The organism is Pseudomonas sp. NBRC 111130, assembly GCF_001320485.1.
GTDB classification, from domain to species: Bacteria; Pseudomonadota; Gammaproteobacteria; order Pseudomonadales; family Pseudomonadaceae; genus Aquipseudomonas; species Aquipseudomonas vlassakiae.
On record NZ_BCBG01000102.1, the window covers coordinates 55,482 to 113,152 of the forward strand.

The 57,671-nt window shown below is 65.0% G+C and carries 40 protein-coding genes and 3 pseudogenes (2 of these 43 cut by a window edge); 20 read left to right on the top strand and 23 right to left on the bottom strand.

The features are described from left to right. The 5 genes from APH33_RS23795 to APH33_RS23815 form a co-directional block, all read left to right on the top strand. A protein-coding gene (locus tag APH33_RS23795; protein ID WP_054887494.1) for a LuxR C-terminal-related transcriptional regulator crosses the window boundary here: on the top strand, positions 1–1,290 show its 3' portion. It extends 1,428 nt beyond the left edge of the window; only the last 1,290 of its 2,718 coding nucleotides appear in the window; its start codon lies beyond the left edge, outside the window; it ends in the stop codon at positions 1,288–1,290. A gap of 164 nt (positions 1,291–1,454) precedes the next feature. Next, positions 1,455–3,062 (top strand): tetratricopeptide repeat-containing response regulator, encoded by a 1,608-nt coding sequence (locus APH33_RS23800; protein ID WP_054887495.1) that lies wholly within the window; start codon positions 1,455–1,457, stop codon positions 3,060–3,062. After that, on the top strand, positions 3,059–3,751 hold the full coding sequence (locus tag APH33_RS23805; protein ID WP_054887496.1) for a sensor histidine kinase KdpD: 693 nt from the start codon (positions 3,059–3,061) through the stop codon (positions 3,749–3,751). The genes APH33_RS23800 and APH33_RS23805 overlap by 4 nt, the downstream gene beginning before the upstream one ends. 94 nt (positions 3,752–3,845) lie before the next feature. After that, positions 3,846–4,490, top strand: a complete 645-nt coding sequence (locus tag APH33_RS23810; protein WP_054887497.1) for an MBL fold metallo-hydrolase — start codon at positions 3,846–3,848, stop codon at positions 4,488–4,490. Positions 4,491–4,599: 109 nt separating this feature from the next. Beyond that, positions 4,600–5,325 (top strand): OmpA family protein, encoded by a 726-nt coding sequence (locus APH33_RS23815; RefSeq protein WP_027918343.1) that lies wholly within the window; start codon positions 4,600–4,602, stop codon positions 5,323–5,325. Between the two features lie 60 nt (positions 5,326–5,385). Here APH33_RS23815 and pta read toward each other — a convergent pair whose 3' ends face one another. Continuing rightward, on the bottom strand, positions 5,386–7,473 hold the full coding sequence (gene pta, locus APH33_RS23820; RefSeq protein WP_054887498.1) for a phosphate acetyltransferase: 2,088 nt from the start codon (positions 7,471–7,473) through the stop codon (positions 5,386–5,388). 31 nt (positions 7,474–7,504) lie between these two features. Beyond that, positions 7,505–7,807 (bottom strand): DUF3565 domain-containing protein, encoded by a 303-nt coding sequence (locus APH33_RS23825; protein ID WP_054887499.1) that lies wholly within the window; start codon positions 7,805–7,807, stop codon positions 7,505–7,507. Here APH33_RS23825 and APH33_RS23830 point away from each other — a divergent pair. The 3 genes from APH33_RS23830 to APH33_RS23840 all read left to right on the top strand — a co-directional run bounded on the left by APH33_RS23830 (position 7,806) and on the right by APH33_RS23840 (position 10,146). Continuing rightward, on the top strand, positions 7,806–8,291 hold the full coding sequence (locus APH33_RS23830; RefSeq protein WP_054887500.1) for a peptidylprolyl isomerase: 486 nt from the start codon (positions 7,806–7,808) through the stop codon (positions 8,289–8,291). The genes APH33_RS23825 and APH33_RS23830 overlap by 2 nt on opposite strands. Before the next feature lie 144 nt (positions 8,292–8,435). Continuing rightward, a complete protein-coding gene (locus tag APH33_RS23835) occupies positions 8,436–8,918 on the top strand; it encodes a glutathione peroxidase (protein ID WP_054887501.1) in 483 nt (160 codons plus the stop codon). A 124-nt stretch (positions 8,919–9,042) separates the two neighbouring features. Then, entirely contained in the window at positions 9,043–10,146 is a 1,104-nt protein-coding gene (locus APH33_RS23840; RefSeq protein ID WP_054887502.1) for an NADH:flavin oxidoreductase, read from the top strand. Here APH33_RS23840 and APH33_RS23845 read toward each other — a convergent pair. Then, a complete protein-coding gene (locus APH33_RS23845) occupies positions 10,115–11,329 on the bottom strand; it encodes a glycosyltransferase family 1 protein (protein ID WP_054887503.1) in 1,215 nt (404 codons plus the stop codon). The two genes, APH33_RS23840 and APH33_RS23845, sit on opposite strands and share 32 nt — an antisense overlap. 269 nt (positions 11,330–11,598) lie before the next feature. On the opposite strand from APH33_RS23845, the pseudogene APH33_RS28075 reads away from it, so the two are divergent. Then, positions 11,599–12,231 (top strand): annotated as a pseudogene (locus tag APH33_RS28075) (PAS domain-containing protein); the annotation flags it as partial. A gap of 165 nt (positions 12,232–12,396) precedes the next feature. Then, positions 12,397–12,825 (top strand): annotated as a pseudogene (locus APH33_RS28080) (methyl-accepting chemotaxis protein); the annotation flags it as partial. A 53-nt stretch (positions 12,826–12,878) separates the two neighbouring features. On the opposite strand, the gene APH33_RS23855 reads toward APH33_RS28080, so the two are convergent. Further along, positions 12,879–13,268 (bottom strand): hypothetical protein, encoded by a 390-nt coding sequence (locus APH33_RS23855; protein ID WP_054887505.1) that lies wholly within the window; start codon positions 13,266–13,268, stop codon positions 12,879–12,881. A 361-nt stretch (positions 13,269–13,629) separates the two neighbouring features. Continuing rightward, on the bottom strand, positions 13,630–14,358 hold the full coding sequence (gene cysZ / locus APH33_RS23860; RefSeq protein WP_054887506.1) for a sulfate transporter CysZ: 729 nt from the start codon (positions 14,356–14,358) through the stop codon (positions 13,630–13,632). 311 nt (positions 14,359–14,669) lie between these two features. Between cysZ and trxB the strand changes: the two genes are divergently transcribed. Further along, positions 14,670–15,632, top strand: coding sequence for a thioredoxin-disulfide reductase (gene trxB / locus APH33_RS23865; protein ID WP_054887507.1), 963 nt, complete (start codon positions 14,670–14,672; stop codon positions 15,630–15,632). A 77-nt stretch (positions 15,633–15,709) separates the two neighbouring features. Here trxB and nadC read toward each other — a convergent pair whose 3' ends face one another. Next, a complete protein-coding gene (nadC, locus tag APH33_RS23870; protein WP_054887508.1) occupies positions 15,710–16,558 on the bottom strand; it encodes a carboxylating nicotinate-nucleotide diphosphorylase in 849 nt (282 codons plus the stop codon). Positions 16,559–16,802: 244 nt separating this feature from the next. On the opposite strand from nadC, the gene APH33_RS23875 reads away from it, so the two are divergent. The 5 genes and pseudogenes from APH33_RS23875 to APH33_RS28090 all read left to right on the top strand — a co-directional run bounded on the left by APH33_RS23875 (position 16,803) and on the right by APH33_RS28090 (position 22,689). Then, entirely contained in the window at positions 16,803–18,947 is a 2,145-nt protein-coding gene (locus tag APH33_RS23875; RefSeq protein WP_054887509.1) for a DUF1631 domain-containing protein, read from the top strand. Positions 18,948–19,036: 89 nt separating this feature from the next. Continuing rightward, positions 19,037–19,609 carry a 1,6-anhydro-N-acetylmuramyl-L-alanine amidase AmpD gene (gene ampD, locus APH33_RS23880; protein WP_054887510.1) on the top strand — a complete coding sequence of 191 codons (573 nt, stop codon included), beginning with the start codon at positions 19,037–19,039 and terminating at the stop codon, positions 19,607–19,609. Then, complete coding sequence (ampE, locus tag APH33_RS23885) at positions 19,606–20,448, top strand: regulatory signaling modulator protein AmpE (RefSeq protein WP_054887511.1); 843 nt, start codon at positions 19,606–19,608, stop codon at positions 20,446–20,448. Before ampD ends, ampE begins: the two co-directional genes overlap by 4 nt. A 1,179-nt stretch (positions 20,449–21,627) precedes the next feature. Beyond that, positions 21,628–21,831: pseudogene (locus tag APH33_RS28085) on the top strand (HAMP domain-containing protein); the annotation flags it as partial. Between the two features lie 153 nt (positions 21,832–21,984). Next, a complete protein-coding gene (locus tag APH33_RS28090; protein WP_371263271.1) occupies positions 21,985–22,689 on the top strand; it encodes a methyl-accepting chemotaxis protein in 705 nt (234 codons plus the stop codon). Positions 22,690–22,790: 101 nt separating this feature from the next. Here the strand turns inward: APH33_RS28090 and APH33_RS23895 are convergent, their stop codons facing one another. Together APH33_RS23895 and cra are read right to left on the bottom strand one after the other, a co-directional pair. After that, positions 22,791–23,588: a TatD family hydrolase gene (locus tag APH33_RS23895; RefSeq protein ID WP_054887513.1), complete on the bottom strand. Its 798-nt coding sequence runs from the start codon at positions 23,586–23,588 to the stop codon at positions 22,791–22,793. A gap of 2 nt (positions 23,589–23,590) precedes the next feature. After that, positions 23,591–24,586 carry a catabolite repressor/activator gene (cra, locus tag APH33_RS23900; RefSeq protein WP_054887514.1) on the bottom strand — a complete coding sequence of 332 codons (996 nt, stop codon included), beginning with the start codon at positions 24,584–24,586 and terminating at the stop codon, positions 23,591–23,593. Positions 24,587–24,883: 297 nt separating this feature from the next. Between cra and ptsP the strand changes: the two genes are divergently transcribed. The 3 genes from ptsP to APH33_RS23915 are packed head-to-tail and all read left to right on the top strand — an operon-like array spanning position 24,884 to position 30,407. Further along, positions 24,884–27,736 carry a phosphoenolpyruvate--protein phosphotransferase gene (gene ptsP / locus APH33_RS23905; RefSeq protein WP_054887515.1) on the top strand — a complete coding sequence of 951 codons (2,853 nt, stop codon included), beginning with the start codon at positions 24,884–24,886 and terminating at the stop codon, positions 27,734–27,736. Next, positions 27,736–28,683: a 1-phosphofructokinase gene (gene pfkB / locus APH33_RS23910; protein WP_054887516.1), complete on the top strand. Its 948-nt coding sequence runs from the start codon at positions 27,736–27,738 to the stop codon at positions 28,681–28,683. The genes ptsP and pfkB overlap by 1 nt, the downstream gene beginning before the upstream one ends. Beyond that, positions 28,680–30,407 (top strand): PTS fructose-like transporter subunit IIB, encoded by a 1,728-nt coding sequence (locus APH33_RS23915; protein ID WP_054887517.1) that lies wholly within the window; start codon positions 28,680–28,682, stop codon positions 30,405–30,407. Before pfkB ends, APH33_RS23915 begins: the two co-directional genes overlap by 4 nt. Positions 30,408–30,528: 121 nt before the next feature. Here the strand turns inward: APH33_RS23915 and APH33_RS23920 are convergent, their stop codons facing one another. After that, entirely contained in the window at positions 30,529–30,750 is a 222-nt protein-coding gene (locus APH33_RS23920; protein WP_054887591.1) for a DUF3820 family protein, read from the bottom strand. Positions 30,751–30,951: 201 nt separating this feature from the next. Between APH33_RS23920 and APH33_RS23925 the strand changes: the two genes are divergently transcribed. Next, positions 30,952–31,428 (top strand): PA2169 family four-helix-bundle protein, encoded by a 477-nt coding sequence (locus APH33_RS23925; RefSeq protein ID WP_054887518.1) that lies wholly within the window; start codon positions 30,952–30,954, stop codon positions 31,426–31,428. Here the strand turns inward: APH33_RS23925 and APH33_RS23930 are convergent. From APH33_RS23930 to APH33_RS23995, 14 genes are all read right to left on the bottom strand, one after another. Further along, positions 31,425–32,921, bottom strand: coding sequence for a diguanylate cyclase (locus APH33_RS23930; RefSeq protein ID WP_054887519.1), 1,497 nt, complete (start codon positions 32,919–32,921; stop codon positions 31,425–31,427). The genes APH33_RS23925 and APH33_RS23930 overlap by 4 nt on opposite strands. Before the next feature lie 185 nt (positions 32,922–33,106). Next, positions 33,107–34,441 (bottom strand): OprD family porin, encoded by a 1,335-nt coding sequence (locus tag APH33_RS23935; RefSeq protein ID WP_054887520.1) that lies wholly within the window; start codon positions 34,439–34,441, stop codon positions 33,107–33,109. A 204-nt stretch (positions 34,442–34,645) separates the two neighbouring features. Continuing rightward, positions 34,646–34,867: a hypothetical protein gene (locus APH33_RS23940; RefSeq protein ID WP_054887521.1), complete on the bottom strand. Its 222-nt coding sequence runs from the start codon at positions 34,865–34,867 to the stop codon at positions 34,646–34,648. A gap of 288 nt (positions 34,868–35,155) precedes the next feature. After that, positions 35,156–36,559, bottom strand: coding sequence for a heavy metal sensor histidine kinase (locus APH33_RS23945; protein ID WP_054887522.1), 1,404 nt, complete (start codon positions 36,557–36,559; stop codon positions 35,156–35,158). Beyond that, on the bottom strand, positions 36,534–37,208 hold the full coding sequence (locus tag APH33_RS23950; RefSeq protein WP_054887523.1) for a heavy metal response regulator transcription factor: 675 nt from the start codon (positions 37,206–37,208) through the stop codon (positions 36,534–36,536). Before APH33_RS23950 ends, APH33_RS23945 begins: the two co-directional genes overlap by 26 nt. Before the next feature lie 9 nt (positions 37,209–37,217). Next, the gene (locus tag APH33_RS23955; protein ID WP_054887524.1) at positions 37,218–40,310 is read right to left on the bottom strand and encodes a multidrug efflux RND transporter permease subunit; all 3,093 of its coding nucleotides are present in this window, start codon (positions 40,308–40,310) and stop codon (positions 37,218–37,220) included. Continuing rightward, on the bottom strand, positions 40,307–41,470 hold the full coding sequence (locus tag APH33_RS23960; RefSeq protein WP_054887525.1) for an efflux RND transporter periplasmic adaptor subunit: 1,164 nt from the start codon (positions 41,468–41,470) through the stop codon (positions 40,307–40,309). The genes APH33_RS23955 and APH33_RS23960 overlap by 4 nt, the downstream gene beginning before the upstream one ends. A gap of 1,083 nt (positions 41,471–42,553) precedes the next feature. Next, positions 42,554–43,288 (bottom strand): YkgJ family cysteine cluster protein, encoded by a 735-nt coding sequence (locus APH33_RS23965; protein WP_054887526.1) that lies wholly within the window; start codon positions 43,286–43,288, stop codon positions 42,554–42,556. Next, positions 43,285–43,596 carry a hypothetical protein gene (locus tag APH33_RS23970; protein ID WP_054887527.1) on the bottom strand — a complete coding sequence of 104 codons (312 nt, stop codon included), beginning with the start codon at positions 43,594–43,596 and terminating at the stop codon, positions 43,285–43,287. The genes APH33_RS23965 and APH33_RS23970 overlap by 4 nt, the downstream gene beginning before the upstream one ends. 98 nt (positions 43,597–43,694) lie before the next feature. Further along, a complete protein-coding gene (locus APH33_RS23975; protein ID WP_054887528.1) occupies positions 43,695–44,594 on the bottom strand; it encodes a chemotaxis protein in 900 nt (299 codons plus the stop codon). Positions 44,595–44,788: 194 nt separating this feature from the next. Next, the gene (locus APH33_RS23980; protein ID WP_054887529.1) at positions 44,789–45,973 is read right to left on the bottom strand and encodes an HlyD family type I secretion periplasmic adaptor subunit; all 1,185 of its coding nucleotides are present in this window, start codon (positions 45,971–45,973) and stop codon (positions 44,789–44,791) included. Then, positions 45,970–48,138, bottom strand: a complete 2,169-nt coding sequence (locus tag APH33_RS23985; RefSeq protein ID WP_054887530.1) for a type I secretion system permease/ATPase — start codon at positions 48,136–48,138, stop codon at positions 45,970–45,972. Before APH33_RS23985 ends, APH33_RS23980 begins: the two co-directional genes overlap by 4 nt. Beyond that, positions 48,135–49,568 carry a TolC family outer membrane protein gene (locus APH33_RS23990; RefSeq protein ID WP_054887531.1) on the bottom strand — a complete coding sequence of 478 codons (1,434 nt, stop codon included), beginning with the start codon at positions 49,566–49,568 and terminating at the stop codon, positions 48,135–48,137. The genes APH33_RS23985 and APH33_RS23990 overlap by 4 nt, the downstream gene beginning before the upstream one ends. 63 nt (positions 49,569–49,631) lie before the next feature. Then, positions 49,632–57,671, bottom strand: the 3' portion of a protein-coding gene (locus tag APH33_RS23995; protein WP_054887532.1) for a BapA/Bap/LapF family large adhesin. It continues 3,453 nt past the right edge of the window; only the last 8,040 of its 11,493 coding nucleotides appear in the window; the start codon falls outside the window, past its right edge; it ends in the stop codon at positions 49,632–49,634.

Below are 57,671 nucleotides of genomic sequence, written 5' to 3' on the forward strand. Positions count from 1 at the left end.
AGCGGCGTCATCGCCCGCGGTCGGGGTGACCGCGATCGGACCTTGGCCTATTGCGGCGAGGCGCTGCAGAGCCTGCCGTGCAAGCGCTACGGGCAACGCCTGGTATGCCTGTCGACGCTGTCCAACCTGGCCATTGCCGACGGCGACTTCTGGCGTGCGCGCGGCTGGAACCGCGAAGCGCTGGAGCTGGCGCAGCGCGTGGGCAACCCGTTGTTCGAGGCGCTGGCGCATTACGATCGAGCCCGGGTGCTGCATGCCCGCGGCGAGGTGTTGCGCGCGCTCGATGAGGTGCGCCAGGGTTTGCAGCGCCTGCAGGGGCTGTCGGCCCAGCGGTTGTACGCAGTGCGGGCGAGGCTGACCTTGTACGAGGGCTACCTGCTGGTAGCGCGCCTGCATCCCACGCAAGGGCGCGCACGCTTGCGTGCAGGGCTTGGCGAGGCGCGCGCCTGCCGTGACATCAGCGTGCTGATCGGCCATTGCGTGATCGCCTCGCTGGATGGCCGTGAGGGCCAGTATGCCGAGGCCTTCGCCGAACTGGCCGAGGCGGAGCGCTTGATGCACATCTGGGATGTACCGCCGATTTTCTACCTGGCGATGATCACCCTGGTGAAGTGCGAACTGTGGCTCGCGCAGGGGCGTATCGATTTGGCCGAGTCGTGGTTGCTGCGCCTGGGGCAGACCTATGGCGGCGAGCACCCTGCGGCAGCGCCCGAGTTCCACCCCTTGCTGCCGCTGCATATCGAACTGCAGCAGGCTTTGCTCGAGCGGGTGCAGCAGCGCAGCGACGATGCCGTGGCGCGGCTGTGCGCCCTGGCCGAACGCGGTCAGGCCAGTGGCGGGATGATGCTCACCCTGCATGCCCTTTGCCAATGGATCGACCTGTTGTTGAGCGAGGGGCGTGAAGCACAGGCAGCGCGGCTGCTGCCCAGGGCGTTGAGCGCCGCTCGGGGTGGGGTGGTACAGCCCTTCCAGCGGCTGCTCGAATTGCATCCTGGCTGGCTGCGCGAACAACTTCTTGCACAGCCAGCCTGCCAGGCCCAGGCTGAATTGCTGGGGCGCCTGCCCGAACCTGCGGTGCCCACAAGCAACGCCGCAGAGGCCTTGAGTGGTCGCGAGCTGGCGGTACTCGAACTGATCGCCCAAGGTTGTTCCAACCAGCAGATCAGTGAGCGGCTGTTCATTTCCCTGCATACCGTCAAGACCCACGCCAGTCATATCAACAGCAAGCTGGGTGTGGAGCGTCGTACCCAAGCCGTGGCCCGGGCCAAGGCGTTGGGCTTGCTGGCCTGAAGCTGGTCGTAAAGGTAAAATAATGGCGCTAGGCCATTATCCCGTGATGGCGTGCGTACGCTGCGTTCTCCACCCTCATCTTTCCTGGCTGGCTGCCGATACAGGTTTCGGCGGTATGCATCGCTTCGCGCCATCCACCCATCTTCCCAATACAGGTCGTGTTGATGCTGCAGTACGGGCAAAAGAGCTTTCTGATCGTCGACGACTTCACTGACTTTCGCACGTCGACCCGTTCCATGCTGCGCGAACTGGGCGTGCGCGATGTGGATACCGCTGACAGCGGCGAGCAGGCCCTGCGCATGTGCGGGCAGAAGCGCTACGACTATATCCTTCAGGACTTCCACCTCGGTGACGGCAAGAAGAACGGCCAGCAGGTCCTCGAGGACCTGATCCTCGACAAGCTGATCAGCCATGAATGCGTGTTCATCATGGTCACGGCCGAAAGCAGCCAGGCCATCGTGCTCAGTGCCCTGGAACACGAGCCTGATGCCTACCTGACCAAGCCGTTCAACCGCGTGGGCCTGGCCCAGCGCCTGGACAAGCTGACCCAGCGCAAGACGCTGCTCAAGCCAATCCTGCAAGCCCTCGACCGTGGTCGCCCGGCCGAAGTGCTGGCGGCGTGTGCCGAGCTGTGCAAGAAGGACCCGCGTTTTGCCCCGTTGTGCCTGCGCTATCGTGCCGACGCGCTGCGTGACCTCAACCGCTTCGATGAGCTGGAGAAGTTTCTCAAGAGCATCCTCGCCAGCCGCCCGCAACCATGGGTGTATGCGGCACTCGGCAGCCTGATGCACAAGCGCGGGCAGAATGCCCAGGCCCAGGGCGTCTACGAACAGGCGCTCAAGGCATTCCCGATCATGCCCGGGCTGTACGATGGCATGGCCGAAGTGCTGGTTGCCCAAGGCGAAACCAAGCGCGCCCAGAGCATGCTCGAAGAAGCGGTCCGCCTATCGCCCCTGGCGGTGCGACGGCAGGCTGCGCTGGGCAAGTTGGCGTTGGATAACGAAGATTTCGAAAGCGCCTCCAAAGCGTTCCGTCATGCGGTGAATCAGGGCCAGAGTTCGCGCTACAAGGATGCCGAAAGCAACCTTGGCCTGGTCCAGGCGTTGATGAGCAAGAACGCCGGCTTTGGCCTGGATGCGCGTGCCCGGGTCGAGATCAACACGGTGCTCAGTGAAGTGGCCAAGGACAACCTCGAAGACCAGGGCTTGCAAGTGCGTGCCCGGCTGATGAAGGCCGCCAGCCTGCAGCAGGCGGGCGACCCTGAGACAGCGGCCAAGCTCACCGAACAAGCCATGCAGCGGCTGGAGAAGATGGACCAGTTCTTCTCGGTCGAGGCGGCCTTGACCGTGGCCCGGCAACTGCAGGCACTCGGCCAGGAAGCAGCCGGCGGCAGCATCCTCAAAGGCTGCGTGGAAACCTACGGCGACGATCCCAAGGTCATGCAAAGCGTGGCCAAGCTGACCGACGACCCGGCCGTGCTGGGTGCGGTCACCGAAGCGGTCGACCTCAACCGCCAGGGCGTGCGCAGCTACCAGGCCGGGCAACTCAACGAAGCCTTGCAGATGTTCCGCAAAGCGCTTTCGCTGCAGCCGAAGAACATCAGTATTGCGCTCAACACTGCGCAGGCCCTGCTGCGCATCGGTGGCGAGGTGACACCGCCGGCGATCCAGCAGGAATGCCGCGATTGCCTGACCCGGGTGGCCGGCATCCCCACCAGTGACAGTCGCTACGACCGCTACCGCAAACTGCACATCAAGGTCTTCGGTGCATGAGCCAGGATAACCAGGGGCTGGATTTCTCCACGGTGATCGCCTCCACCGTGCATGACCTGAAAAACTCACTGTCGGCGCTGATCCAGTCCCATGACCAGTGGATGGCGCGGTTGCCTGAAGAATGGCGCAGCGGTACCGAGCAGGGCGTGATCGAGCATGAGTTCCGTCACCTCAACGGCATGCTCGTGCAGTTGCTGGGGCTTTACAAACTGGGGGTGAACCAGCTGCCGGTATGCCCGGATTACCATGAGCTGGATGATTTCATCGAGGCCCAGCTGGCCGCCCACCAGGAAGTGCTCCAGCACAACGACATCCTCGCCACCTGGCGTGTCGAAACCGACAACCCGCTGGGCTTCTTCGACCGCGAGCTGGTGGCTTCGGTGATCGCCAACGTGATTACCAACGCCACCCGCTATGCCGGCCATACACTGTTGATCAGCATTGGCGAGGAAAGCGAGCAACTGGTCATCAGCGTCAACGACGACGGCCCGGGCTACCCGGCGCGAATGCTCGAGCGTCAGCAGGATTATGTGCAGGGTATCGACTCGCAGAGCGGCAGCACCGGGCTTGGGCTGTACTTCGCGGCGCGGATTGCGGCGTTGCATGAGCGTAACGGCGTGCGCGGGCGGATCGATATTGCCAATGGTGGGGTGCTTGGGGGAGGGTTGTTCAGGTTGTATTTGCCGTAGCGTCAGGGCCGCCATGTGTCTGGCACAACCTTCAGCTTCCAAGACAGGCACTTCAGACCACGCTACCATCCCGGACAGTAGTCAGGAGCCCCTCATGAACATTGCCCCCGCCACGCTGATCCGCGAAACCTTTCCTGTAGGCCCCCTGCAGTGCAACTGCACCCTGATCGGCGACCCTGTCAGCAAGAAGGCTATCGTCGTCGACCCGGGTGGTGACGCAGACAAGATCCTCGCCCGCCTGCAGGCCCATGGTCTGACCTTGGTGAGCATCATCCACACCCACGCGCACTTCGACCATTTCCTCGCTTCTGGCAAGCTCAAGGAGCTCACCGGCGCCACGCTGCACCTGCACAAGCAGGACCAGCCGCTGTGGGACAACCTGGAAATGCAATGCCAGATGTTTGGCGTGCCCTACACCCCGGTGCCGTCGCCAGACCGTTGGCTCGGCGATGACGAAGAACTCGCCTGCGGTTGCGGTGTAGCCCTGCACACGCCTGGCCACACCCCAGGTTCGATGAGTTTCTGGTTCGCCGACGCCAAGCTGCTGATCGCCGGTGACACTCTGTTCCGCCGTGGCATCGGCAGAACCGACCTGTGGGGCGGCGACCAGCGGGCCATCGTGCGTTCGATCCAGGATCGGCTGTATCGCCTGGACGAAGATGCCGTTGTGGTCACAGGCCACGGGCCGGATACCCGCCTGGGCGACGAGATGCGCGAGAACCCGTTCGTACGGGCTTGAGCCCGGATGAAAAGCCTTTCATGGAATTTTTCCGTATCCTGGCGATCGAAGCCTGGCACAGATCCCTCTGCGATCCGCCGCACACACGAATTTTTGTAGGAGCTTGTCCATGTTCACCATGCGTCGTCTGATTATCGTCGCAACCGCTGCAGCCCTGATGACCGGTTGCGCCGGGCAGAATCCTTATGACAGCCAAGGCCAGGCTCAGGGCGAGTCCACGGGGATGAGCAAGACCGCCAAGTATGGCGGCCTGGGCGCGCTGGCCGGCGCCATTGCCGGTGCCGCCATCGACCACAACAACCGTGGCAAGGGTGCGCTGATCGGCGCCGCCGCAGTCGGTGCCGCCGCTGCCGGTTACGGCTACTACGCGGACAAGCAGGAAGCCGAGCTGCGCGCGAAGATGGCCAACACGGGCGTCGAGGTTCAACGCCAGGGTGACCAGATCAAGCTGATCATGCCGGGCAACATCACCTTCGCTACCGATTCGGCCAACATTTCGCCGAGCTTCTACAACCCGCTGAACAACCTGGCCAACTCGTTCAAGTCGTTCAATCAGAACACCATCGAAGTGGTGGGCTTCACCGACAGCACCGGCAGCCGCCAGCACAACATGGACCTGTCGCAGCGCCGCGCCCAGGCAGTCAGCACCTACCTGACCTCGCAAGGCGTGGATGCGTCGCGCGTAACGGTGCGTGGCATGGGGCCGGACCAGCCGATTGCCAGCAACGCCGACGCCAATGGCCGTGCACAGAACCGCCGTGTGGAGGTCAACCTGAAGCCTATTCCGGGTCAGCAGTATGACCAGCAGCAGGGCCAGGTTCAGCAGTACCCATAAGCCGTTCGGTACGGCGCAATACAACAAGGGCAGGCCGGTGACGGTCTGCCCTTTTGCGTTTCAGCGGATGCTGCTGGCCTGAATCGCCGTCAGGGCGATGGTATGCACGATATCGTCCACCTGCGCCCCGCGTGGCAAGTCGTTCACCGGCTTGCGCAGCCCCTGCAGCATCGGCCCCAGGCTGACCCCGTCAGTGCTGCGCTGCACCGCCTTGTGGGTGGTATTGCCGGTGTTCAGGTCAGGGAACACGAACACCGTCGCCCGCCCAGCCACCTGGCTGTGAGGGGCCAGCTGCAGAGCGACTTGCGGATTGGCGGCGGCGTCGTACTGCAGCGGCCCGTCGATCAGCAGCCCCTGCTCCGCCGCCTGCGCCAGGCGCGTGGCTTCGCGCACTTTCTCCACTTCCTCGTCACTGGCCGAATCACTGGAGTAGCTGATCATCGCTACCCGCGGTGCGATACCGAAGGCCTGTGCCGATTCGGCGCTCTGCCGGGCGATCTCGGCCAGTTCGCTGGCGCTGGGGTGCGGGTTCATCACGCAGTCGCCGTACACCAGCACCTGCTCGGGGAACAGCATGAAGAACACCGACGACACCAGGCTGGCGCCGGGTGCGGTCTTGATCAGCTGCAGGGCAGGGCGAATGGTGTTGGCGGTGGAGTGCACCAGCCCCGAGACCAGGCCATCGACCTCGTCCAGGGCCAGCATCATGGTGCCGACCACCACCGGGTCTTCCAGCTGCTGTTCAGCCATGGGCGCATTGAGGTTCTTGCTCTTGCGCAGGTTGACCATTGGCTCGACATAGCGCCCGCGAATCAGCTCGGGGTCGAGTATCTCCAGGTCCGCCGGCAGGGTGATGCCCTGGGCACGGGCCACGGCTTCGACTGCCTCTGGCTTGGCCAGCAGTACGCAACGGGCGATGCCGCGCGCCTGGCAGATCGCCGCAGCCTGCACCAGCAGCGGCTCGGCACCCTCCGGCAGGACGATGCGCTTGTTGGCCTGTTGCGCCCGCTGGATCAGCTGGTAGCGGAACACCGCGGGCGACAGGCGCATTTCCCGTGGCGTACCGCAGCGCTGGTGCAGCCAGGCGGCGTCCAGGTGGCTGGCAACGAAGTCGGTGATGAATTCGGCGCGGTCACGGTCGTCCACCGGGATTTCGCGGTTCAGCGAGTTGAGCAGGTTGGCAGTGTCGTAGGAGCCGGTGCTGACCGACAGAATCGGCAAGCCGGCCTGCAGGGCGCCACGGCACAGGCCGAGGATGCGCGCATCGGGCTTGCTGTCACTGGTCAGCAGCAGGCCGGCCAGGGGTACGCCGTTGATCGCGGCCAGGCTCACCGCCAGGATGATGTCGTCGCGATCGCCCGGGGTCACCACCAGGGTGCCCGGTGTCAGCAGCGGTACGGTATTGGCCACGGTGCGGGCGCAGATGATGATCTTGTTCATCCGCCGCTGCTCATAGTCGCCGGCATTGAGTACCTGGGCACCAAGCAGCTCGGCCACGTCGCGGGTGCGCGGGGCGTTCAGCTCAGGCTGGTAGGGAATGCAGCCGAGCAGGCGGAAGTCGTTGCCACGCAGCAGCGGCGAGTGTTCGCGCAGGCGGGTGGCGAAGTCGGCCATGCTCTCGTCGGTGCGTACCTTGTTGAGGATCACCCCCAGTACTTTCGGGTCGCGTGGGCCACCGAACAGTTGGGCCTGCAGTTCGACCCGCCCGGACAATTCGCTGAGCACTTCGTTTTCCGGTGCCGAGACCAGGATCACTTCGGCATCGAGGCTCTTGGCCAGGTGCAGGTTGACCCGCGCCGCATAGCTGGCATGGCGCGTCGGCACCATGCCCTCGACCACCACCACGTCGTTGCCAATGCAGGCCTGCTGGTACAGGCGGATGATTTCTTCGAGCAACTCGTCCAGCTGGCCCTCGCCGAGCATGCGCTCGACATGGGCCAGGCTCAGTGGTACCGGAGGCTTGATGCCGTGGGTACGGGCGACCAGTTCGGTGGAGCGCTCGGGGCCCGTGTCGCCGGGGTGAGGCTGGGCGATCGGCTTGAAGAAGCCGACCTTGAGGCCGGCGCGCTCCAGGGTGCGGACCAGGCCCAGGCTGATGGAGGTCAGGCCGACACCAAAGTCGGTCGGCGCAATGAAAAATGTCTGCATGCGTGCTTCTCGAAATAAGCGGTGCAAGGAATCAACGGCCAAGGGTAGCGCTATCGACCCCCTGTGCGCACCAGCCGCAAGCGAATGGCTGGCCGATGCGCTCGGCACGCTGCGCGGCGTCGAGCACCCACGGGCGTGCCTGCCACGGTGGCTGGTGGCGCAGGTGCTGGGTATGGCCGCAAGACAGCTCGACCACCCAGTGGCCTTCCTCGTCCTGGTGGAAGCCGGTGATCCGACTGATGGGTCGCCCCTCGTCTGCGCTGCGGTCGCAATCGGGCGATGCCTTGGTTACACTTGTCCGCTCTACATACTTTTGCAAAAGGTCTTGCCCCATGCTGATCGCCGCCAACAAGGCTGTCTCCATCGACTATACCCTGACCAACGACGCCGGGGAGACCATCGACAGCTCCGCCGGCGGTGCGCCGCTGGTTTACCTGCACGGTGCCGCCAACATCATTCCAGGCCTGGAAAAAGCCCTGGAAGGCAAGCAAGCCGGTGACGAGCTGGACGTTGCCATCGAGCCGGAAGACGCCTACGGCGAATACCTGGCCGAGCTGGTGAGCACCCTGAACCGCAGCCTGTTCGAAGGTGTCGACCAACTGGAGGTCGGCATGCAGTTCCACGCTTCGGCGCCGGACGGCCAGATGCAGATCGTCACCATCCGCGACATCGACGGCGACGACATCACTGTCGACGGCAACCACCCACTGGCTGGCCAGCGCCTGAACTTCAAGGTCAAGGTTGTCGACGTGCGTGACGCCAGCGAAGAAGAAATCGCTCACCGTCACATCCACGGTGAAGGTGGCCATCACCACTGATTTTCTGCGCTAAGCTCAGAAAGTCGCCAGGCGCTCGGACAAGCCGGCATGCCTCCCCAACGGGAGGTGCGCGGCTTGCAAGAGCGCCTTTTTAGTGGGCGCTGTTCGCCTCCTGCGGCAACCGGCAACCTGAAGGGGATCATCATGAGTGCATTTCACGACCTGACGTTGAAGGCGCTGAACGGCGAGGACCTGCCCCTGGCGCCGTTCAAGGGCCAGGTAGTGCTGGTGGTCAATGTCGCTTCCAAGTGTGGCCTGACGCCGCAATACGCCTCGCTGGAAAAGCTGCAGCAGCAGTTCAAGGGCAGGGGCTTCAATGTCCTGGGCCTTCCTTGCAACCAGTTCGCCGGCCAGGAGCCGGGCAGCGAAAAGGAAATCCAGGAGTTCTGCAGGCTGAACTACGGCGTGAGTTTCCCGCTGGGTGCCAAGCTTGAGGTCAACGGCCATGACCGCCATCAGCTGTACCGTTTGCTGGCGGGCGAGGGGGCGGAATTCCCGGGTGACATCACCTGGAACTTCGAGAAATTCCTGGTGGGCAAGGATGGGCGGGTGCTGGCGCGTTTTGCGCCGCGTACCGCACCGGATGATCCAACGGTGGTGCAGGCCATCGAGAATGCACTGAAGTGACCTGTCTGCCGGGGGTAAAGCACCCCCGGCGATAGCCCAGAATCACCCAGATCAATAATGCTGGGCCAAGCTCCGCGCTGCCCCTAACCTCAGGCGCATCTCCTCCCGCAGACGGAAGCGCCCCATGTCCAGCAACCCCTTGTTCCAACCCTTCACCCTCGGCGCGCTCGAGTTGCCGAGCCGTGTCGTCATGGCGCCCATGACCCGTACCTTCTGCCCCGGCGGCGTGCCGCACGCTGGCGTGGTCGAGTACTACCGGCGTCGTGCCGCAGCAGGCGTGGGGCTGATCATCACCGAGGGCACCACGGTCGGGCACAGGGCAGCCAACGGTTACCCCAATGTGCCGCGCTTCCACGGTGAGGATGCCCTGGCAGGCTGGAAGCAGGTGGTCGACGCCGTTCATGCCGAAGGGGGCCGTATCGTGCCGCAGCTGTGGCATGTGGGCATGGTACGCCGCCTGGGCACCGAGCCGGACGCCAACGTGCCAGGGTACGGGCCGAGCGAGAAGGTCAAGGACGGCCAGGTGCTGGTGCATGGCATGACCCGTGACGATATTCGCGAGGTAATCGCCGCGTTCGCCCAGGCGGCCCGCGATGCCAAGGCCATCGGCATGGATGGCGTGGAGATCCATGGCGCCCACGGCTACCTCATCGACCAGTTCTTCTGGGACGCCAGCAACCGTCGCAGCGACGAATATGGCGGTGACCTGGCCGCCCGTTCGCGCTTCGCCATCGAGCTGATCCAGGCCGTGCGCGCTGCCGTGGGGCCGGACTTCCCGATCATCTTCCGTTTCTCGCAGTGGAAGCAGCAGGACTACAGCGCACGCTTGGTGGAAACCCCGCAAGCACTGGCGGCGTTCCTTGAACCGCTGTCGGCGGCCGGTGTGGATATTTTCCACTGCTCGACCCGACGCTTCTGGGAGCCAGAGTTCGAAGGCTCCGAGCTGAACCTGGCCGGCTGGACCCGCACGCTCACGGGCAAACCGACCATCACCGTCGGCAGCGTGGGGCTCGATGGTGAGTTCCTGCAGTTCATGGTCGCTACCGACAAGGTGGCCAAACCGGCCAGCCTGGAAGGCTTGCTGCGCCGTCTGGGCGATGAAGAGTTCGACCTTGTGGCGGTTGGCCGTGCCCTGCTGGTGGATGCCGAATGGGCGCAGAAGGTACGCGAAGGGCGTGAAGCGGATGTGCTGCCGTTCAGCCGCGAGGCGTTGACGACCTTGGCTTGATCGCCAGCGCGACGCCTGCCGGCTGGCTGCTGGCAGGTGCCGTGTGACAGGCATTGAACAGGTGCGACTCGAACTGCTCGACGATCGCCGGCCAGCCTTGGCGGCTGGCGTGCTGACGTGCGTTCAGGCGCACTCGGCGCAGGGTTTCGTTTTCTTCCAGCAGCCAGCAGGCGGCGTCGATGAATGCGCACTGGTCGCCAGGCATGGCCAGCGCGCCGCTGTGGCCATGGCGGATGTGCTGGGCTGCGGCGGCCTCATCGTAGGCGACCACGGCCAGGCCCGAGGCCATGGCTTCGAGCACCACATTGCCAAAGGTTTCGGTCAGGCTCGGGAACAGGAACAGGTCGCCGCTGGCGTAATGTTCGGCCAACGCTTCGCCGCGCTGGGCGCCGCAGAACACCGCATCGGGCATCTGCTGCTCGAGGGCCGCCCGCTGCGGGCCATCACCCACCACCACCAGGCGCAGGCGCCGCTGTGGGTGAGTGTTCTGCAAGGCTTGCAGGCAGGGCTGCAACAGTGTCAGGTTCTTTTCCGCTGCCAGGCGCCCGACGTGCAGCACAGCGATGTCGTCCGCGTCGAGCCCCCAGTTGTCCCGTAGCGCCTGGCTGCGCTTGGCCGGGTTGAACAGGCCGGCATCCACGCCCCGGGCCATCAGGGCCAGGCGCTCGAACCCACGGCGTTCCAGCTCCAGGCGCTGGCTCACGCTGGGCACCAGGGTGGCGGCGGTGCGCCGATGGAACCAGCGCAGGTAGTGGGTCAGCAGGCGCGCCAGCAGGCCTAGGCCGTATTGCCCGGAATACTGCGGGAAATTGGTGTGAAAGCCGCTGACCACGGCAACGCCCAGGCGCCGCGCGGCGCGCAGGGCGCTGAGGCCCAATGGCCCTTCGGTAGCGATGTACAGCACGTCCGGACGTTGCCGGCGCCAGCGGCGCAGCAGCTTGTGCATCGACACTTCGCCCCACTGCAGGCCGGGGTATCCGGGCAATGCCCAGCCTCGGCAGAGCAATAGCCCCTGGTCATCATCCGCCTGTACCTCGTTGGCTTGCCGTGGGCGCACGATCTCCACCTGGTGGCCACGCTGTCGCAAACCTTCGCTGAGGCGGCCAAGGGTATTGGCCACGCCGTTGATTTCGGGTGGGAAGGTTTCGCTGACAAGGCAAATGCGTAGGGCAGGTGTATTCATGAGAAAAAGTGTCCGCCTGCTGCATTGCGCTCACATGACAGCCTTGTGACGCGCAGATGACGGCCGATTTTCGGCTGTTTGTCGTGTGTGAATATTTCTTTGCAGCGCGCTCAAGCCGCTCGCGGCGCAGCCGATGAAGATGCATCCGAATCGGTCTGATGCGCTCCGGGAGTGCGGTGATGTTCAACAGCAAGCTCAAGAAAGAAATCCAGCAACTGCGCGAAGAGCTGATGGCCGTCGAGCAGGTCAAAAGCAGCCTCGACAGCGAGATGCTGGTGCTGCAGCTCGACCCCCAGGGGCGCATCGAGCAGGTCAACGGCAATTTCGAGAGCGAGATGCTCTACCGTGCCGAGCAATTGATTGGGCGCAACATTGAAGAGATCGTGCCGACCCACGTGAAGAAGCTCGACTTCTACCAGCGCATGAAAAACGCCATTACCCGTGGCGAGCACCTCAATGGCGCGTTCCGCCTGCTGCGCGGCAATGGTGAAGAAGCCTGGCTGCGCTCCATCCTGCAGCCGGTAAAGACTGTCGACGGGCGGATCAGGCATTTTTCCATGCACTCCAGCGACCTGACCCGCACCATCGAGACCTCGCGTGAGCACGAGAGCCTGATCAAGGCGCTGATGCGCTCCACCGCGGTGATCGAGTTCAACCTCGACGGCGAGGTGTTGACCGCCAACGACCGCTTCCTGCAGACGGTGGGCTACAGCCTCGAGCAGGTGCGTGGCAAGCATCACCGCATGTTCTGTGAGCCGGCTGAAGTCAATTCGACAGCTTACCAGGCGTTCTGGGACAGGCTACGCCGGGGCGAGTACGTGGCCGATCGCTTCAAGCGGATCGACGCCCATGGGCGCACCATCTGGCTGGAGGCTTCCTACAACCCGATCTTCGATGCCCATGACGTGCTGTACAAGGTGGTCAAGTTCGCCACCGTGATCACCGAACAGGTCAATCAGGAGCTGGCCGTAGCCCAGGCTGCCGACATTGCCTACAACACCTCCCTGGAAACCGACAACAGCGCCCGCAAAGCCACCGATGTGGTGACTCAGACCGTCGACGTGATGCGTGGGCTGGAAGGCTCCATGCAGGATGCAGCCGACGGCATCCAGGCTCTGGACCGGCAGTCCAAGGTGATTGGCGCCATCATCAAGACCATCAGCGACATCGCCGGGCAGACCAACCTGCTGGCGCTCAACGCCGCCATCGAAGCCGCCCGTGCCGGCGAGCAGGGCCGTGGCTTCGCTGTGGTCGCCGACGAAGTGCGTCAGCTGGCGTCGCGCACCAGCAGCGCCACCGAAGAGATCGCCAAGGTGGTGCAGCAGAACGAACAGCTCGCCCAGGCGGCGGTAGACATCATCGACACCAGCAAGCGCCAGGCCGAACAGGGGCTGGCGTTGGCCGCGGATACCGGTGGGGTGATCGTCGAGATCCAGGAGGGGGCGAAGAAGGTGGTGGATGCGGTGGGGCAGTTTTCCAGCCAGCTGAGCCACTGATAACGGCTCAAGAGGGCAAAGGGCCCAGGCTGGCCCTTTGCTCAGGGTGAAGGTCAATCGGCCTGTTCGGTTTGCTTGATGTGCTGGTAGACGTTCGAGACTGCGTTTTGGACAGCTGCCCGATCGAAGTCCTCACGAACATCCTTCCAAGCCCCAAGACGATTGGTGTAGATACATTCGCCAGGGCCGATAATGGGGGCTTTATTATCCACTACTGCATCGACCAGACGGTCCACCAGTGATAGGTCGTAGTGGGGCGTGTCGCAGTAGGTTTGCACGGTGACGCAGTGCAAGTTCTCGATTGGCTCATGAATGCCATTGGCTTGCAGAGCCTCACGCAGCCGCCACTTTACTCGCTGCTCGGCGATTTTTTTGACCTGATCTTGTTCTGGGATTGCTGCAAGTTCAATGAAGTCTTTCGATTTGACGTCTGTGAATTCCATCTTTGATCTCCAGTGGTTTGAAGGCCACGACGGTGCGGCCTTGGGCACATTGGAGTTCGAACAGAGCTGATGCAGGTGTTACATATCTGCTACGCACTACCGCCGACAGGATCAACGCCTAAATAAAGTGGCTGCTGATTGAAGTAACAAGCAGAGCCTTATGTCGAAAGTTTTTAGATCAGACGTTCGGATCCATTTTCAGCATGCGCTTGAATGTATCTTCATATTTATATACCGCCTGGCCTGTTTACACGGCTGCATTTCATGGGCCCTGGGCATGTGGAAGTCGTGATGCCCAGTTTTCGAACTTCTGATTTGAATAGAACGCTGTGTAAGGGGCTGTCGGCAGCCCCTCGCTCGATTAGTTGCGCTCGCGCACCCAGAACAACGTAGCCCCCGCCACTGCCGCCGGCATCATCAGCACGTTCACCCCCGGAATGAGCAACGCCAGGTAGGTAATCCCGCCAAACCCCATCGACTGCCAGCGTTTCTGCCGCAGCCAGGCGAGCATGTCCTGCCAGCTCATCTTGTTGTTGTCCGCCGGGTAGTCGATGTACTGGATGGCCATCATCCACACGCCGAACACCAGCCACAGCGGTGCGGCGATCACGTTGACCACCGGGATCAGCGACAGGATGAACAGACCAATGGCCCGTGGCAGGAAATAGCCGAGCTTGCGCATCTCGCGGCCGAAGGTGCGTGGCACCATGGCCACCAGCTCACCCCAGCTGAACGCCGGAAACGGGTCCTGGCCGCGCACCACCACTTCGACCTTTTCCGCGAGAAAGCCATTGAACGGCGCAGCGATCACGTTGGCCACCAGGGTGAAGGTGAAGAACACCATCAGCACCAGCAAGGCGACGAACAGTGGCCATAGAATGTAGGAAAGGAAGCTCAGCCAGCTTGGCAGGGTCGGCATCAGGGCGTCGAGCCACAGGCTGAACTCGTGGCCGGCGAAGTAGATCAGGCCGCCAAACAGCAGCAGGTTGATCGCCAGCGGCAGCAGCACGAACATCCGCAGGTTGGGGCTCAGCACCAGTTTCAGGCCTTCGCGCAGGTACTGGGGGCCGGAGAGGACATGGGCTTGCATCGGGACACTCCGCAGAGAAGGGAAAACGCGCTGACCTTACCGAGTTTGCCGCGCCGACGAAAGGAAGGCGCACATGAAGAAACCGGCTGTAACAAATGGGGCAGTGCCGTTGGCCGAGCTGAATTTGCCAGATAGAGGATGCCTATGAGGTGGATTGTCGAAGGATATTTCCTTACTCTCTGCCACCTCGCTACAGTGCGCTCAACTTTCCGCTTTCCGGGCCTGCGCGTTGTAGCCTTCCCCAAGTGCTGCGTGGGTCCTTTTTAATTTCCAGCTGGCGGCCCTTATGGTCCGCTCGACAGGAGTTCGACATGTCTGAAGTACGTCATTCGCGCGTCATCATCCTCGGTTCCGGCCCTGCCGGTTACAGCGCTGCGGTCTACGCCGCCCGCGCCAACCTCAAGCCACTGCTGATCACCGGCATGCAGGCGGGTGGCCAGCTGACCACCACCACCGAAGTCGACAACTGGCCGGGTGACCCCCATGGCCTGACCGGCCCGGCCCTGATGCAGCGCATGCAGGAACATGCCGAGCGTTTCGAGACCGAGATCGTCTTCGACCACATCAATGCCGTCGACCTGGCCAAAAAGCCGTTCACCCTGGTGGGTGACAGCGGCCAGTACACCTGCGATGCGCTGATCATCGCCACTGGCGCCAGCGCCCGTTACCTGGGCCTGCCGTCGGAAGAAGCGTTCATGGGCAAGGGCGTTTCGGCCTGCGCCACCTGCGACGGTTTCTTCTACCGCAACAAGCCGGTCGCCGTGGTCGGCGGCGGCAACACTGCGGTGGAAGAAGCCCTGTACCTGGCCAACATCGCCAGCAAGGTGACCTTGGTGCACCGCCGTGAAACCTTCCGCGCCGAGAAGATCCTGGTCGACAAGCTCAACGCCCGTGTCGCCGAAGGCAAGATCGAGCTCAAGCTCAACGCCACCCTGGACGAAGTGCTGGGTGACAACATGGGTGTGACCGGTGCGCGCCTGAAGAACAACGACGGCAGCAGCGACGAAATCAAGGTCGACGGCGTGTTCATCGCCATTGGCCACACCCCGAACACCTCGCTGTTCGAAGGCCAGCTGACCCTCAAGGACGGCTACCTGGTGGTCAACGGCGGCCGTGAAGGCAACGCCACCGCCACCAACGTCGAAGGTGTATTCGCTGCGGGCGACGTGGCCGACCACGTTTACCGTCAGGCCATCACCTCGGCTGGCGCTGGCTGCATGGCGGCACTGGACGTCGAGCGTTACCTGGACGGCCTGGCCAACGCCTCGTTCTAAGCTGATATCGCCAGGGGCGCAAAGCGCCCCCACAAAAAACCGGCCAATTGGCCGGTTTTTTCATGCCTGCGATTCGCTCACAGGCTCAGTCGCATCGACAAGTCCACGGCCTTCACATCCTTGGTCATGGCGCCAATCGAGATGTAGTCGACGCCGGTCTCGGCGATCACCCGCAGGGTGGTTTCGTTGACCCCGCCACTGGCTTCCAGCTTGGCCTTGCCCGCGGTGATACGCACAGCCTCGCGCATCTCGTCCAGAGTCAGCTCGTCGAGCATGATGATGTCCGCGCCCGCATTCAACGCCTGGCGCAGTTCGTCAAGGCTTTCCACTTCGATTTCCACCGGCTTGCCGGGGGCGATGCGGTGCGCTGCGGCCACGGCTTCGGCCACGCCACCGCTGGCGGCAATGTGGTTTTCCTTGATCAGGAAGGCGTCATACAGGCCGATGCGATGGTTGTGGCAACCGCCGCAGGTGACCGCGTACTTCTGAGCCAGGCGCAGGCCCGGCACGGTCTTGCGGGTGTCGAGCAACTGCACCTGGGTGCCTTCGACCAGGTCGGCGAGCAAGCGCGCGCGAGTGGCCACACCCGACAGCAGCTGCAGGAAGTTCAGCGCGCTGCGCTCGCCGCTGAGCAGCGAACGTGCGGGGCCCTCGAGGTGGAACAGCGGCTGATTGGCGGTGGCGCGCTCGCCATCGGCAACCTGCCAGTGCACCGCCACGCGCGGGTCGAGCTGACGGAACACGGCATCGACCCAGGCGGTGCCGGCGATCACGCAGTCTTCGCGGGTGATGATGGTGGCCTTGGCCAGGCGCTCGGCCGGGATCAGCTGCGCGGTAATGTCGCCACTGCCGATGTCTTCCAGCAGTGCGCGGCGCACATTGGCTTCGATCTCGGCGGTCAGGTCGGCAAGGCGTAGGTTCGGCATGGTCGGCTCCACAAGCTAGGTGCCGGCGATTATAGGGCAGGGGGGCGGCGCCGTGTACAACTGCCGTGCAGGCGACCTTTGGTCAGGCCGCGTGAGCATTTGCCTGAAACCGCGGTCATTAATCGGCCAGTGAAGAGTGCTGGCAGCTTTCGGCATTTTTATCGATAATGGCGCCCAACATTTGGCGTCATAGCTTTGACGATTTCTCGCCGTATCGATTACGTCACCCAGCAAGGAGTCCGGGATGCAAAAAGAAGGCAAGGTGGTGCCCCTCTCGGCCGCCATCGATCGGGGCGCTCGCACGCCTTTGCCTTGCCTCCCGGTGTTGCTCCTGCAGGTGCGTGACAAGGCCGCGCTGCAAATGCGTCAGGGCTTGCAGGCGATGTTCGACAATGCCGACGATACGCTGTTCGAAATGGCCGATCGGGCGGTGGACCGGTTCGACCAGAACCTCTACTTCGAGGCCATGCGCGACCTGCGCCTGAAGCGCAAGCACATCGAACGCGGCTTTCTCGACATCTTCTACGACACCTTCGCCCGGATCGGCCAGTTCGACCCGCTGGGCCAGATGGCGGCGAAAACCAAAGCGCAAAAGGAGCGTACCGCTGCTGTCGATGGCATGGTTGCCCGCGTGCTGTCGCGCGACGGCGTCGCCCTCGAGCAATTGGGCCAGCGTTTGCAATGCCTGCTCTTGCGCAGCTTCGACGAACAGCAGAACCCGTTCGGGCCTGCTGCACTGTGTGGTTACTTCCTCGATGCCGGGCGCAACTTGGGCGTCGGCCTGCGGGTCAAGCTGATTCTCCTGAAGCTGTTCGAGCGTTATGTGCTGCGTGACGTCGACGTGCTTTATGCAGAAGCCAACCAGTTGCTGGCCGCTGCGGGCGTGATGCCCGAGCTGCAGGCGGCTCCGCGGCGGCGGGCCGAGGACCGCCGCCTGGGTACACGACGCGTGTCGGCCAACCTCGAGGCCGATGCGATGGGCGCTGACAGTGCCGGGCAGGCTTTCATGCGGTCGCTGGAAGGGCTGCTGGCCCCCTGCAGAGGCCGTGTTGCTCCTCGCCTGCAAGCCGCCACCGCCGCCCAGCCGATCAGTACTGCCGACCTGCTGCGCCTGCTTTCGCACCTGCAGCACTACGTGCCGGCAACGACCGACGATGACGACTTCGACCTGGACCAGCAGCTTGAACAGCTGCTGCTGCGGGTCAGCGTGCGCAGTGGCACCCGCCGGCGCATCGCCTGCGCCGACGAGGACACGATCAACCTGGTCGGCCTGCTGTTCGCCTGCATCGCTGCCGACGACAACCTGCCGCAGAGCCTGCGCGCACTGATCGTTCGCTTGCATATTCCGCTGCTCAAGGTAGCGCTGCTGGACAAAAGCCTGTTCAGCCGTGCCAGCCACCCGGCGCGGCGCCTGCTCAACGAAATCGCCGCTGCTGCGATCGGCTGGGAAACCGGCAGCGAAGGCATGCGCGACAGCTTGCATCTGCGCGTGGAGCGCATCGTCCAGCGCTTGCTCAACGATTTCACCGAAGACACCATGCTGTTCGCCGAGCTGCTCGATGATTTCCTCGCCTTCAGCCAGGACGAGCGCCGGCGCAACGAGCTGCTCGAGCAGCGCACACGCGATGCTGAAGAAGGACGCGCCCGTGCCTTGCAGGCACGTCATCAAGTGCAGCAAGCGCTCAACCAGCGTCTGCGCGGGCGCACCCTGCCGCAGGGGGTGGTGCACATGCTGGTGCACGCCTGGAGCCAGGTACTGTTGATGGCCTGGCTCAAGCAGGGCCAAGCGTCCCCAGCCTGGCAGCAGGGGCTGGAGACAATGGATACCTTGCTTGCCAGCATCGCCCCGCATCAGCAGCCGCAGGTGTTGTTGCAGCAAGTGCCTGGCCTGCTCAAGGCCCTGCGTGACGGCCTGGCCAGCGTGGCGCTGGACTCGGCTGCCACCCGCGAGTTCTTCCTGCAACTGGAGCAACTGCACTTGCGTGCCTGCGCGGGGGCCGACCAGCCAGCCGGCAGTGGTGAACTGGCTGAAGTGCTGGTGGCCGAGGACATCGTGCTGGCCATCGCCGAGGAGTCCGTCTGCGCACCGCTGCTTCAACGCGATGAGCAAGCGCCAGAGCTGCGCCTGGTGCAGCGCCTGCGGATCGGTACCTGGGTGGAAATGCTCGATGACGACGAGCCGCTGCGCTGCAAGCTGGTGGCGCGCATCGACAGCAGCGACCGGCTGGTCTTCGCCAACCGCACCGGGATGAAGGTGCGCGAATGGAACACGGTCGGCCTGGCGCAAGCCCTGCGCCGAGGCGAGGCGCGGTTGCTGGATGATGGCCTGCTGTTCGAGCGGGCCCTGGAAACCGTACTCGAAGGCCTGCGTCAGCAACAGGTGAATTGAGCCGACGGCATTACAATCATTCACATGCACTGCGGCCCATGCGCAGGGCATACTGCGGCTCTGTACCGGCGCTTTTCAGGATCTGCCCCATGCAATTGGACCGTGCCACTGGCTGGTTCCACGGAATCGGAATCACTCACTGCCCTTCACCGAACTTCAATGCCCGCCCGGAGGGTGAAGCGATTTCCCTGCTGGTGATCCACAACATCAGCCTGCCGCCAGCCTGCTTCGGTAGCGGCAAGGTGCAGCAATTCTTCCAGAACCGCCTGGATCCTGATGAACACCCGTACTTTGCCAGCATCAGCCACCTGACGGTGTCGGCGCACCTGTTCGTCGAACGCGACGGTGCGGTGACTCAGTTCGTGTCGCTGCTCGACCGCGCCTGGCATGCCGGTGTATCCAGTTTCGACGGGCGTGAGGGCTGCAACGACTTTTCCATCGGTATCGAGCTGGAAGGTACCGACGACCTGCCCTATACAGATGCCCAATATGCGGTGCTGAAGCATCTGACCCGGCAGATCCAGGCCGCCTGGCCGGTGATCGACCTTGACCGTATCCAGGGCCACTGCGATATCGCTCCGGTGCGCAAGACCGACCCCGGCCCGGCGTTCGACTGGGCGCGTTACCGCAAGGCGGTGAAGGACAACGAGGACGACGCATGAGCTTTCTGGTGCTGTTACTGACGCTGTGGATAGAGAAGTTTTCTGCCCTGCGCCATCAGGTGCAACGGGACGGGTTCTTCCTGGGCGAGCTGGTGCGCCTGGAGCGCAGCGGCAAGGTGCATCCCGGGTGGACGCTGGCGATCCTGGTGCTGGCGCCGGTGGCGCTGCTGGTGCTGTTGCTGCACGTGCTGGACCCTGTGGCCTATGGCTTGCTGGCCCTGCCGGTGCACCTGCTGGTGCTGATCTATAGCCTGGGGCGTGGCGATGCCAAGGGTTCCCTGGGGCCGTTTCGCGATGCCTGGCGGCGTGGCGACGACCAGGCCGCGCTGCATGTGGCCGAACGTGACCTGGGCCTGGCGGCCGACGAGCCGCACAGCTTGCTGGTCCGTGTGCAGGGTTACCTGTTGTGGCAGGCCTACCAGAGCTTTTTCGCGGTGATCTTCTGGTACTTCGTGCTTGGCCCAGGCGCGGCCCTGGCCTACCGCCTGCTGGCGTTGACGGGCGAGCATAGCCGCCAGCCTGCGCTGAAGACCCGCGCCGAACAGTTGCGGCACATCATGGACTGGCTGCCGGTACGCGTGCTGACCCTGAGCTTCGCGCTGGTCGGCAACTTCGTTGCGGTGATGCGGGTGATGCTGCACGAGTTGCTCAACTGGCACATCAGCGCCGGGCACCTGGTGGCCAGGGTCGGGCGCATCGCCGATGACGTTGCCGATGACAACCCCAGGGAACAAGACCCACAACGCGGCCTGGGGCGGCTGGACAGCCTGTGGGACTTGCTGCTGCGCTGCGCGGTTTTGTGGTATGCAGGGTTTGCCCTGTGGACAGTGCTGGTGTAGGAGCGGCCTTGTGTCGCGAAAGGGCTGCAAAGCAGCCCCAGGTTTTCAGCGTCAACGCACAAATTGCAGGGGCCGCGTTGCGGCCCTTTCGCGACACAAGGCCGCTCCTGCTAAGAGGGCGCTGCTAGCTGTTGATTAACCTTAAGTTACAAACCTCCGATTCGATCTGCGTTATACAGGTGGCCGAGTGCTATCTCTGCAGAACAACAAGAATCCATGGAGGTGCCCGTGAAGCGTCTGCTCTACCCGGCCATCGCATTGATGAATCGGCTGAGCTTCGGCCAGAAGTTCAGCCTCATCAGCGTCCTGTTCTTCCTGCCCATGCTGGCCACCAGCTTTTATCTGGTGCGCGATGCCTACCATCAGTTCCATGCCACCCGCGTCGAGTTGCAGGGCATTGCCCCGCTGGCGGACAGCCTGTCCCTGCGCGCCGACCTGGAAGCGCTGGGCAACCTGTTGCAGATCAATGCCGTGCTCGGCCAGTCGGGCCAGGCCGGGGATGTAGAAACGCAAATCGCAGCGCTGCAGGACCAGCTCCAGGCACAGCTGCACAGGCTGCAAGGCGATGAGGCGGTGCCGCCAGACAAGCTCGAAGAGTTGACTGCGGCATTTGTCGCCGCCCGGTCAGAGTCTTCGTTGCAGAGCAAGGCGGCCCTGTTCGACAAGCTGCAGGCCCAGGGCCAGCTGCTGGGCAAGCAGGTGGCCAGCCAGGCTGGCTTGAGCCAGGACCGCCAGGCTTCGGTACGCCAGTTGAGCGAACTGCTCGGGGGCGCCACGGCGCAGGTTACCCAGACGCTCGGAGAGGGCAGGGCCCTCGGCGCCATTGCGCTGGGAAGGGGGTTCATCGATTCCTCGGGCAGCGCCCGTTTCGAAGATGTGCTGCAACGCCTGGAGCGTCTTGCGGCAGATTATGCCCTGCGCCTGAACGACGCCCTGGCCACGGACCCCGGCGCTACAGCGGCTTTAAAGGTCGCAGCGCAAGCCAGCCAGGCGACACTCAGACAGGCCGCGGCGTTGTTCGAAGAGCAAGTGGTCGTGGCGCAGACCCTCGATGCCCCATGGCCGGGGTTCTATCAGCAGGTCAGCGAGCTGATGACACAGACGTATCGCCTGAATGATGCCGTACTCGGGCATCTGCAGGCGCAGCTTCAGCAACGCTTGGCCGAGCAACGCTTGCGCATGCTTGCCCTGGGCGCGGTCCTGGCCGGTGTTTTCGTGTTGATCCTGTATTTGTACGGCGGTTTTTATGTCTCGACCCGGGCAACCCTGCGCCGCCTGGGGGGGGCCATGGACAAAGTGGCGGCGGGCGACATGACGGTCAGCTTCCAGGCGCACAGCCGTGATGAACTGGGTGAACTGGGCCAGGGTTTCAGCGAAACCGTGCGGCGTATCCGCAGCCTGATCGACCAGGTCGGGCGCACCGTGGTGGCCGTCGAAGAGCAGGCCGGGCAGGTGCTGGCGGTGTCGGCGCGGAGCAATCAGGCGGTCAGTGGCCAGCGTGAACAGATCGAACAGGTGGCCACGGCGATGAACCAGATGAGCGCCACCGCGCAAGAGGTGGCGCGCAGTGCCGCGCTGGCGGCCAACGGCGCCCAGCAGGTCAATCTGGAAAGCGTCAGCGGCCGAACCTTGGTGGCCAGCCAGCAACAGAGCATCGGTCGCCTCGCCGAGGAAATCGACCAGACCGTGCTGGCAATCAATCGGCTGGCCGATGACAGCCAGGCCATTGGCCAGGTGCTGGAGGTGATTCGCAGCATTGCCGAGCAGACCAACCTGCTGGCGTTGAACGCCGCCATCGAAGCGGCGCGGGCCGGTGAGCAGGGCCGGGGATTTGCCGTGGTGGCCGATGAAGTACGTACCTTGGCCCGGCGTACCCAGGACTCCACCGCGCAGATCGCGCAGATGATTCAGCGTCTGCGCGATGGCGTGGAGCAGGCGGTGCGGGCGATGCACAGCAGCCATGAGATGGCTGCGGGTACTGTGGATGAAGCACGCCAGGTCCAGCAGGCGTTGGGCAACATCCTTGGGGCAGTGGGAGGCATTGTCGAGCAGAACCAACAGATCGCCGCGGCGGTGGAGCAGCAGACGGCGGTCGCCCATGACATCGACCGCAACATCGTCGCGATCAACCGGGCGTCGCAGGATACGACCCAAGGCGCTTGCCAGGCCGAGGATGCCAGCCGGGTGCTTTCGTCGCAGGTAGTGGAATTGAAGCGTTTGATCGGGGCATTCAGGGTCTAGGGCCGACTCATGTGTTGCCTGCTCTGGCCCCTTCGGGGGTAAACCCGCTCCCACAGGGACCCGCAACACCCAGGCTCAGTGAAATACCTGTGGGAGCGGGTTTACCCGCGAAGAGGCGAGTGCTGCCAGCCAAAAAGCTCACAGGCATTCCTGCTGCTGACCTCAGCCAGTGTCTCAGCCTCGATGCCCATAAGCTCGGCCAGCGCTTCGGCAATCTCGGGCAGATGCTCCGGGCTGTTGCGCTGGCCGGCAAACATCGCCGGGGCCATGTCGGGCGAATCGGTCTCCAGCACGATGCTGTCCAGCGGCAGGCGCGGCAGGGTCCTGTGCAGACGCAACGCCTGCGGCCAGGTCGCTGCGCCGCCCAGGCCAAGCCGGAAGCCCAGCTTGATGTACTCGCGCGCCTCTTCGTAACTGCCGGCAAAGGCATGGATCACCCCTGCACGCGCCGGCTTGTAGCGCTTGAGCGTGGCGATCACCTGGGCATGGCTGCGGCGCACATGCAGCAGGGCAGGCAGTGCGAAGTCGCAGGCCATCTGCAGCTGGGCTTCGAACAGCGCCTGTTGGCGTTGCTTGTCCAACGCTTCGAGGTAGTAGTCCAGGCCGAACTCGCCAACCGCGCACAGCCGTGGGTCGCCATGCAGGCGCTGCAGCCACTCGCGCAGTTGCGTCAGGTGCTCCGGCCGGTGCTGCTCCAGGTAGACCGGGTGCAACCCCAGGGCCGCATGCACGCCGTCTTCGGCACAGGCCAGGTCCCACACCCGCTGGAAATTCGCCTGGTACACCCCCAACACCACCATGCGCTCCACCCCGCGCGCCGCCGCATTGGCCAGCAGGCGCGGGCGGTCGGCGTCGAAGTCGGGGAAGTCCAGGTGGGTGTGGGTGTCGATCAGGCGCATGGTCAGGCCGCGCTGATGCGTTGCTTGAAGGTTCGGCCAATGGCGTGCACGCCTGGCTCGTAGCGCTTTTCCTCGATGGCGACCAGGGCCAGCTCCAGTGCGGTGGCGGCGATCAGGCCGTGCTGCTGGGCCATGGCGTTGACCGGCAGCGGCAGGAAGTCGAGCAACTGGTTGTCGCCGAAAGTGCCCAGGTGCAGCTGGCGCGAATCGGCCGGGCGCGTCTGCAAGGTGTCGAACACCCCTTGCAGCAGCACATACGAGGTCGTTACCAGGGCGTCCGGAAGGCCGCCATGCTCGTCGATCAGCTGCTGCATCAGGCGTTGGCCGCATTCACGGCTGAATCCCTCGCCCTGATAGCGGCGGATCACCCCGGCAAACCCTTGCATCGCTTCGTCGAAACCACCGGCGCGGGCCTGGCTGACCGACAGCTCCGGGCGGGCACCGATCAGTGCAATGCTTTTCGGCGCGGTGGCCAGCAGGCTGTCGGCCAGTTGGCGGCTGGCATCGCGGTCGTCGCTGATCACCGAGCAGAAGTGCGCCGGGTCCAGGCGCCGGTCGATGGCGATCACTGGCAGGCCTTTGTCCTGCAGCTCACGGTAGCTGTCGTCCTCTGGCGGCAGGCAGCTGGCGACGAACAGGGCATCGCAACGGCGGGCGCGGAACAGCTGCTGCAGCTGGCGCTCGCTGTCGGGCTGGTCGTCGCTGCTGGCGATCAGCAGCTGGTAGCCCCGGGCGCGGGCGCCTTGTTCCAACTGTTTGGCGATGCGGGCATAGCTGGGGTTCTCCAGATCCGGGAGAATGAAGCCCAGGGTACGGGTGTGGCGGCTGCGCAGGCCGGCTGCTTGCGGGTTGGGCGTGAAGCCATGGGCCTCGACCACCGCACGCACCCGCTCGACAGTGCTGTTGCTGATGCGCTGCTGTTCGGCCTTGCCATTGATGACATAACTGGCAGTGGTCACTGACACACCGGCCAGACGGGCGATATCGCTGAGTTTCACCGAATTTTCCTTGTTATTACCGGGACTGGCTACGGAACCAGGACCGGGTAGTTTGACCCGGGTTGGCCGCCACGCGCAGACGACCATTGTCGCAATTGTCCGACAGGATGGGGCTTTTTCCTCGGAAGATTATCGAGTAACGTGGCCGCTTGGTCAGATTAAACGTTTCAGCTATTGATTTTTCTGCCTCGACTGTCGGCCTTGCAAGGCCGTCGAACTGGCTGATTCCGTGAATATCACAACAATACCTCAGTACCCGGCATCAAAACCAAGCCGGGGCTGCAAAAGGAGAAGGTCATGCTCGAGCTCGCCAAAGAGCAGATAGCCATGGGCCAGAAGGCCGCCGACAAGTCAGCGGCGCTGCGCCTGCTGGCGGAGCAGCTGGTTGCCGACGGCCTGGTTGCCGACGGTTATCTCGACGGCCTGCAGGCGCGCGAAGCGCAAGGCTCGACGTTTCTTGGCCAGGGCATCGCCATCCCGCATGGCACCCCGCAAACGCGCGAGCTGGTGTTTGCCACCGGCGTGCGCCTGCTGCAGTTCCCTGAAGGTGTGGACTGGGGGGATGGCCAGATCGTCTACCTGGCCATCGGCATTGCCGCCCGTTCCGACGAACATCTGCGCCTGCTGCAGCTGTTGACCCGTGCCCTCGGTGAAACCGACCTGGCCGAGGCGCTGCGCCGGGCCAGCTCTGCCGAGGCGTTGCTCAAACTGTTGCAAGGTGCGCCGCAGGAACTGGCGCTGGATGCGCAGCTGGTCGGCCTGAACCTGCCGGCCGAAGATTTCGACGAGCTGGCCTGGCGCGGTGCGCGTCTGCTGCAGCGCGCCGGTTGTGTCGACAGCGGCTTCGCTGCCGTGCTGCAACAGGCCGACCCCCTGCCACTGGGTGAGGGCTTGTGGTGGCTGCACAGCGAGCGCCAGGTGCGTCAACCGGGCCTTGCCTTCATCACCCCGCAGCAGCCCCTGCGTTATCGCGACCAGCCGCTCAATGGCCTGTTCTGCCTGGCCAGCCTCGGCGCGGCCCATCAGGCGCTGCTTGAGCGCCTGTGCGAAGTGCTGATCGAAGGCCGTGGGCAAACCCTCTACCAGGCCACCAGCAGCCGCGCCGTACTGGAGGTGCTGGGCGGCGAGGCTCCGGCTGACTGGCCCAGTGTGCGGATCGTGCTGGCCAACCCGCATGGGCTGCACGCTCGCCCGGCGAAGGTGTTGGCGCAGCTGGCCAAGGGCTTCGAAGGCGATATCCGTGTGCGTGTGCTCGACAGCGCGCAGCCGGCGGTGTCGATCAAGAGCCTGAGCAAACTGCTCAGCCTCGGCGCCCGCCGCGGTCAGGAACTGGAGTTGACCGCTGAACCGTCGATCGCCGCGGATGCCTTGCCAGTGCTGCTGGCCGCGATCGAACAGGGCCTGGGCGAAGCGGTTGAGCCGCTGCTGCCAACCCCCAGCCCAGTCGTCGCCAGTGCGGCCGCACCGCTTCAGGCGCCTGCTGCCGGCAGCTGCGTCCAGGGGGTCAGTGCATCCCCCGGGATTGCCAGCGGGCCGGCGCATGTCTGCGTCGAACGGGATATCGACTACCCACTGCGTGGCGAGTCGCCCGCCCAGGAGCGCTTGAAACTCCGCGATGCACTGGAGGCCGTGAACGGCGAGTTGCAGGCGCTGGTGCAGCGCAGCGACCCGTCGATTGGCGAGATATTCGTCACCCATCAGGAAATGCTCGCCGACCCGGCCCTGAGCGACGATGTCGACGCTCGCCTGGCACAGGGCGAGAGTGCGGCCGCCGCCTGGATGGCGGTGATCGAAGCGGCAGCGCGCCAGCAGGAAGCGCTGCACGATGCCCTGCTGGCCGAGCGTGCTGCCGACCTGCGCGACATTGGCCGCCGGGTGCTGGCCCAGCTGTGCGGCGTGCAGGCCCAGGCCGAGCCTGAGCAACCCTATGTGCTGGTAATGGGCGAGGTTGGCCCATCCGATGTCGCCCGCCTGGACCCGGCCCGTGTCGCTGGCATCGTTACCGCCTACGGCGGCGCCACCGCGCACAGCGCGATCGTGGCCCGTGCCCTGGGTATCCCGGCGGTGGTCGGCGCGGGCCCGGCGATCCTGCTGCTCGCGTCCGGCACGCCGTTGTTGCTCGACGGCCAGCGTGGCAGGGTCAGCATCGCCCCGCCCGCCGACCAGCTGCAGCGCGCCCTGGCCGAGCGTGACCTGCGCGAACAACGCTTGCAAGCCGCCTGGGCCCAACGCCATCAGCCGGCGGTAACCCGCGATGGCCATGCCGTCGAAGTGTTCGCCAATATCGGCGAGAGCAGTGGCATCGACAAGGTGGTGGACCAAGGCGCCGAAGGCGTTGGCCTGCTGCGTACCGAGCTGATCTTCATGGCCCATTCGCAGGCCCCCGACGTGGCTACCCAGGAAGCGGAATACCGCCGCGTGCTCGATGGCCTCGGCGGCCGGCCACTGGTCGTGCGCACGCTCGATGTGGGGGGCGACAAGCCACTGCCGTACTGGCCGATCGATGCCGAGGAAAACCCGTTCCTCGGCGTGCGCGGCGTGCGCCTGACTTTGCAACGCCCGCAGATCATGGAAGACCAGCTGCGCGCCTTGCTGCGCGCCGCCGATCAGCGTCCCTTGCGCATCATGTTTCCCATGGTCGGGCAGATCCACGAATGGCGCGAAGCGCGTGCGATGGTCGAGCGCCTGCGCCTGGAAATCCCGGTCGCCGACTTGCAGGTCGGGATCATGGTCGAGGTGCCGTCCGCCGCCTTGCTGGCGCCGCAGCTGGCCCGTGAAGTGGACTTTTTCAGTATCGGTACCAACGACCTGACCCAGTACACCCTGGCTATCGACCGTGGCCATCCGAGCCTTTCTGCCCAGGCCGACGGGCTGCACCCGGCGGTGCTGAGCCTGATCGACATGACCGTGCGTGCCGCCCACGCCGAAGGCAAGTGGGTGGGCGTCTGCGGCGAACTGGCTGCCGACCCGCAAGCGGTTGCCGTGCTGCTGGGCCTGGATGTCGACGAGCTGAGCGTGGCTGCCCGCAGCATCGCCGAAGTCAAAGCCCTGGTGCGCCAGGTGGATCACCAAACGGCCCGCGCCCTGGCGCGCGAGGCCTTGCAACAGGACAGCGCTGCGGCGGTTCGCGCGCTGGTGGAGCGTTACTGATGGCCAAGATTCTCACCCTGACCCTGAACCCGGCGCTGGACATTACCGTCAGCCTCGACGCCTTGCGCCCAGGCCATGTCAACCGTGCCCAGGCCCAGCAAAGCCACGCTGCAGGCAAAGGCCTGAACGTGGCCCAGGTGCTGGCTGATCTGGGCCACAGCGTTACCGTCGGGGGCTTTCTGGGCCGCGACAACCTGCAACCGTTCGAAGCGCTGATCGCCCGGCGCGGGTTTGCCGACTGCTTCGTGCGGGTGGGCGGTGAAACCCGCAGCAACCTCAAGCTGGTCGAAGCCGATGGCCGGGTCACCGACATCAACGGCCAGGGGCCGGATGTCGACGATGCCGACCGCGCCGAGTTGTTGCGCCGCTTGCAGCAGGTAGCGCCCGGGCACGACGCGGTGGTGGTCGCCGGCAGCCTGCCGCGCGGGATCAGCCCCGAGTGGTTCCGCCAGCTGCTTGAACAACTGCGGCAGCAAGGGCTGAAGGTGGCGCTCGACAGCAGTGGCGAGGCATTGCGTGCTGGCCTGCAGAGTGCCCCCTGGCTGGTCAAACCCAATACCGAAGAGTTGGGCGAAGTGCTCGGTCTGGCCGTGCATACCGCCGCCGAGCAACGTGCCGCGGCCCAGCAACTGCTGGCCAGCGGTGTCGAGCATGTGGTGGTGTCGGCGGGCGAGCAGGGAGTGAGCTGGTTCACCGCTGGCCAAGCGCTGCAGGCGCGGCCGCCGCAGGTGCGGGTAGCCAGTACCGTGGGCGCGGGAGATTCGCTGGTCGCGGGCATGGTCCATGGCCTGCTGGCGGCGGAAAGCCCGCAGCAGACCTTGCGCCGCGCCACCGCCATCGCCGCACAGGCGGTGACCCAGGTCGGCTTCGGCATCTGCGACCACGAGCAGCTGGTGCGCCTTGAAGCCGCCGTGCAACTGACAGAACAACAAGAGGGTTGCCGATGAACATCGCCATCGTCACCGCCTGCCCCAATGGGCAGGTGTCCAGCGTGCTCAGTGCCCGCCTGCTGGCGGCTGCCGCCCAACGCCGCGGCTGGAGCACCAGTGTCGAAGTGCAGGATGCCGAACATCCTGAACGCCAACTGACGCCTGCGCAGATCGCCGAGGCCGATTGGGTGCTGGTGGTCAGCACCGGCCCGGTCGACCTCGCGCGTTTCACCGGCAAGCGCGTATACCAGAGTACCCCGGCCCAGGCCCTGGCCGACCGCGAGGGCTTTCTCGAGGAGGCGGCAGGCAAGGCCGCGGTGCTGGCCGAGCAACCGGTTAGCGTCGCCCCTTCAGCGGCTGTACGGATTGTTGCGGTGACCGCCTGCCCGACCGGCGTCGCACATACCTTCATGGCTGCAGAAGCCTTGCAACAGGCCGCGCAACAACGCGGTTACCAGCTTGCTGTCGAGACCCAAGGCTCGGTCGGTGCGCGCAACCCGCTGTCGGCCCAGGCCATCGCGCAGGCCGATGTGGTGCTGCTGGCGGCGGACATCGAGGTGCCGACGGCACGCTTTGCAGGCAAGCGTATCTACCGTTGCGGCACCGGTATCGCTCTCAAGCAGGCGCATGCGACCCTGGAAAAGGCCTTGGTAGAAGCCAAGGTTGAAAGTGTTGGGGATGCAGCAGCGGCCCCGGCCCAGGCTGAGAAAAACGGCGTCTACAAGCATTTGCTCACCGGTGTCTCGTTCATGCTGCCGATGGTGGTGGCGGGTGGCTTGCTGATTGCCCTGTCATTCGTGTTCGGCATCGAGGCCTACAAGCAGCCGGGCACCCTGCCGGCCGCGCTGATGCAGATCGGAGGCGAGGCGGCATTCAAGTTGATGGTGCCGCTGCTTGCGGGATACATCGCCTGGTCCATCGCCGACCGCCCGGGCCTGGCGCCGGGCATGATCGGCGGGCTGCTGGCCAGCACCTTGGGTGCCGGTTTCATTGGCGGCATCGTCGCCGGCTTTCTCGCCGGCTACAGCGCCAAGGCCATCGCCCGCTGGGCGCGCCTGCCGAGCAGCCTGGAGGCACTCAAGCCGATCCTGATCATCCCGCTGCTGGCCAGCCTGTTCACTGGCCTGGTGATGATCTATGTGGTCGGCCAGCCAGTGGCGGCGATGCTCGAAGGGTTGACGCACTTCCTCGACAGCATGGGCACCACCAACGCCATCCTGCTCGGGTTGCTGCTGGGTGGCATGATGTGCGTGGACCTCGGTGGGCCGATCAACAAAGCCGCCTATGCCTTCTCGGTGGGGCTGCTGGCCTCTTCGAGCTATGCGCCGATGGCGGCGACCATGGCCGCCGGCATGGTCCCGCCGATCGGCCTGGGCATCGCCACCTTCCTCGCCCGCCGCAAGTTCGCCCAGAGCGAGCGTGAGGCGGGCAAAGCGGCGCTGGCGCTCGGGCTGTGCTTCATCTCCGAAGGTGCGATCCCGTTCGCCGCCAAGGACCCGCTGCGGGTGATCCCGGCGAGCATTGCCGGTGGTGCATTGACCGGCGCGCTGTCGATGTACTTCGGCTGCAAGCTGATGGCACCGCATGGCGGGCTGTTCGTGTTGCTGATCCCCAATGCGATCAACCATGCGCTTTTGTATCTGCTGGCGATTGTGGCGGGGAGCCTGGTGACGGCAGTGGTGTATGCAGTGATCAAGAAGAGCGAGCGGGCGGAGTTGGCTGTGGCGCCGGTGAAAGGCTAGAGCATTCTGTTGCCAGTGCCGGCCTCTTCGCGGGCACGCCCGCTCCCACAGGGATCGCATGATCCACGGATCAGTAGAATTCCTGTGGGAGCGGGCATGCCCGCGAAGGGGCCAGCACAGGCTACCGGCAATGCTTCTGCCGCAACGGCACCAGCAGATCGGCCAAGCCGTTGTGGTCGATCTCGTGCATCAAGGCCAGTAACCCACCCAGTTCCCCTGCAGGAAACCCTTTGCGTGCGAACCAGGCCAAGTAATCCCCTGGCAGGTCGGCAATAATCCGTCCCTGGTATTTGCCAAAAGGCATGCTGCGGGTAACCAGCAGTTCGAGCATTTCCGGTTTCATCGACGAAGCCTGGCTGTGAATGTGCGGCGACCATACTGCAATCTGCACGACTACCCAAGCGGCAATCATGCATAACGCCGTTTCGCTGTTCGGTTATCTATTTTTTAAGTTACTGATTTAAAACGATTTAATTGCATTGCTTAGCTTGGCATGAAGGCTGCTCTGGTAATGGTGACTATCACCTGCCAAGGAGTTTGTGCCATGAGCAACCCCAACAAAGACGTGATCGACGTGCTCAACGACCTGATCGAGTACAGCAAGGATGGCGAAAAGGGCTTCAAGGCCTCGGCCGATGATGTGAAGAACCCCGAACTCAAGGCGTTCTTCGTCCAGCGTGCCGGTGAGTGCGCCAATGCAGCAGCCGAGCTGCAGAGCGAAGTGCGCCGCCTGGGCGGTGACCCGGAAACCTCCACCAGCATCAGCGGTGATTTGCACCGTGGCTGGGTCAATCTCAAGTCGATGGTCACCGGCAAGGATGAGGAAGCGGTGCTCAATGAAGTCGAGCGCGGCGAAGACCATGCCCTCAAGGCCTACAAGGAAGCCCGTGAGAAACTGGTCAAGCTGGGCCGCCAGTCCAGCGATCAGAGCTACGCGCTGGTGGAAAAGCAACTGCAGGGCGTACAGCGCAACCATGACCAGGTGAAGGCGCTGCGTAACGCGGCCCGCGCACGCTCCTAATCGAGTGGCCCCTCTACGCGGTTACGGCCATTGGCCTTGGCCCGGTAGAGGGCTTCATCCGCAGCACCCAGCACCTGCGCCAGGTCCTGCTGGGTGCCTGGGGTGAAGACACTGACCCCAATGCTGACGGTAACCGAGCGCTCGTCGTCGCCGAATGGCGCTAATCCTTGCACGCGCGCGCGGATGCTTTCAGCCAGCAGCAATGCGCCGCTCAGTGCGGTTTCAGGCAAGACCACCTGGAATTCCTCTCCGCCGTAACGTGCTGCCAGGTCAGCAGGTCGGCGGATGCACTGTTGCAGCGTATGGGCCACCTCGCGCAACGCGTGGTCGCCTCCGGCGTGGCCGTGCCGCTGGTTGAATGCCTTGAAATGATCGATATCCACCATCAGCAGTGCCAACGGTTTGCGGTTGCGCACGGCACGTGACCATTCCTGCCGCAGCACTTGATCCAGCCGGCGACGGTTGGCCAGGCCGGTCAGGCTGTCGGTGGCGGCGAGTGTTGCCAGGCCTAGTTCGGCTTCGTGGCGCCGGCGTAGTTCGCGGCCCAGCAGCAGGCTCAGCCAGAGAATGCCGATACACAGCACGCCGGTTGCGACGCTGACAACAATGGCGGTACGTCGCCACGACTGGAACACTTCCTCGGCCGAATGCACCACCAGCACGATCAGGGGAAGGTCGGCAACCCGGGCGAAGGTATAGATGCGCTGGGTGCCATATATGCTGGACCTGGCGGTGAAGCTGCCGCTGCGTTCGCCCAGGATGCGTTTGAAGTTGGGCCGGTCGCCGAAGTTGGTGCCAATCAGCGGGTCCTTGTCCCGGGTTGGCTGGCGGGCGAGCAACTGGCCGTCGGTATTGAGCAGGTTGATGCTGCTCTCATCACCGATGTCCAGGCGTTGGAACAGCTGATTGAAATAGGACAGGCGCAACGCGCCTGCGGCCAACCCTGCAAAGGAACCGTCATCCGCAGAGATGCGCCGGCTGAAACTGATGCACCAGTCGAGGTCGCCCAGCCTTGCCTTGAAGGGTGGGCTGATGAACAGGCCGAGGCGCGGGTTGTCGCGATGAGCCTGGAACGCCGGTGTGTCGGCGAAGTTGGCCTGGCGTGGTTTGATGCTGATCGAGTCACCTACCACATCGCCTTTGGCATTCAGCCAGAGGATGTCACCTCGCACCGGGGCGGCGAAGGTCTGATTGAACAGGATCTGCTGGCGCAGTTCGGGGGCAACCTTCAATAGCTCCGGGTGTCGCACGGCCCAGATCAGTCCGCGCAGGGACTGATCGTAGAGTTCGACGTTGCGCAGGATATCGCTTTCGATCAACTGCACGATGTTGCTGGAGGAGCGTATCGCCGATTGCTCGACGTTATCGCGCTCGCGAGCCAGCAAGTAGCCGACGATGGCCACGATGGCGAGCACGGCAAGGCAACTGCCCAGGTTGAGGATCAGCTCGGGGTGCGACCTGTAGAAAGCGAAACGCGGTGATCGAGTGGGCATGCGCGCTACTGCTGAGGCAGGGCCATTTGCGGCGGGCGACATTCTAGGGAAGCGTGGATTGTCGGACAAGATTTGTCCGACGGAAATGCTTGTGGGCCAGCTTTGAGCCTAATCGCGACACCAGGCCCCGTAGGAGCGGCCTTGTGTCGCGAAACGAGGGCAAAGCCCTCGCCAGCGGCCTCAGATCAGAAAATGTTCAGTGGGTAATCGACGATCACCCGCAGTTCATCGTTGTCGCTGTTGCTGTCGATCGATGCATAGCCCTGGCTACCCCGGTGGGTGGCGTAGCGCAGCTGCACCGCCAGATCCTTCAGGTCGCCTTCCTGGAACACATACTTCACATCCAGGTCCCGCTCCCAGTGCATGGCGTTCTTGCCATCGGCGCGGTAGTAGTCGTAGTGGCTGGTGTCCTGGGTGGCCTTGGTCAGGTCTGCCTCACCGCGCGAGTACGACAGCGAAGTGCTCAGGCCCGGGATGCCGATACCGGCGAAATTGTAGTCGTACTGCAGCTTCCACGACCGCTCGTTAGGGGCGTTGAAGTCCGAATACATGCGCGAGTTGTCCAGGTACACGCTGTCGCCCAGGTTGATGTAGTCGAACGGCGTGTTGCCGTTGACCCGCTGGTAGGCGGCAGTGACGCTGTGGTAACCGGCGTTGACCGTGAAGTGCACGCTGTAGGTGTTGTTGTCGATCTTGCCCAGCAGCGCCTGGCCGGTGTCCTGGGTGTGATAGAAGTGCACGCCTGGGTTGAGGCTGACCAGGTCGTTGACCACGTAGGTGTAGTCGAAGTCGGCGTAGTACTGGTTCCAGATATCCTTCAGCTCGGCCGCGTACAGGTTGGTGGTGATGTTCTCGGTACCGCTCCACGACGCGCCCGCCCAGTTCAGGTGTTTGCTCTTGTCGTGTTCGTCCAGGGCGCCGTAATAGGTGTCGATACGACGGTGGCCGCTCTGGTTGTACGGGTGGGTGAAGCTGACCTGGCCGCCTTCGAGCAGCAGGCCATCGATGCTGTGGTTGGTCAGGCTCACGCCGCGGAAGGTCTGCGGCAGCATGCGGGTTTCACCGCCCGCGATCACCGGGTTGGTGATGAACAGGTCACCGGCTTTCAGCTCGGTGTCGAATGCCTTGAGCTTGACCGCTGCACCGGCGGTGGAGAACGAGTGCGGGGCAGCGCCCAGTTCACCGTTGTCCTTGATGTGCTCGGGCAGGATGCTGGTGCCGGCATGGCCGCCACCGCCGTCGAGCTTCAGGCCCAGCATGGCATGGGCATCGAGGCCGAAGCCGACCACGCCCGGGGTGTAACCGGATTCGAAACGCGCTACCGCGCCCTGGCCCCACTCGCGGGTGTCGCGCACGTCGGCGTTGTGGTTGTCGCGGTTGAAGTAGGCATTACGAAAATGCAGGTTGAAGGACGAACCTTCGATGAAGCCATCAGCCTTGTCTTCATCTGCCTGGGCGGCGAAAGGGATCGTTGCAGTCAACGCAATGAACAGCGGGGTAAAGCGAAACGCGGAAGGCACCGGTACTAGCTCCTTTGGTCTGGCGGTGGGGCAGTTTTTATTTTTGAATGTGCATCTTTTTATAGGGGTACGTTACAGCGGGGCTGAGAGTTAGCGCACATAAAAAAAGCCGCTGATCGGCAGCGGCTTTAAAAGGCTAACATATCGGCACCAACGGTGCCCATGGCGTAGCCAAGGGAAAACGGGAGCGGGTGCGACGCGCGATCAGCTATCGGCATTGGCGTCGCTGGAAACTTTAGCAGCTGTCTGTTCTGCGTCTTTTCCGGCGTCGGCCTTGTGTGCCAGGGCTTCGCGGGAGTCTTGGTGAACAGCGGCAAGTTCTGCAGTGCGAGCAACGAAAGCCGGGGATTCTTCGGCCATGGCCAGGGGCGACAACAACAGGGAAGACAGAACGAAAACGCTGGCAATACCCATACTGTTGGACATGTTTGAAACTACCTTCTTGCGGGGCAAGTGCTATGAGGACGGGTGTAAAGTTAGTCCTTAAAGTGCTGCGGAAACAGCGTCATTGGCGATAAGCACTGTTGCGCAAAAGGTAATGATGGCGAAAAAGGCAATAGGACTTTGGCCGCAAACCACCGTACTAGACAGCTTGCGCGTTTTTTGTAGGAGCGGCCTTGTGTCGCGAAAGGGCTGCGAAGCAGCCCCAGCAATCTACGCCATAGCAGAAAATCTGGGGCCGCTTCGCAGCCCTTTCGCGACACAAGGCCGCTCCTACACTGGTCGCGCAGGCTTCAGGATCGGCAGGAGCATGCCAAAGGTGTTGGCGCCGTCACCGCTGCGCACGAACACCTCCCCGCCATGCATCAACGCAATCGCCTTGACGATCGCCAACCCCAATCCATGGTTGCCACCACCACTGTTGCTGCGCGCCGCATCCACCCGGTAAAACCGCTCGAACAGCAAAGGCAGGTGCGCATCGTCGATGGCCGGCCCTGGGTTGCTCACCGCAATGCAGACCTGTTCCGCCCCAGCCTCGATATGCACGCGAATGACCTGGTGCGGCGCCGTGTGCTGCACTGCGTTGTTCAGCAGGTTGATCAACGCCCGGCGCAGCTGGGCCTTTTCGATGGGCGCATAGGCGTCGCCGCTGACGGTGACGCTGACCTGGGCGTCTTCGAGGATGTAGTCGAGGTAATCGAGGGTGGTGGCCACTTCCTCGGCCAGCGAGGCTTGGGTCAGGGCGGTGGCCTTGCTGCCCTGGTCGGCGCTGGCGAGGAACAGCATGTCGTTGATGATGCTGCGCAGGCGCTCCAGCTCTTCCAGGTTCGATTGCAGCACTTCGAAGTAATGCTCCGCACTGCGCCCGCGGGTGAGCGCGACCTGGGTCTGGCCGATCAGGTTGGTCAGCGGCGAGCGCAGCTCGTGGGCGACGTCGGCGTTGAAGGCTTCGAGCCGCGAATAGGCCTGGCTGACCCGGTCCAGCGCAGCATTGAAGGCACCGGCGAACTGCGCCAGTTCCGGTGCCAGGTTGTGCGTCTGCAAGCGGCCATCCAGGCGCGGCGGTGCCAGTGCCTGGGCCTCGACCGACAACGCCAGCAGCGGTCGCAGGCCGATGCGCGCCACCCAGTAACCCAGCACCGAAGCCAGCAGCACACCGAGCACTGCCAGGCCGACGATGGCCACCAGCAGGCTGTGCTGGGCCTGCCAGAACGTCTCGGTGTCGATGCCGATCAGAAATCGCAGCGCCGGGCGCTCGCCCAGGGCCGGGTGTTCGCTGACCAGCACCTTGTACGGGTAAGGGCGTTCGGGCAGGTGCAGCTCGCGCATCCCCGGCGGGCCTTCGGCAAAGGCACGGACCAGTTCGCTGGGGCGGCCATATTCGTAGGCCGGGTTGCTGCTGACCACCCAGAAGCGGATGCGCTTGTCCTCCTCGCTGAGCAGGTTGAGCTTGTTGTTGATCTTGGCCCAGTGCTCAGGTGTGCCGAAGCGGTTGAGGGTGGACTCGAGCACGCTGAAACGCGCATCCAGTTCGGCGGCCGGCAGCAGGTCCAGGCTGCGGTCGACCTGGCGGTACAGCGCCGAGCCGATCAGCACGAACACCCCGAGCGCCACCAGGATGAACAGTGCCGACAGGCGCAGGGCGATGGAGTTAAGCGGCGCGGTTTTCCAGGACATAGCCCATGCCTCGGATGGTGTGCAGCAGTTTGTTGTCGAACGGCCCGTCGAGCTTGGCGCGCAGGCGCTTGATCGCCACCTCGACGACATTGGCGTCGCTGTCGAAGTTGATGTCCCAGACCAGCTCGGCAATAGCAGTCTTGGAAAGGATTTCGCCCTGGTGTCGGGCCAGCACACTGAGCAGCGAGAATTCCTTGGCGGTGAGTTCCAGGCGCTGGCCGGCGCGGCTGGCCTTGCGCGCCATCAGGTCGATCCACAGGTCGCCGACCTGGATCTGCAATGGTTCGTGGGTGCTGCTGCGGCGCGTCAAGGCCTGCAGCCGGGCGACCAGTTCAAGGAACGAGAACGGCTTGCCCAGGTAATCGTCTGCGCCTTCGCGCAGGCCATGGATGCGGTCTTCGACGCGCTCGCGGGCGGTGAGCATGATCACCGGCGTCTGCTTGCGCGCCCTTAGTGCGCGCAGTACGCCGTAGCCGTCCAGGCCCGGCAGCATCACGTCGAGCACGATCACTGCGTAGTCGCCTTCAAGGGCCAGGTGCAAGCCGTCGATGCCATCGCGCGCAAGGTCGACGGTAAAGCCCTGCTCGGTCAGGCCGCGGTGCAAGTAGTCGGCGGTTTTTTCTTCGTCTTCGATGATCAGCACACGCATGGTCTTGTCCTAGCTGGCACTTGGCGCCACCGCACGGGCGGCCTGGCGGCGATGGAACAGGCGCTCCAGGGCCAAGTATATGGCCGGGGTGGTAAACAGTGTCAGCGCCTGGCTCACCAGCAAACCGCCGACCACGGCGATGCCCAGTGGTTGGCGCAGCTCGGCGCCGGCGCCAAAGCCGAGCATCAGCGGCACCGCGCCGAGCAAGGCGGCGAGGGTGGTCATGATGATCGGCCGGAAGCGCGTCAGGCACGCCTGGTGTATCGCCTGCTCGGGTGTCATGCCCTGGTGGCGCTGGGCTTCGAGGGCGAAGTCGATGAGCAGGATGCCGTTCTTCTTGACGATACCGATCAGCAGCACCACGCCGATCAGGCCCATGATGCTGAAATCCTGGCCCATGGCCCAGAGCAGTATCAACGCCCCGAGCCCGGCCGAGGGCAGGGTGGAGATGATGGTCAGGGGATGGACGAAGCTCTCGTAGAGCACGCCGAGGATGATGTACACCGCCACCAGCGCGGCGAGAATCAGCCAGGGTTGGCTTGCCAGCGAACTCTGGAAGGCCTGGGCCGCGCCCTGGAAATTGCCACTGATCGAGTCGGGCATGCCCAGTTCGCGCTGGGTGCGTTCGAGGATCGTCACCGCATCGCCCAAGGCCACGCCGGGGGCCAGGTTGAACGACAGGTTGGCGGCCGGGAACAGGCCGTCGTGGCTGATCGACAGCGGGCCGGTACTGGGTGGCGCGACATGCGCCAGGGCCGAAAGCGGCACCATCTGGTTGGTCAGCGGCGAGCGCAGGTAGAAGAAGTTCAGGCTCTCGGCCTTGCCGCGCTGCTTGGCGTCCAGTTCGAGGATCACTTTGTACTGGTTGGTCTCGGTCTGGAATTCGCTGATCTGCCGCTGACCGAAGGCATCGTACAGCGCCTGGTCGACATCCGTGGTGGTCAGGCCGAAGCGCGCCGCGGCCTGGCGGTCGATGCCGATGCGGGTGACGCTGGCGCCCAGTTGCAAGTCATTGGACAGGTCGCGGAACACCGGGTTTTCCCGCAGGCGGTCGGTCAGGCGCTGGGTCCAAAGGTTCAGGGCCACGCCGTCGTTGCTCTTGAGCACGTACTGGTACTGGGTGCGCGACGGGCCGGAACTGAGGTTGATGTCCTGGCCGGCGCGCATGTACAGGACGATGCCCGGTACCTGCGCCAGTTTCGGCCGCAGGCGGTCGATCAGCTCGCTGGCCGACACGTCACGCTCACCGCGTGGCTTGAGGGCGATCCAGAAACGGCCATTGGCGATGGTCTGGTTGCTGCCGGTGACCCCCACCGAATGCGAGTATGCCTGCACTGCCGGGTCGTCACCGATGATCTTCGCCAGCGCCAGGTGCTTCTCGACCATCGACGGGTACGACACGTCCGCCGCCGCCTCGGTGGTGCCAAGGATGAAACCGGTATCTTGCAGCGGGAAGAAACCCTTGGGGATGCCGACATAACCGACCACCGCCAGGGCCAGGGTCACGCCGAACACGGCAAGGGTCAGGCGCTGGTGGGCGAGGGCACGGTCCAGGCCTTTTTCGTACCACTTCACCAGGCGCTCGCCGAAGCCACCGTGGTGCTCGCCGGGCGGGCGGCGCATGAACAGCGCGCATAAGGTGGGCGCCAGGGTCAGCGACACCATCACCGAGATCAGGATGGTCGAGGTGGCCGTCAGGGCGAACTCCTTGAACAGCCGGCCGACCACGCCGCCCATGAACAGCAGCGGGATGAATGCCGCGATCAGTGAGAAGCTGATCGACACCACGGTGAAGCCGATTTCCCCCGCACCCTTGAGCGCAGCCGTGCGGCTGTCGTCACCGGCCTCCAGGTGTCGGTGGATGTTCTCCACCACCACGATGGCATCGTCCACCACGAAGCCCACCGAGATGACGATGGCCACCAAGGTGAGGTTGTTGAGGCTGAAGCCCATGACGTACATCAGCGCGCAACTGGCGATCAGCGACACGCCGAGCACGCTGGACACCACCAGGGTCGCCGACCACTGGCGCAGGAACAGCGCCATCACCCCGATCACCAGGGCTACGGCGATCATCAGGGTCAGTTCCACCTCGTGCAACGAGGCGCGGATGGTCTGGGTGCGGTCCTGCAGCACCGACACTTCGATGGAGGCCGGGAGCATTTCCTGCAGCTTGGGCAGCGCCGCCAGCACCCGGTCGACGGTGTCGACGATATTCGCCCCGGGCTGGCGGAACACCACCAGGTTGAGCCCCGGCTGGTCGCCGGACCAGGCTTTGACGTAAGCGTTTTCGGCGCCATTGATGACCTTGGCCACGTCCCTGAGGTGCACCGGTGCGCCGTCGCGGTACGAAACGATGAGTTGGGCGTAGTCCTCAGGGTGGAACAGCTGGTCGTTGGCGGCGAGGGTCGAGACGCTGTGCTCGCCGTACAACGCGCCCTTGGCCAGGTTCAGGCTGGTCTGCTGGATGGCCAGGCGCACATCGGCGAGGGTCAGGCCGATGGCGGCGAGTTTTTCCGGCTGGGCTTGCACGCGGATGGCCGGGCGCAGCTGGCCGGTTATGTTGATCAGGCCTACCCCTTCGATCTGGCTGAGCTGGCGCGCCAGCAGGGTTTCTGCATAGTCGCTGAGGTCATTGCCGGGCATCTGCGCGGAGCTGACGGTGAGCACCAGGACCGGGCTGTCGGCTGGGTTGACCTTGCGCCAGGTCGGCGGGTTGGGCAGGTCCTGGGGCAGGCGGGCGGTGGCGGTGTTGATCGCCGCCTGGACTTCCTGGGCGGCGGTGTCGATGTTCTTGTCGAGGGTGAACTGCAGGATCAGCGTGGTCGAGCCCAGCGCGCTGCTGCTGGTCATCTGGGTCATGCCGGGGATGGCACTGAACTGCACTTCCAGTGGCGTGGCCACCGACGATGCCATGGTTTCCGGGCTGGCCCCGGGCAGCTGGGTGGTGACCTGGATGGTCGGGAAGTCCGCTTCGGGCAGCGGTGCCACCGGCAGCCGCGGGAAGGCGATGGCGCCCAGCAGCACGAGGGCGAAGGTCAGCAGCAGGGTGGCGATCGGGTGGTCGATGCACCAGGCGGAAATACCGTTGCGGGTATTCATGGCTGGCTCCTGCGCTCAGCCATTTCCGCCGGTGGTGGGGCGTCCGGAGTCACCTCGACCCGCGAACCGGGCTTGAGCCGGGACTGGCCGTCTAGCACCAGGCGCTCGCCCGGCTTGACCCCGGCGATGATGTTCAGGCTGCTGTCCTGGTACACCACCTTGACCGGCACGGCGGTGACCTTGTCACCGTCCAGGCGGTAGACGAAGTGCCCGTCGACGCCACGCTGCACCACCGGCGGCGGCACCACCAGGGCGTTTTCATCTACCGCGGTGCGCAGGCGGATGGTAACCAGTTGCCCCGGCCACAGGTGGCCGTCCTTGTTGTCGAATTCGGCCTTGACCCGCACCGTGCCGGTGTTGGCCGAGATCTGGTTGTCGATCAGCGCCAGGTGGCCTTCGCCGAGCAGATTGCGTTCGCCATCGGCATCCATGTATGCCTCGACCAGCGCCGGGGTTGGCGCCTTGAGCAGGGCCTGCAGGGTCGGCAGCATCTGTTGCGGCAGGGCGAACTCGACGGCGATCGGGTCGATCTGGGTGACGCTGAACAGGCCTTGGGTATCCGTGGTGCGCACCAGGTTGCCGGGGTCGACGTTGCGGATGCCGACACGCCCGGTCACCGGAGAGCGGATCTGCGTGTATGACAGCTGCACCTCGGCATTGGCGATGGCCGCCTGGTTGCCCTTGACCGTGGCCTGCAGCTGGTTGACCAGTGCCTGTTGCTGGTCGAGGGTCTGCTTGGACACGCCATCGTCGGTGCTGAGCAAGCGGTAGCGCTTGAGGTCGACACCGGCCACCTGGATCTGCGCCTGGCTCTGGCCGAGCTGGGCACGGGCCTGGTCGAGCGTGGCGCGGATTGCGCGGTCATCCAGGGTGGCGAGCAGGTCGCCTTCCTTTACCCATTGGCCTTCCTTGACCAGCACCTGGGTCAGTACGCCTTCGACTTGTGGCCGCACTTCAACGCTGTGCAGCGACAGCACCGAGCCGATGGCGCTGGCGTAGCGCGGCACGTCTTGTTGAGCGACGCTGACCACCCGCACCGGGATCGCCGTTGGCGCATGCGTGGTGGTGCTTTGCTGGCGCTGGCCATACCAGGTACCCACGGCCACCACGGCGAGCAGCGCCAACGCGGCGAGAAGGATGGAACGGGAAGGACGTCGCATCGGCGCGGGCACCTTGGCCAAGGGGTGGGGAAGGGAGGTGTGTATTGGAGTTTATAGCGCTGTGACCGGGTCGGCAGCGTGACAGCTGGCTGACAGCAGTGACAGGTTGGGTTCTGTGTTGGGCTTGCGGGTGCCTGGCTGGAGGTTGTTGTGGGCTTTGGGGGGCATGGCTTGAGGTGATTTTGGGCTTTGGGGTGCATGGCTTGAGGTAATTTTGGGCTTTGGGGGGCATGGCTTGAGGTGATTTTGGGCTTTGGGGTGCATGGCTTGAGGTAATTGTGGGCTTTGGGGTGCATGGCTTGAGGTAATTGTGGGCTTTGGGGTGCATGCCTTGAGGGTAGTTGTGGGCTTTGGGGTGCATGCCTTGAGGTAATTGTGGGCTTTTAGGGTGCCTGCCTAGAGTGCTGTGGTGATGCTGAAATCGAGCGCCGCCCGCGCGGCGCATCGCGGGCAAGCCCGCTCCCACATCTGTTTCGGGCCAGTTACTCCTGTGCCGCCAACAGGGACCGCCTTGTTTGTATGGCGATGCATCTCGGTGGAAGCCGACAGGGCCCGGCGATGCATCTCGGTGGGCACAGATGCTGCTCCACCTGTCTTGTTTGTCTGGCGATGCATCTCGGTGGAAGCCGACAGGGTCCGGCGATGCATCTCGGTGGGCACAGATGCTGCTCCACCTGTCTCCAGTCATGCACCAAGGCGGTCCCTGTTGGCTTCACAGGAGTGACTGGCCCGAAACAGATGTGGGAGCGGGCTTGCCCGCGATGCGCCGCGCGGGCGGCGCTCGATCTCATAGGCGCTGAAGATGTTGTGGCAAGCACCTCGTGGCCCTAACGCGATCCTGCCACCCGCTGTAGGAAGATTCTGAACCTGATGGCAGGCAGTGCGGCGCGGATTCTCAGTGCCATGGCCAAGGCACCGATCAATGATATGGAAATGGGCTTGAATCGCAGCGCCTGAACGTTAGTGGGGCCGCTTTGCGGCCCTTCGCGGGCACGCCCGCTCCCACAGGTATCGCGCAAGGCCGCGGGTTTGTGGTGATCCTGTGGGAGCGGGCGTGCCCGCGAAGAGGCCGGACCTGCTTACCTAAAACCCAATGAAGGCGTAGTAGACCGGCGCTTCAGCAGTGGTCCGCAACCCCCGAACCTGCAAGTCATTCACCAGCTCAGGCTGCTCCACATGCAGCATCCACTCAGCCCCGCTCCCTGATGACGCCTGCGCGAGAGCAGCGGCAAACGCGCTCATGTCCGGCAAATAAGCAGTAAACCCATTGCCCTTGAGCGCGCTGGTGGTCATCCCCAGTGCCTCGCAGATAGCCACCTTGGCCGCGATATCATCACGATCCGCCTGCCGCGAAGCCTGCACCAGCGCCAGCAGCGTCGGGTCCACCGGCAGTGAACCGTGAATCAGCTCGGGCCCTTGCTGCCAAGCCTCGGGCGGGCAGTCCTTGTTCTCCGGCCGCAGTGGAATATGCGGATTGATTTCCACCGGGTAGATGCGGCAGACCAGCGGTCGGCTTTCATAGATGCTGCACAGGTCGTTGTCGTCGAGGTTGCGACAGCGCCCCGGGTTGAATGCAGCAAAAGTTACCGAAACGCGCACCTCACTGCCGCCGCAGGGCACCGGATACGAGCGACGCAGCACATGCTCGCGCTGGTCCGCCGGCATACCCGGCCCATCGGTAACAAAGCCTTCGATCAAGACGATCACCTGGCCACCCGCAGCAGCCCACTGGCCCGCTTCGTCCAGGGTCAATGGCACATGGTGGCCGGTGCAGCACTTGCCACAACCGGTACAGGCAAAACGCAGGCCGTCGTTCACTTGGCGTCCGGGTTCCATTCGCTGACGTAGGCCTGCTGCTGCTTGCGGTCGTACAGGCACAGCTCGGTGCCGGTGCGTTGCTGCATGTGCTTCTGTGGATAGACCCCTTCGATCAGCAGGGCGCTGAAACCGACCTGGTCATCGAACTCGGCTGGCTTGCCGCGAGCGTGGGCATCCTTGAACTGGCTGGCCTTCAGGCAGGCCTTGAGCATCTGCTGGCGCTGGTCGTTCCAGGCCTGGCTGCTGGAAGCCTGGGCGACACCGCTGAACAGGGCGCAGGCGATCAGAAGAGAGTTGAAAAACTTCATACGCGGTTCCGGCAATGGGTCCGAGGGGCGCGAATTATGCCCGAGTCATCCCTGGCGGCAAGCCAGGGAGTTTGTCGCTGAATATGACAACACGAGCTTCAGCGTTCGGCAAACACCACAGTCCGCGCCGCCGTCACCAGGCAGTCGGTCAGGTCGGGCGAGGAGAACTTGGTGAGGATGGCATTGGCCCCGGCCAGCTTGGCTTTCTCGCTGCTCATGGCGCTGTCCAGCGAGGTGTGCAGCAGCACGTAGAGGTGCTGGAAGTCCGGGGTCTCGCGCAGGGTACGGGTGAAGGCGTAGCCGTCCATCTCGGACATTTCGATGTCCGAGACGATGATGTTGATCTCTTGCGCGGTGCCCTGCAGCTCCAGCAGCACGTTCATCGCATCCTTGGCACTGCGCGCGGTATGGCAGTCGATGCCGAGGTTGCGCAAGGTGTGCAGCGACTGCTGCAGCGCCACCTGGCTGTCGTCGACCACCAGGATGTTGGCGGCGGCCAACAGGCTGGCATCTTCCTCGCTCAGCTCGCCCGGCTGTGGCTCCGGCTCGGGCGGGGCGATGCCGTGGATGACCTTCTCGATGTCCAGCACCTGCACCAGGGTGTTGTCGACCCGGGTCACGCCCGTGATGAACGACCGGTTGCCCGAGCCAAAGTGTGGCGGCTTGATGTCGGTGCTCAGGCAATGGACGATGCGGCTTACCGCTTGCACGTGCAGACCTTGGCGCGAGCGGCTGATCTCGGTGACGATCAGGCAGCCACCCTGAGGGTCTTCCAGTGGCCGTTCGCCGATGGCCCGGGACAGGTCGATCACCGACAGCGAGTTGCCGCGCAGGGTCGCCACGCCCTTCACGTGCGGGTGCGATTCGGGCAGCTTGGTCAGTGGCGGGCAGGGAATGATCTCGCTGACCTTGAGCAGGTTGATTGCCATCAGCTTGCCGCTGCGCAGGGTGAACAGCAGCAGCGACAGCGAGTCTGCGCGGGCATTTTGCGTGGCCATGGTGACCTTCGTGGGAAACGGGGGATGCCGGGTTATCGGCCTGATCTCGCGGCTCTTTAGTGCCCAATTGCCAAGGCTGCAGGATCCTGTGGGAGCGGGCGCGCCCGCGAAGCAGGCACCGCGGTGCATGGCACCGGCTGCGCCGGTGTTCGCGGGCTTGCCCGCTCCCACAGGGGGCTTTGCTGCTGTTGAGGTCAGCGTTCGCGCAGGGCCTCGCGGGCGCGGTTCAGCGGTTTGATCAGGTAATCGAGGATGGTCTTCTCGCCAGTGCGGATATCCACCGTGGCGATCATCCCCGGCACGATCGCGAAGTGCTTGCCGGCCTTGTTGGTCAGGCTGTCCTGTTCGGTGCGGATGAATACCCGGTAGTAATAGATTTCCGGTTTCACCTCGTCCTGCAGGGTATCCGGCGATATCCCCACGACCTTGCCGTCCAGCCCGCCATACACCGAGTAGTCGTAGGCACTGATCTTGACCTTGGCCGCCTGGTCGGGGTGGATGAAGGCGATGTCCCGTGGCGCGATGCGGGTTTCGATCAGCAAGCGCTCATCCATCGGCACGATCTTCATCACCTGCCCGCCAGGTTGTACCACGCCGCCCAGGGTGTTGACCTCGATATCCTTGACGATGCCGCGCACCGGCGAACGCAAGGTCAGGCGCGTCAGCGAATCGCTGCGCCCGCGGATCACTTCCGACAGGCTGTCGGCCTCGGCACTGGCCTTGGCCAGCTCCTCGCGGGCGCGCACCAGGTACTCGGAGCGGGCCTCGTTGGCCTTGAGTTCCAGTTCCGAGCGCTGGCGGTTCAGGCGGATCACCTCGACCCGGCTGGAGGCGCCCATCTTGGCCAGGTTCTCGGTGATCTTCAGCTCCGCGCGCACCAACCGCAGCGAATCTTCGATGCCGGCCAGGGTCTGCTCCAGGCCACGGCGGCGGGTTTCGTACAGCGCCGTCTCGGCGTCGATCAGGTCGGGCGAATCGCGCAGGCTTTCCGGGAAGCTCAGTGGCTTGCCGGTGACCTCGGCACGCAAGCGCGCCACGCTGGCCTTGGCGGCACGGTACTTGGCTTCGCTTTCGCCAACACTGGAGGCGGTCTTGGTCGGGTCGAGCTGGGCGAGCACCTGGCCGCGTTCCACCAGGTCGCCTTCGGCCACGTTCATCTCGGCGACGATGCCGCCTTCGAACGACTGGATCACCTGTTCGCGTGAACTGGGGATAACCTTGCCGGTGCCAGTGGACACTTCGGTCACCTCGAACCAGGCCGCCCAGGCCAGGAACGCAGCGAGCATAAGTGCGCAGATTGTGATGATACGCCCGGCGCGCAGCACCGCCTGGTCGTCTTGGCCGTCCAGGTACGAGGCGGGGAGTGGGTGGTTGCTCATGCCTGAGCTCCTTGTAGCTTGGCCAGGGCGGCGTCGCGTTTGTCGTCGATGACGATGCGCCCGCCGTCGAGCACGATGATGCGCTCCACACGCTGCAGCACGCTGAGGCGATGGGTGGCGATCACCAGGGTGCGGCCCTGGCAGAAGCGGTCGAGGTTATCCAGCAACTTGCGTTCGGTGACGTCGTCGAGCGAAGCGGTGGGCTCGTCGAGCAGCAGTACCTGCGGTTGGCGAACCAGCAAGCGCGCCAGCACCAGGGCTTGGCGCTGCCCTCCGGACAGGCCTTGGCCGCCTTCGAGGATCAGATGGTCGAGGCCCTTGGGCAGGTGGCGGACGAACTCCAGTGCACCGGTGGCCGCCAGCGCGGCGACCAACTCCTGGTCGCTGGCCTGGCCGGCGCCGAGGGTGAGGTTTTCCCGCAGGGTGCCGTGGAACAGCCGGGCATACTGGGCCAGCAGGCCGACGTCACGGCGCAGGTCGGCCGGGTCGAGGTGCGCCATGGCGATGCCATCGAGGCTGACTTCGCCCTGGCTCAGGTCCATGGCGCCGCCCAGCGCCTGCAACAGGGTCGATTTGCCGGCGCCGTTGCGCCCGAGCACGGCGATGCGTTCGCCGGGCTGGATGTCGAGCTGGCCGATGCTCAGAACCGGTGGTGCTTCCGGGCTGTAGCGGAAGGTGGCCTGGCGCAGCACATATTCGCCACGGATCGCCGGCAGGTGCACGCGAGCCTCGCCTTCCGGATGGTCGACCGGCGACTGCATCAGCTTGTCCAGGCCCTGCAAGGCCACCTTGGCCTGTTGCCAGCGGGTCAGCACATGGGTCAGCTGCGCCAGCGGCGCCATCATCCGTGACGACAGCATCGAGGCGGCCACCAGGCTACCGGTGGTGAGGTCGCCGGCGATCACCATCGGCGCACCGATCACGATGACCACGGCAAACACCGCGCCCTGGACGTTCTGGGTCCAGGTGACCAGGCCGTTGGTCAGGGTGCGCAGGTGCAGGCTGGTGTGCGCGCAGGCGGCGTTGTACTGGTTCCACTGGCGCTCGAAGCGCGCCTCGGCCTGTAGCGCCTTGATTTCGTCCAGGCCCTGGATGCTTTCCACCAGCATGGCGTTGCGCAGCGACGACTCGCGCATCGAAGCATTGGCCAGTGCCGCCAGGCGCCGCTGCGCCAGCAGCCCCGGGATGACCATGGCCAGCAGCGCCACCAGCGGGATGAACACCAGCACTCCGCCGATCAGCCAGAACACCAGCAGGAACAGCAGGAAGAACGGCAGGTCGGCCAACGCGGTGGCGGTGCTCGAGGTGATCAGGTCACGGATCGACTCCAGCTCGCGCAGCTGCGAGATGAACGAGCCGGTGGATTTCGGCCGTGCCGAATTGCGCAGGCGCAGCGCATGGCCGTAGACCAGGTCGGATACCCGCAGGTCGGCACGCTTGCCCAGCAGGTCGGTGACCTTCAGCCGCAGCAGGCGCATGCTGAAGTCGAACACCAGCGCCAGCACTACGCCGCCGAACAGCACGTACAGGGTTGGCAGGGACTCGGCGGGGATCACCCGGTCGTACACTTGCATCGAAAACAGCACGCCGGCCAGGGCCAGCACGTTGGCCACCAACGAGGCGACCATCACCTGGCCGTACGGGCGCAGGTCGCGCAGCACGATGCGGGTGAACCAGTGCCGATCGTAGGGCGCGGTGTAGTCGTCGGTGCGCACATCGCGCAGCGGCCGTGCCGGGCGCATCAAGGCCACGCGGTTGATGCGCCCGTCGAGCGCTTCCCGGGGCTGGCGCGAAGTCAGGCGCTGGTCGCCGGCGAACACCACCGCCAGCTCGTTTTCCTCGGTCACTGCCTCGACCGTGGCCAACTGGCCATCGTCCAGCTCCAGCACCAGCGGCGTGCGCCACTGGCGCAGGGCCTTGGCGTCGTAGCGCACGAAGCGCAAGGTCAGCCCGGCCTGGCGCGCCATGTGCCGGAGAATTTCATCCAGCGGGCGCGCATCCTCGGCCGCCGCCAGGCGGATGCGCTGGGGCGAGACGTCCAGGCGATAGTGATGAGCAACCTGCAGCATCACTTCCAGCCACGGGCCGAGATCAGGGCGATGCGGCGCAGCCGGTTGCGGATTCTGCGCCTGACCGGCCTGGGTCAGCTTGACGGTGTCGTTCATGGCTCGATTTCCACCCCTTGCAGGTTGCGCCCTTCCAGCCCGAAGGCGGTACGCAGGGCGCCGGAGTTGTACAGGCAGTCGACATCCAGGCGCAGCAGGTCGGAGCGGGTGCCGGCGAGTTCGAAGCGTGACTGGTAGATCTCCTGCTCGGCGTTGAGCAGGTCGAGCAGGGGGCGGGTGCCCAGGTCCAGGTACTGCCTGCCATACAGTTCGCGGGCTTCCTGGATGCTGGCCTGGCGGGCCTCCAGCGAAGTCAGGCGCCGGCTCAGGCCAGAGGTCTGCGCCATGGCCTCGGCCAGGCCGCGGCGGGCCTGCAGGCGCGCCGCGTCTTCGGCGGAGTCGGCGGCGCTCAGGGCATGGCCGGCGGCGCGGCTGCGGGCGCTGATCGCGCCCCCCTGGTAGATGGGCACCTCGACGTTCAGGTAGATGCCCGCCTGGGTGCGGTCGAGGCTTCGGTTGTCGCGGTTGTAGTCGTTGTCCAGGTAGTGGTTGACCTGCGGTTGCAGCGACAGCGTGGGGTAGGCTTCGGCCTTGGCCTGGGCCAGTTCGGCCTGGGACTGGGCGCGCAAGGCCAGGGCCATCAGTACGGCTGGCAGCCGATCACTACTGCCTGAAGAACGCTTGCACGCCTGGTTCAGCTCCGGTGGCGTTTGCTCGGCCAGAGCCGGTGGTGCTACGCGGCCGAGCAGTTCGGCCAGGGTCGAACGCCAGCGTTCGTACTGCGACTGGTATTCCTCGAGGGTGGCGCGGGCGCCCTCGACCCGCGACTCGGCCTGGACCACATCGGAGCGGGTGCTGGCGCCCATGTCGCTGCGCTGGCGGGCCATGCCGGCAATGTCGCCGACGCCGCGGATCTGGTCACGGGCGATGGCCATCAATTGTTCGTAGCGGCGGGTTTCGATCCAGGCGTAGGCGGTGTCGCGGGCGAGGTCGTCAACCACCAGCAGGATATTGGCCTGGGCCCGGGTGGCGGCGGCCTGGGCGGCGCTGACGGCATTGTCGACCTTGCCGAAGTCATAAAGCATCTGCTTCAACGACAGGTTCAATGCCTGGCTGTTGCGGTCGCCGCCGTAGCCAGTGTCATAGCCGGTGCGCAGGCCACCGGAGATTTGCGGGTAGTAACCGGCACGGGCGACGTTGATGCCTTCGCCCTGCTTGTACAGGTTACCGACCGCTTCGGCGATGCTCGGGTGCCACTGCGCCGCGGTCAGCACGGCCTCGGCCAGCCCCAGGCGGTCGCCGTTGCTGGCGGCCTGGCCGGAAGGCGGGCGGGCGGGGATGGCATCGGGCGCATCGCGCATCAGTGACGGCCCGATGGTGCGCAGTCTGGGGTCTATGTCGTCGGCTGCCCGGGCAACCGGATTCAGGTTCAACGCCAGGAGCCCGAAGGCCCCCAGCCACAGCGGTGACAGCGGACTGCGTCGCTTCACGAAATTCCCTTACTGCTGTTCGTCCTTGCCGCCGGGCGATGTGCCCGGCGGATTGCAGCGGCCTCAAACGACATGGATGCTGTTCTGCACCCACAGGTGATGGCTCGGATCTTCCTGGGCCGTGTATTGGTTATAGTCGATGCCGTCGGCGGTCTGGTTCCCGACCAGGGTCCAGTTGTCCGTCATGTGCACCGAATCCTTGTCATCCCCCTTGATGATCAGCGTGTTGTTGCCGGCTTCGGTGATTGCCACCACGTCCGCCAGGTTGAGGGTCAGCGCCACTGCACTGGTGTCGTTGAGATCGATCACCTCGATGTTGTGGATACGGCTGGCCAGGTTGCCGAGGTCGATGCTGGCGTCGCCGCCGCCCCACAGCAGGGTGTCGGTACCGCTGCCGCCATCGACGCTGGCGAAGTTCTGGTCGACCACTTCGAGGGTGTCGTTGCCTGCGCCGCCTTCCAGGCTGATGTGCCCGCCCTGGCTGCCGACCAGGTGGTCGTTGCCATCGGTGCCGGCGAGCACTTCACTGGATGCAGCGGCCGCAACGCTGGCCACCGCGCCGCTGCCGTCGCTGGTGTCGGCCACCAGTGCCGAGAAGGTGGTGACGCTGGCGGCGTTGTCCAGGTTGACGGTCAGCGTGGCGGTATCGGTGGTGCCGTTAGGGTGGGTCAGTTCATAGGTGAAGGTGTCGTGCTGGCCGATCACTGCCGAGGTCAGCCCGCTGTTGAGGGTGTAGGTGTAGCTGCCGTCTGCATGCACCAGCAGCGTGCCGTAGGTACCGGCGACGCTGACGCCGTTGTAGCCGGGAATGGCATAGGTGCCGGCGGCCGTCAGTACGCTCAGCACAGTCAATGCCGAACCCAGGTTGTCGGTACCGGCCGGGTCGGTGATCAGGTTGCCGCTGGCCACCGTGGCGCTGCTGACCACGAACTCGGTGAGGTGCGTGGTGGTGGTATTGAGGCTGGTGGTGATCGAACTGGCCAGGCCGATGCCGCCGGCACTGACCACGATATGGTAGGTACCGGCGCCCTGGTTCTGGAAGGTATAACCTGCGCCGCCGCCAAGCAGGCTGACCAGCGAACTGCCGCCAACCGTCTGCACCACCACATACTGGCCGGTGGTGGTGTTGAGCTTGAGCAGTTGGATGGTGGTGCCGTTGAGCAGGCTCAACAGGTTGGCGGAGTTGACCACCACTTGCAGGTTGGCCGTTGTGTCGGCGGCCACCGTGGTGGTGTAGGTGGCCGAGCGCGAGCCGATCAGCGGCAGGGTCAGCGAGCCAAGGGTGGCGCTGATGCTGTCAACCCGGTTGGCCAGCGTGATGTTGCTGCTGTCGACGTCATTGACCGCATCCACCACCGTGGCCGGCGCGCTGAGGTTGCTGTCGTTCCAGGTTTCCGTGGCCTGCGGGCTGTCGATGCGCACGTAGAGGTTGGCCGCGGAGGTCAGCCCGTTCGGGTGCACCAGCTCGTAGCTGAACACGTCCACCTTGCCGACGCTCGCCGGGCTGCCGTTGGGGGTGTAGGTGTAGCTGCCGTCGGCATGGATCACCAGGGTGCCGTACTGGCCCTGCACCGTTGTGCCTGCACCACTGGCGGCAGTCACGTAGCTGCCGTTGACCAGGATCTTCAGCACGGCGCCGCTGTCCGGGCCGAGGGAGTCGACCGCGCCATTGGTGCCCGGGTCGGTGATGACGTTGCCCGAGGTGGCGGTGCCGGTGCCGGTGAACTGGGTCAGGCTGGTGGCGTCGATGTCCAGGCTGGTGGTGACCTGAGTCACCAGGCCGATGCCGCCGCTGGCCACGGTCAGCCGGTAGTCGCCGGCCTGCAGCTTGCCGATGTCGACCTGCAGCCCCAGCGGCAGCACGATCAGGTCGAGCAGCCCCTGGGTGTTGCCGGTGGCGATGGTCACCCAGGCGCCGCTGGCGTCCTTCACCTGCAGGGTGAAGGTGGAGTTGTTGAGCAGCGCCAGCACGCTGTTGGTGGTCAGCGTCAGGGTCGGGTCGACCGTGGTGCCAGGTGCCACCGTCCAGGTGTAGGTCTTGCTGAAGCCCGACAACAGGGTGGTGAAGCTGTCGGTGTAGGTGGTGGTGGCGGTGACCGGTGCCAGGTTGACGGTGGCGGTGGCCAGGTTGTTGCTGGCGATGACCGGGGCGTTGGCATCAACGTCGGGCGCGGTGATGTTGACGTTGCCGGAGACGTTGCTGCGCGGGTCGGTCAAGGTCACCGACAGCACCTGGCCGTTGTCCTGGGCCGGGCTCAGGGTGACGGTGAAGGTGCCGTTGGGTTGCACTGTCGCGGTTTGCAGCACGGTGCCGCTGGCGCTGCGTACAGTGACCGTGGCGCCGACCTCGCCGGTACCGGTGAGGGTGGTGCCGTCGGCACTGATCACCAGGTTGCTGGCGTTGGCCGGTGGGGTCAGGTCCGGGGCGGTCAGCGCTGTGGCGGTGGAGGTGTTGCCCGCAGCATCGGTGAGAGTGACGGTGAGCGCCTGGAAGTTGACCTGCGCCGTGTTCAGGCTGACCACGTACAGGCCGTTGCTGCCCACCGTGGCGGTGCCGAGCACGGTGCCGGCGCTGTTGCGAACCGTCACTGTGCTGCCGATTTCGCCGGAGCCGCTGACCGAGGTGCCGTTGGCGTTGATGGCCGCCACTGGAGCGGTCGGCGCAGTGGTGTCGGGCGCGGTGATGGCGGCGCTGCCGGATACGTTGTTGCCGGCGTCCGTCTGCCGCACGACCAGGGCCTGGCCGTTGTTCTGGGTGCTGGTCAGGGTGACGCTGAAGGTGCCATCGCCCTGCACGATGGCGGTACCGACGGTGCCACTGGGGCCTTGCACGGTGACGGTCGCGCCCGGCTCGCCGTTACCGGTGAGCACGGTACCTGCGCCATTGATCGCCAGGTTGGTGGGTGCCAGCGGCGCCTGTGTATCCGGCGCGGTGTAGCTGGTAGCGCCGGAGACGTTCAGCGCGGCGTCTGCCTGGGTCAGGCTCAGTACCTGGCCGTTGAGCTGGGCGCTGCTGAGGTTGATGCTGAACGCTCCCGCGCCGTTGACCAGGCCACTGCCGAGCACGTTGCCGGCAGCATCGCGCACCGTCACCGTGGCGCCGGCTTCACCGGTACCGGTCAGCACCAGGCCGTTGGCCGACAGCGCGCTGACCACCGGGTTGGCCGGCGCGGTGATGTCGGCCGCGGTGACGAACACCGGTTGCGACTCACCCCCCAGCAGCGATACCGACGTCACCGACAAATGCTGCCCGTTGAGCTGGGCGGCGCTCAGGGTGATGGAGAAACCACCGTTGCCGATGTTGGCCAGACCGCTGCCGATGAGGTTGCCGGCGGCGTCGTAGACACGGATCGAGGTGCCGGTGGCGGCCGTCCCGGTGAGGGTCAGGCCGTCGGCGGCCAGTGTCGCGCTGACGGGTGGCTCCGGTGGCGGCACCAGCGGGGTCACAAAGGTCGCCACGGCCGAGGTGTTGTTGGCTGCGTCGGTCTGGGTGACGGCCAGGGACGCTACCGAACCCGGGGCCGGTTGCAGGTTGATCGAGAAGTTGCCGCCGGCGTCGACCAGGCCGGTACCAATGACCACGCCACCAAAGCTGACGCTCACGCGGGCGCCGGCTTCGCCACGCCCGGTGAGGATGTCGTAGTTGTTGCTGATGGCGAGGTTGGTCACGACCGCAGGCGGTGAGGTGTCGGCGGTCTGGTACTGGGCGGGCGTCGACGTGTTGCCGGCGCTGTCGGTGGCGATCACCGTCAGCAGCTGGCCGTTGTTCTGCGCCGAATTCAGGGTCACGGTGAAGTTGCCGCCAACCGGCACGGTGACGGTACCGACCACCGTGCCGGACGGATCGCGCACGCTGATGACGCTGCCCACCTCTGCGGTGCCGCTGAGCAACGTACCGTTGCCGGTCAGGGTGAGGTTGGCGGGCTGAGCTGGTGGGGTCAGGTCAGGTGCGGTCAGTTGCAGCGGTGCGGAAGGATTGCCGGTGGCATCCTGGGCAATGACGCTGAGCACCTGGCCGTTGATTTGCGCTGACGTCAGGTTGAGCACGAAGGTGCCGTCGGGGTCGATGGTGCCCTGGCCGAGCATATTGCCCTGGCCGTCCATCACGCTGACCCGTGCCCCGGCCTCACCGGTACCGACCAGCTGGGTGCCGCTGCCGTTGAGGCTCGCCACCACGGTGGCCGGGGGCGTGCTATCGAGCGCAATCACGGTGCTGATCGGTGAGACGTTGCCGCTGGCGTCTGCCAGGGTGACCTGCAGGGTCTGGCCGTTGAGCTGGGGCGTGCTGAGGTTGACCACGAAGGTGCCGTTGGGCCCGACCGTGGCAGTGCCGATTTCGCTGGTGCCGGCATAGACACGCACGGTGCTGCCCGCTTCACCGGTACCGCCGAGCTGGTCGCCAGCGGCGTTGAGCCGCAGGTCGAGCGCCGCGGCTGGCGGCGTCAGGTCCGGGGCGTTGATCGTGACTGGCTCGCTGATGTTGCCGGGTGGGTCGGCCTGCTGTACCGACAGCACCTGCTGGTTGATCTGTGCAGGGCTGAGTTCGACCCGGAAGCTGCCGTCGGCGAGCACCGTGGTAGTGCCGAGCAGCACGCCGGCTGCGTTGTTCACGGTGACCGTCGCGCCAGGCTCACCGCGGCCAATGACCACGCTGCCATCGGCATTGATGACCACATTGGTCAGCACGTCTGGCGGCGTGAAGTCCGGGGTCTGCAGGGTGGCGACCGGCGACAGGTTACCGGCGCCGTCGGTCTGGGTGAAGCTCAGCACCTCGGCGTTGCCCAGGGCCGGGTTGAGGGTCAGGGTGAAATGGCCGCTGGCGTCGACCAGGGCCGTGCCGATCTGCTGGCCGGCCGGGTTGGTCACGATCACCGTGGCCCCGGCTTCGCCACGCCCGGTGATGGTCACGCCGTCGCTGGAGATGGCCAGTTCGCTGGGCGCAGTCGGCGGTGTGCTATCGGGTGCGGTGATGGGGCTGGCGCTGGACTGGTTGCCGGCGGCGTCGGTCAGCACCACCTGCACGGCCTGGCCGTTGGCCTGCGGCGGGTTGAGGGTGACCTGGAAGCTGCCGTTGCTCATCACCGTGGCGGTGCCCAGCACAGTGCCGTCGGCCGCGATGACTTTCACTGCGGTATTGGCTTCACCGGTACCGTTGAGCAGGCTGCCGCCACCGGCGAATGCCAGATTGGCCGGCGCCGCCGGCGCAGTGATGTCCGGTGCGGTGAGGCTGACGCTGTTGGACTCGTTGCCGGCAACGTCAGTCTGCGCGGCGCTGAGTTGTTCGCCGTTGAGCTGGGCGGCGGAGAGGTTGACGCTGAAGTTGCCGTCGGCGCCCACTACGGCAGTGCCCAGGCCGACCCCGCCGATACCGAGCACGGTCACGGTGGCACCTGGCTCACCGTGGCCAGTGAGCACCAGGCCGTCGTTGGACAGCGCCAGGTTGCTCAGCGGTTGCGGCGCAGTGGTGTCCGGCGCCTGCAACTCGGCCGGCAGCGACGTGCCGCCGGCCGTGCCGGTAGCGCTGACCTGGAGGATCTCGCCGTTGGCCTGGGCGCTGCCGAGGGTGACGCTGAAGGTGCCGTCGTTGTTGACCGGGGCGCTGCCCAGCAGCACACCGTTGGGGCCCACCACGCTGACCGTGCTGCCCGGTGTGGCGATACCGGTGACCACCAGGCCGTCCGCGGAGAGCACCAGGCTGCCGGGAACATCGGGTGCGGTGTTGCCCGGCGCCGTGACGTTTTGTACCGGCGAGGTGTTGTTGGCGGCGTCAACCTGCACCACCGCGAGGTTCTCACCCACCGTTGCCGCCGGGGCGAGGGTGACCGAGAAGCGGCCGTCGCTGCCTACCAGGGCTGTGCCCAGCGCGGTGCCGTCCGGTGCGCGCACGGTGACCGTGGCGCCGGCCTCGCCGGTGCCGGTCAGGGTGGCACCATCGGCCGAGACGGCCAAATGGGCGACAGCGGCTGGAGGCGTTGTGTCGGCTGCGGTGTAGGCGGCCACGGGCGAGACGTTGCCGGCGGCATCGGTAGCGGTCACCTGGAGGGCCTGACCGTTGGTCTGCGGGCTGCTCAGGGTGACCTGGAAGGTGCCGTTGGCGGCGGCCACCGTGGTGCCCAGCACATTGCCCGCCGCATCGCGCACGGTGACCGTGCTGCCGGATTCGGCACTGCCGCTCAGTTGCAGGCCGCTGCCAGCCAAGGCCAGGGCGGTGGGCGCCGCAGGCGGAGTATGGTCGGGGGCTGTCACCGTCACGGCGGCAGAGCTGTTGTTGCCAGCGTCGGTCTGGGTCACGCTCAGGCGCTCGGCGTTGAGCTGCGCGCTGGTGAGGGTGAGGGTGAAGCTGCCGTTGGCGGCCACCACACCAGTGCCGATGATGGTGCCGTCCGGGCCACGCACGGTCACCGAGGCGCCGGCTTCACCCAGGCCGGTGAGGGTCAGGCCGTTGTTGTTGAGCACCACGTTGGTCAACGCTGCCGGGGCGCTCAGGTCGGTAGTGACGACAGTGACCGCTGGCGAAGTGTTGCCCGCAGCATCCAGCTGGGTCACGCCGAGGGCCTGGCCAGTGGCCTGCGAGGTGGCGAAGTTAACGGTGAAGCGCCCGTCGGCGCCCACGATGGCAGTGCCAAGCACGGCACCGCTGGCATCGCGTACCTGTACCGTGGCGCCTACTTCACCGCTGCCGGAAAGCTGCCGGCCATCGTTGCTGAGCGTTGCGTTGGTAACGGCCGCCGGTGGCGTGCGGTCAGGGGTCGCCAGGCTGGCCGGGCCGGACACGTTGCCAGCGGCATCGCTGAGGGTGACCTGCAGTGCGCTGCCGGTGGTCTGTGCGCTGGGCAGGGTGATCTGGAACTGGCCGCTCTGGTTCACCGTACCGGTGGCGAGCACGGCGCCGCTGGCGTCGCGCACGGTCACCAATGCACCGGCTTCGCCCTGGCCGCTGACCACGGTGGCTGCGCTGTTCAGGCTGAGGCCGGTGGCGACGTCCGGGGCTTGCAGGTCAGGTGCCTGCTGTGTGGCGGCTAGCGACACGTTGCCCGCAGCGTCGGCCTGGGTGATGGTGAGGTTTTGCGCGTTCACCTGCGCCGGCACCAGGTTGATATAGAACAGGCCATTGCTGCCGACGGTGCCGGTGCCGACCACGGTGCCGCTGGCGTCGGTCACGCTCACGCTCGCGCCGACTTCACCATGGCCGGTCAAGGTTGTGCCGCTGCGGTTGATGGCGACCTGGGTCGGCGCATCGGGCGGGGTTGTGTCGGCTGCGACGATGGTCGCCGGCAACGATGGGGCGCCGCTGGCCGATGCGCGGGCGCTGACATGCAGGGTCTGGGCGTTGAGCTGGGCATTGGCGAAGAAGATGCGGAAGATGCCGTCGCTGCCTACCGTGCCGGTGCCCAGGGTGGTGCCGGCGGAGGTGACGGTGATCAGCGAGCCGACCGTGCCTTGGCCGGTGAGCAGGAAGCCATCGGCGCTGATGGCCAGGTTGGTGGGCGCTGCGACTTCGCTGCCGTCCGGTCCGTTGACGGTGATCGAGGTTTCATTGTTGCCGGCGTCGTGGACCACGAGTTGCACGCTGTCGCCGGCAACCAGCGGTGGATTGACCTGAACCTGGAAGGTGCCATCCGGGTTGACCGTGGCGGTGCCCAGTTCGGTGCTGCCGTTGCGCACGATGACCGTGGTACCGGGTTCGGCGGTGCCGCTGATGATGCTGCCATCCGGGCTGACCGCGATATCGGTGGCGGGAGCCGGTGGTGAGGTGTCGGCGGCCGTGACGCTGGTCGGCTCGGTGCTGTTGCCGGCGACATCGGCGACCACCACGGTCACCGTCTCGCCGTTGATCAAGGCCGGGAACAACGGCACGCTGAAGCTGCCGTCGGCGTCGACCAGTACTGTGGTTTCGACGCCGGTCGGGCTGATCACGGTGACCGAAGCCGCGCCGGGCGCATTGCCGGTCAGGGCCAGGCCATCGGCGCTGATCGCCAGGTCCGTGGGTTGTGCGGGCGGGGTGAGGTCTGGCGCAGTCGCTTGTGCGGCGCTGGAGGCATGGCCTTGTGGGTCGGTCTGGGTAACGTTGAGGGTCTGGCCGTCCAGCTGCAATGGGCTCAG

Coding starts and splice junctions, on each gene's coding strand:
- APH33_RS23800 (WP_054887495.1), top strand. CDS start 1,455: ATGCTGCAGTACGGGCAAAAGAGCTTTCTGATCGTCGACGACTTCACT.
- APH33_RS23805 (WP_054887496.1), top strand. CDS start 3,059: ATGAGCCAGGATAACCAGGGGCTGGATTTCTCCACGGTGATCGCCTCC.
- APH33_RS23810 (WP_054887497.1), top strand. CDS start 3,846: ATGAACATTGCCCCCGCCACGCTGATCCGCGAAACCTTTCCTGTAGGC.
- APH33_RS23815 (WP_027918343.1), top strand. CDS start 4,600: ATGTTCACCATGCGTCGTCTGATTATCGTCGCAACCGCTGCAGCCCTG.
- pta (WP_054887498.1), bottom strand. CDS start 7,473: ATGCAGACATTTTTCATTGCGCCGACCGACTTTGGTGTCGGCCTGACC.
- APH33_RS23830 (WP_054887500.1), top strand. CDS start 7,806: ATGCTGATCGCCGCCAACAAGGCTGTCTCCATCGACTATACCCTGACC.
- APH33_RS23825 (WP_054887499.1), bottom strand. CDS start 7,807: ATGGGGCAAGACCTTTTGCAAAAGTATGTAGAGCGGACAAGTGTAACC.
- APH33_RS23835 (WP_054887501.1), top strand. CDS start 8,436: ATGAGTGCATTTCACGACCTGACGTTGAAGGCGCTGAACGGCGAGGAC.
- APH33_RS23840 (WP_054887502.1), top strand. CDS start 9,043: ATGTCCAGCAACCCCTTGTTCCAACCCTTCACCCTCGGCGCGCTCGAG.
- APH33_RS23845 (WP_054887503.1), bottom strand. CDS start 11,329: ATGAATACACCTGCCCTACGCATTTGCCTTGTCAGCGAAACCTTCCCA.
- APH33_RS23855 (WP_054887505.1), bottom strand. CDS start 13,268: ATGGAATTCACAGACGTCAAATCGAAAGACTTCATTGAACTTGCAGCA.
- cysZ (WP_054887506.1), bottom strand. CDS start 14,358: ATGCAAGCCCATGTCCTCTCCGGCCCCCAGTACCTGCGCGAAGGCCTG.
- trxB (WP_054887507.1), top strand. CDS start 14,670: ATGTCTGAAGTACGTCATTCGCGCGTCATCATCCTCGGTTCCGGCCCT.
- nadC (WP_054887508.1), bottom strand. CDS start 16,558: ATGCCGAACCTACGCCTTGCCGACCTGACCGCCGAGATCGAAGCCAAT.
- APH33_RS23875 (WP_054887509.1), top strand. CDS start 16,803: ATGCAAAAAGAAGGCAAGGTGGTGCCCCTCTCGGCCGCCATCGATCGG.
- ampD (WP_054887510.1), top strand. CDS start 19,037: ATGCAATTGGACCGTGCCACTGGCTGGTTCCACGGAATCGGAATCACT.
- ampE (WP_054887511.1), top strand. CDS start 19,606: ATGAGCTTTCTGGTGCTGTTACTGACGCTGTGGATAGAGAAGTTTTCT.
- APH33_RS28090 (WP_371263271.1), top strand. CDS start 21,985: ATGAGCGCCACCGCGCAAGAGGTGGCGCGCAGTGCCGCGCTGGCGGCC.
- APH33_RS23895 (WP_054887513.1), bottom strand. CDS start 23,588: ATGCGCCTGATCGACACCCACACCCACCTGGACTTCCCCGACTTCGAC.
- ptsP (WP_054887515.1), top strand. CDS start 24,884: ATGCTCGAGCTCGCCAAAGAGCAGATAGCCATGGGCCAGAAGGCCGCC.
- pfkB (WP_054887516.1), top strand. CDS start 27,736: ATGGCCAAGATTCTCACCCTGACCCTGAACCCGGCGCTGGACATTACC.
- APH33_RS23915 (WP_054887517.1), top strand. CDS start 28,680: ATGAACATCGCCATCGTCACCGCCTGCCCCAATGGGCAGGTGTCCAGC.
- APH33_RS23920 (WP_054887591.1), bottom strand. CDS start 30,750: ATGAAACCGGAAATGCTCGAACTGCTGGTTACCCGCAGCATGCCTTTT.
- APH33_RS23925 (WP_054887518.1), top strand. CDS start 30,952: ATGAGCAACCCCAACAAAGACGTGATCGACGTGCTCAACGACCTGATC.
- APH33_RS23930 (WP_054887519.1), bottom strand. CDS start 32,921: ATGCCCACTCGATCACCGCGTTTCGCTTTCTACAGGTCGCACCCCGAG.
- APH33_RS23940 (WP_054887521.1), bottom strand. CDS start 34,867: ATGTCCAACAGTATGGGTATTGCCAGCGTTTTCGTTCTGTCTTCCCTG.
- APH33_RS23945 (WP_054887522.1), bottom strand. CDS start 36,559: ATGTCCTGGAAAACCGCGCCGCTTAACTCCATCGCCCTGCGCCTGTCG.
- APH33_RS23950 (WP_054887523.1), bottom strand. CDS start 37,208: ATGCGTGTGCTGATCATCGAAGACGAAGAAAAAACCGCCGACTACTTG.
- APH33_RS23955 (WP_054887524.1), bottom strand. CDS start 40,310: ATGAATACCCGCAACGGTATTTCCGCCTGGTGCATCGACCACCCGATC.
- APH33_RS23960 (WP_054887525.1), bottom strand. CDS start 41,470: ATGCGACGTCCTTCCCGTTCCATCCTTCTCGCCGCGTTGGCGCTGCTC.
- APH33_RS23970 (WP_054887527.1), bottom strand. CDS start 43,596: ATGAAGTTTTTCAACTCTCTTCTGATCGCCTGCGCCCTGTTCAGCGGT.
- APH33_RS23975 (WP_054887528.1), bottom strand. CDS start 44,594: ATGGCCACGCAAAATGCCCGCGCAGACTCGCTGTCGCTGCTGCTGTTC.
- APH33_RS23980 (WP_054887529.1), bottom strand. CDS start 45,973: ATGAGCAACCACCCACTCCCCGCCTCGTACCTGGACGGCCAAGACGAC.
- APH33_RS23985 (WP_054887530.1), bottom strand. CDS start 48,138: ATGAACGACACCGTCAAGCTGACCCAGGCCGGTCAGGCGCAGAATCCG.